Here is a 55,602-nt window from a genome sequence, read left to right on the forward strand (position 1 = left end):
CACTGTCACTGCTTGGTCTGCCCAAATTACCCAAGGAGACATGACATGAAGGATTCCAACTTCCTGAAGGAAAACAACGCCCGCCATGTCTGGCATCCGATGGCGCATCCGGCCGACAGCCAGACCAACCTGCCGACGATCGTGACCGGTGGCCGTGACGTTTTCATCACCGATGTCGACGGCCACGAAGTGCTCGACGCCGTCGGCGGCCTCTGGAACGTCAACCTGGGCTATTCCTGCGAACCGGTGAAACAGGCCATTGCCGACCAGTTGAACGCCCTGCCCTATTATTCGATCTTCCGCGGCACTTCGAACGACAAGGTGATTGAGCTTTCATACGAACTGGCCGACTTTTTCGCGCCGGACGGACTGTCCCGTGCGTTCTTCACCTCCGGCGGATCCGACTCGGTCGAAGTCGCTCTGAAGCTCGCCCGCCAGTATCACCGCATACGCGGCGAAGCCGGCCGCACCAAGTTCCTCAGCCTGAAGAAAGGCTATCACGGCACCCACTTCGGCGGCGCCAGCGTCAACGGCAACGGAAAGTTCCGCAATGCCTATGAGCCGTTGCTGCCGGGCTGCTTCCACATTCCCGCGCCTTACACCTACCGCAATCCGTTCAACGAGAGCGATCCGGCCAGGCTCGCCCAGCTTTGCGCCTCCGCGCTTGAAGACGAGATCGCCTTCCAGGGCGCGGGCACCATTGCTGCCTTCATCATGGAACCCGTCCTCGGCGCCGGTGGCGTCATGCCGCCGCACCCGAGCTTCATGCCGATGGTGCGCGAAATCTGCGACCGCAACGGCATCCTGCTGATCTCCGACGAGGTCATCACCGCCTTCGGTCGCACCGGCAGCGAAAGCGGCGCACGTCACTGGGGCGTGCAGCCGGACTTCATGTGCACGGCAAAAGCCATCACCAACGGTTACTTTCCGTTCGGCGCGGTGATGATCGCCGGTCATGTTGCTGAAGTTTTTGAAAAGGACACCAGCGGCATCGCCTCCATCGACACCGGCTACACCTATTCCGGCCACCCTGTCGGCGCTGCCGCCGCCCTGGCCGCCCTTGCTGAAATCCGCCGTCTGAAAGTGCATGAAAATGCCGCCGCGCGCGGCAAGGAACTGCTTGGCGGCCTGAAGGGCCTGCAGGAACGCTTCGAGGTGATCGGCGATGTGCGCGGCGAAGGTCTGATGTGCGCCATCGAACTCGTCTCCGACCGTGCAAGCAAGAAACCCTGCGCCAAAGACTTGCCAATGAAACTCCAGCAGGCCGCCTATGAGGACGGCGTCATGATCCGCGTCTCCGGCAACAACGCCATCTTCTCGCCGCCGCTGATTGTAACCGCGGATGATGTGAAGAAGATTCTTTCGGGTGTCGAAACCGGCCTGAAGGCGGTTTCCGGCTAAATCCCAAGGCTACGTCCCCAACCACGCTCTCCCGCCGGCTGGTCAACACCAGCCGGCTTCTTTCCCAGAAGCCCTATACGCCCAGGTGCCAGGCAGCGATGCGCCTGGCTTTCAGAGCTTCTGGAAATCCTCCAGGATGTCGAGAAGTTGGGCCAGCTTTTCCTTGCCGATGACCTCTTCGATACGCGCTGCGATCGCCTTGGCGTCCTGAAGCTTGTCATTGATGATCGCCTGCCCGGCTGGCGTAATCGCCACTGTCTGCTTGCGCCGGTCCTTCTCGTCCGCCTGACGGGTCACCAGCCCCTTTTCCAGAAGCGTCTGAACGATCCTCGTCTGACTGGGAAGCAGCAGACAGGCCCGCTCTGCCAGGGTCGAGGCGTCCTGGGGGCCGTATTCTTCCAGCACCCGCAGGATGCGCCACTGCTGCTCGGTGATGCCGCAGTCGGAAAGCATCTCCCGGATCGGCCCCATGACCTTTTCACGCGCCCGGATGAGGGCAATCGGGATGGAGCGTCTGGTTGACGGCAGCACGGAGCCGCCAGCGGGTTTGGTGTCGTCGATCATCCAAGGTCCATAGCGAATTGGCAGATTATTAGACACAAAAAGTTTGACAGTTTCGATCTCATATATTTAACATAGCAAATATTGCACTGTTAAGGAAATCCCATGCCGCACATATCGCTGGAATATTCCGCCAATCTGGAACAGCGGGCCGACATTCAGGCCCTGTGCGAGCATCTGCGTGCCCATGCCGCAACCATCGATGCCCTTCCCATGCCCGGTCTGCGCGTGCGGGCCATCCGGTGCGACCACTATGCAATCGCCGACGGCGACCCGAAACACGCCTTCATCGACATTTCCGTGCGCCTCCGCGCCGGACGTTCGGACGACGTCAAGCGCGACGCCGCCGAGCGCCTGTTCGCTGCCGCAAAGACTTTCCTGGAACCGGTTCTGGACACCAGCTCGCTCGCGCTATCGCTTGAGCTGCGTGACATCGACCCGGACCTTTCGCCCAAGACGGGCACCATACGCGACCATTTGGGGACTGTCTGACCCATGTCTGACCTTCAGAACAACATCGAAAAACTTGAGACCTATCTCGCCCACTTCCGCGAAACAGGCGTCCTGAACCAGATCGGCGGCAAGGCCTGCCCCGCCGCCTCTGGCGCCACGTTCGAAACCACCTCACCTGTCGACGACAGCCTCATCTGCCAGGTGGCCCGGGGCGATGCCGCCGATATCGATGCCGCCGCCAGGGCCGCCAAAGACGCCTTTCCCGCCTGGCGCGACATGGCCGCGACGGATCGCAAGAAGATCCTGCACAAGATCGCCGACGGCATCGTTGCCCGCGCGGAAGAAATCGCCTTCTGCGAATGCTGGGACACAGGCCAGGCTTTGCGGTTCATGTCGAAAGCCGCCTTGCGCGGCGCAGAGAACTTCCGCTTCTTCGCCGACAAGGCCCCAAGTGCCCGCGACGGCCAGGCCCTGCCCTCACCGACACTCATGAACATCACGACGCGCCTTCCGATCGGTCCGGTCGGCGTGATCACGCCGTGGAACACCCCCTTCATGCTGTCGACCTGGAAGATCGCGCCGGCGCTCGCTGCAGGCTGCACCGTGGTCCACAAGCCGGCGGAATTTTCTCCAGTCACTGCACGCATCCTGATGGAAATTGCAGAAGAAGCCGGCCTGCCGAAAGGTGTCTGGAACCTTGTCAACGGCCTCGGCGAAGAAGCCGGCAAGGCCCTGACCGAACATCCGGACATCAAGGCCATCGCCTTTGTCGGCGAAAGCCGCACCGGGTCCATGATCATGCGCCAGGGCGCCCAAACCCTGAAGCGGGTCCATTTCGAGCTTGGCGGCAAGAACCCGGTGATCGTCTTCGACGACGCCGATCTCGACCGGGCACTGGATGCGGCAATCTTCATGATCTATTCGCTCAACGGAGAACGCTGCACATCCTCTTCGCGCCTTCTGGTGCAGGACACGATTGCCGATGAATTCGAGACAAAGCTGGTGGAGCGCGTCAACAACATCAGGGTCGGTCATCCGCTCGACCCCAAGACCGAAATCGGTCCGCTGATCCACAAGACTCATTTCGACAAGGTGACCGGCTACTTCGAAACCGCCCGCCAGGATGGCGCGACGATTGCCGCAGGTGGAACCCGCGTCGGGACGGAAGGCTGCTTCGTGCGTCCTACCCTCTTCACCGGCGCGAACAACGCCATGAAGATCGCCCAGGAAGAAATCTTCGGCCCGGTCCTGACCTCCATCCGCTTCGGCTCGGAAGAAGAAGCACTTCAGATCGCCAATGACATTCCCTACGGCCTGACCGGTTATGTCTGGACCAACGACCTGACGCGGGCGCTGAGGTTCACCAACGGTCTGGAAGCGGGCATGATCTGGGTGAACTCGGAAAACGTCCGCCACCTGCCCACCCCCTTCGGCGGCGTCAAGGCCAGCGGCATCGGCCGCGACGGCGGTGACTGGTCGTTTGAATTCTACATGGAACAGAAACACATAGGCTTTGCGACCGGCCAGCACGCCATCCCGCGCCTTGGTGCGTGAGGAATGTGAACGACATAAGATCGCAGTAACGGGAGGAGACTATGGGAGAAATCGTTCTCGCGGCCAAGGTCACGCATGTGCCGACCATGCTGATGTCGGAACAGCCCGGACCTGTGGAGGGCAAGCGTCAGCCGGCTATCAACGGTCATTACGAAATCGCGCGCCGGGCAAAAGCGCTCGGCGCGACGACGGCGATCGTCTGCGACACGCATTGGGTGATCAACGCAGGCTTTCACATCAATGCCAACAATCGGTTCGAAGGCCTGTTCACCTCGAACGAATTTCCGCATTTCATCCAGAACCTGCCTTACGCCTACGAGGGCAACCCGGAGATGGGCGACGCCATCGCAAGAGAGGCAACCGAGCGCGGCGCTTTCACGCTCGCCCATCATCTCGACAGCCTGGAACTTGAATACGGCACGCTGGTGCCGATGCGGTTCATGAGCCGGGAACACGACATGAAGGTCGTCTCGGTCGCTGCCTGGTGCACGGTGCACGGCCATGACGAGAGCCGTATCGTCGGCGAAGCGATCCGGGCGGCAGTCGAAGCCAGTGACGAGAAGGTGCTGCTGCTTGCCTCGGGCTCCCTGTCTCACAAGATATGGGCCAACAAGGACTACGCCGCCAACAACGGTACTTTCACCATCTCGTCCGAGTTCAACCGGCAGGTCGATCTGCATGTCCTCGACATGTGGCAAAGGGGCGATCATGCCACCTTCCTGAAGATGTTGCCGGAATATGCCGACCATTGCTGCGGCGAAGGCTCCATGCACGACACCGCCATGCTCTATGGCGCGCTCGGCTGGGACAGCTACACCGCCGAATGCGAGGTCGTGACCGACTATTTCCCCAGTTCCGGTACCGGACAGACCAACGTCATCTTCCCGGTCCAATAGGTTTATCGCAGGAGCCTTCCATGCCCATTCCGGCCCCCAATCTCTATCCGCCCTTCAACATCATCCGGCTCAGCCATGTGGAACTGGGCGTCACGGATCTGGCCAAGAGCCGGGCCTTCTATGTCGACACGCTCGGGCTTCAGGTCACGGACGAATCCGATGAGGCGATCTATCTGCGCGCCATGGAAGAACGCGGCCACCATTGCCTTGTCCTGCGCAAATCTGCAGATGCCGCTGCCCGTGATCTCGGCTTCAAGGTGTTCGACGAGGAAAACCTCGACAAGGCCGCGCACTTCTTCAAGGGCAAGGGGCTTCCGGTCGACTGGGTCGAGCGGCCCTATCAGTCGCGCACATTCCGGACCCGCGATCCGCACGGCATTCCGCTGGAGTTCTACGCCAGGATGGACCGTCTGCCGCCGATCCATCAGAAATACGCACTCTACAAGGGCGTGAAGCCGCTCAGGATTGACCACTTCAACTGCTTCTCGCCGGACGTCGATGCCTCAGTCGCCTTCTACAACGAGCTCGGCTTCCGGGTGACCGAATACACGGAAGACGAGGCAACCGGCCGTCTGTGGGCCGCCTGGACGCACCGCAAGGGCGGTGTCCACGACATTGCCTTCACCAACGGCAGGGGGCCGCGCCTGCATCACACCGCCTTCTGGGTGCCCACCCCGCTCAACATCATCGATCTTCTGGACCTGATGGCAACCACTGGCTGGGTGTCGAATATCGAACGCGGCCCGGGCAGACACGGCATTTCCAACGCCTTTTTCCTCTACATTCGAGACCCGGACGGCCACCGGATCGAGATCTACTGTTCGGACTACCAGACGGTCGATCCGGATCTGGAACCAATCAAATGGGATCTGAAGGATCCGCAGCGCCAGACACTCTGGGGCGCCCCTGCCCCAAGGAGCTGGTTCGAGGAAGGATCCCTGTTCGAGGGAACGGAAGTTCAGCCTCCCAGCCTTGCCGCACAACCGATTGTTGCGCCATAGGTGAAACAGACAACGGTTGGACGACAGCAATGAACTGGACTGATTTTGCCGGCTGGGGCCGGCGGGTGGCCGACTGGGCCGCAGACTATCATCAAACCCTGCGGCTGCGGCCTGTCCGCGCGCAGGTGAAACCCGGTGCGATCTTCAACGCTCTGCCCGAGGCACCGCCAGAACTTGCCGAGGAGATGGAGACGATCTTCGCGGATTTCGAGAAGATCGTGCTGCCGGGCATGACCCACTGGCAGCACCCGCGCTTCTTTGCCTATTTCCCGGCCAATGCCTCGCCCCCGTCGATGCTGGCGGAATATCTCGTCACCGCCATGGCGGCCCAATGCATGCTGTGGCAGACCTCTCCTGCCGCCACCGAGATGGAAACCAGAATGATGGACTGGCTGCGCCAGGCCGTCGGACTGCCCGAAACCTTCACCGGGGTGATCCAGGACAGCGCGTCCACCGCAACGCTTGCCGCCGTGCTGACCATGCGCGAGCGCGCCCTTTCCTGGGACGGCAACAAGGCCGGCCTCAGCGGTCAGCCGCGCCTGCGCGTCTATTCCTCCAACGAGGTCCATACCTCCATCGACAGGGCCATTTGGATCTCCGGCATCGGCCAGGACAACCTGGTCCGGATCCCGGTTCAGGGCCCGCGCCGGTCGATGGATCCAAACGCCCTGCGTGCGGCCATTGAAGCGGATCTTGAAGCCGGGTACCGGCCCGCGGGCATCATCGCCTGTACTGGTGGAACCGGTGTCGGCGCGTCCGATAACGTTGCCTCTGTGGTTGCTGTCGCGAAGGACTTCGGCCTCTATGTGCATCTTGATGCAGCCTGGGCAGGCGCGGCCATGATTGTGCCCGAGTACCGCGACCTCTGGGCCGGTGTCGAAGGCGTTGATTCCATGGTCTTCAACCCGCACAAATGGCTCGGTGCCCAGTTCGACTGTTCCGCCCATTTCGTCCGCAATCCGGAAGACCTCGTGCGAACGCTGGCGATCCGGCCGGAATATCTGAAGACCCACGGCCACGACGGCATCATCAACTATTCCGAATGGTCCGTTCCACTCGGCCGCCGCTTCCGGGCTTTGAAACTCTGGTTCCTGCTGCGCTCCTATGGCCTTGAAGACCTGCGGCAGCGGCTGCGCAACCATGTCGACTGGTCGGTCGCGCTCGCCGAACGCCTGCGCGCCGAACCGGATTTCGAGATCACCTCCGAACCTGTCCTGTCCCTGTTCAGCTTTCGCTATGCCCCCTCAGGCGGGCAGGATCTAGACACGCTCAACCAGACGCTTGTCGACGCCATCAATGACGATGGCCGGATCTACCTGACCCAGACACTGCTCGACGGCGCCAAGGTGATCCGCTTCCAGGTCGGACAGTTCGACTGCACCCAGGAAGATGTCGACGTCGCCTTCGACGTCATCCTTGAAATTGCCAGAAACATGGAGCCCGCATGACCCGGCTCGCGACCTACAGCGCCGATGACAGACAATACTATGGCGCCGTCACCGACAACGGCATGATCGCCCTGTCGCCGGATTTTCCGCAGTGGCCGACGCTTTACGACGCCATCCACGCCGGCGGCTTGCAGGACCTTGTCCTGGCCGCCAGGGACAAGCCGGTGACGCATACAAACTTCACCTATGACATGGTGCTGCCGAATGCTCCGCGGATCCTGTGTGTCGGCGTCAATTTTCCTGACCGCAACGCGGAGTACAAGGACGGCAGCGCGCAGCCGAAATACATGTCGCTGTTCCCGCGGTTTGCCAGCGGGTTCACCGGTCATGAGCAGCCGCTGATCCGGCCGCCGGAAAACCACACGCTCGATTACGAGGGCGAAGTGGCCATCGTCATCGGCAAGACCGGCCGGCGGATCAAGGCGGAAGACGCCTACGACCATATCTGCGCCCTGACACTGTGCAACGAAGGCACCATCCGCGACTGGGTTCGCCACGCAAAATTCAATGTCACCCAAGGCAAGAACTGGGACCGGTCGGGCTCGATCGGCCCCTGGCTCGTGCCTTTCGAAAACGCTGAGCAACTTGACGAGGCCCGCATTCAGACCCGCGTCAACGGAGAGCTGCGCCAGGATGATTACCTCAAGCGCATGACCTTCCCGATCCGCGAGGAAATCGCCTACATCTCGACCTTCATGACACTTCAGCCCGGTGACATCATCGTCACCGGCACGCCGACGGGTGCAGGAGCCCGGTTCGACCCGCCCCGCTATCTGAAACCCGGCGACGTGGTCGAGATCGAAGTCGAAGGCATCGGGCTGCTGCGAAACGGAGTTGAGGACGAAACATGAGTCTGAGCGAAGCAGAGATTTCCAAAGCTGCAAACGATCTCCTGAACGCGGAAAAGACGCTCAAGCAGGTCGGCCTTCTCACCCTGCGCCATCCGGACCTCGATATGGACGGGGCCTATGCAATCCAGAAGGAACTTGCCAGGGCGAAGCTCGCCGAGGGCCGCAAGACCATCGGCTGGAAAATCGGCCTGACGTCGAAAGCCATGCAGGATGCGCTCAAGATCGACACGCCGGACAGCGGCGTCCTCTTCGACGACATGCTTTTCGAAACCGGAGCCACCGTCCCGAAGGGCCGGTTCATTCAGCCGCGCATCGAACCGGAAATCGCCTTTGTCATGAAGGCGTCCCTCGGCGGTGCCAATGTCACGCGCGAGGACGTTCTGGCCGCAACGGATTACGTCTGCCCGAGCCTGGAAATCCTCGACACACGCATCCAGCGCGTCGACCCGGCAACGGGAGAGGCCCGCAAGATCTTCGACACCATCGCCGACAACGCCGCCAATGCCGGTCTGGTTCTGGGCACCGAAAGGCACGATCCCGCCACCACCGACCTGCGCTGGATCGGCGCCATTGTCAGCCGCAACGAAGAGGTTGAGGAGACCGGTCTTGGTGCGGGCGTCCTCAACGATCCGGTCGAGGCCGTCGTCTGGCTGGCGCGGCGCATGGCCGATTACGGACAGACAATCGAAGCCGGACAGATTATTCTCTCCGGATCCTTCATCCGGCCGGTTGAATGCCCGCCCGGTTCGAAGGTTCACGCCGACTTCGGCCCGTTCGGGTCCGTTTCCTGCTCTTTCGCGTAATTAGGAATACCATGCCAGCGCCTCAAAACGCCTTCAAAGCCGCCATGAAGTCCGGTCAGCCGCAAATGGGCTGCTGGGTGGGCCTTGCCGATGCCTATACGGCGGAGATCACCGCAAGTGCCGGCTTCGACTGGCTGCTGATCGACTGCGAACATGCGCCCAACGATCTCAGATCCATGATGGCGCAATTGACCGTGGTCGAGGCTTCCGGCAGCAAGCCGGTGGTCCGGGTGCCCATCGGCGAGACCTGGATGATCAAGCAGTTCCTCGATGCCGGCGCGCAAACGCTGCTCGTCCCCATGGTGGAAAGCAAGGCCCAGGCGGAAGACCTTGTCAGCGCCGTGCGCTATCCGCCGGTTGGCGTACGCGGCGTCGGATCAGCCCTCGCCCGTGCGTCGCATTTTTCCGCGATCTCCGATTACCTGACAACCGCCGACAGCGAAATCTGCCTGCTGGTTCAGGTGGAAAACCGCGCCGGCCTGGTTGAACTCGATGCGATCCTGTCGGTCGAGGGCGTCGACGGCGTCTTCATCGGCCCGTCGGATCTGGCCGCCGATATGGGCCACCTTGGCGACCCGATGCACCCGGAAGTCGTGGCCGTGATCCTGGACGCCCTGAAGCGCATCAAGGCCGCCGGCAAGGCCCCGGGCATCCTGACCACCAATTTCGATTTCGCCCGCGCCTGTCTGGAGCTCGGCGCAACCTTTGTCGCCACGTCCATCGACGTGACCCTCTATGCCGCCGCCATCCGCGGTGCGGCACGGCAGGCAAAGGAGCTTCTTGGATCGGTCGAAGGGTGACACCAGAGGGCACTGCCTCCCGGTCTGGTCCCGTCCATATGCATAGCGAGGCGGGACCGGAAAGCAGGCAACTCCGGAACAAGGTGCCCATCTTTCGAAACGGGCCTGACGGCCCTTCTCAGGATGAGGCTATTGGGCTGCGGTTCGAAATGTTCTTGGTCGGCCGGATAACAGACGTCTGCCTGCCCAGTATCCAGGTCACCACGCCAGACAGCTCACGCTATCGGACTGACCAACCCGGAAAGCTGCTTTACCCAAACTGCCCACACCCACTCCCCTCATCCTGAGGAGCGAGCCTGCTCGCGTCTCGAAGCAACCATGTTTTTAGGTGCTCATCGGCTGCCATTCCTTATTGTCCCTGACCATTGCGTTGAGGATGGTCAGGAGTTTCCTGGAGCAGGCGATGATTGCCTGTTTCTTGCCTGTTCCACCTTTGATGAGGCGTTCGTAGAAGGTTTTGATGATGGGGTTGTGGCGTGCCGCTGACAGGCTTGCCATGAACAGCATCTTGCGCACCTTGGCCCTGCCGCCGGCGATCCTGCGTTGCCCCCGCATCATGCCACTGTCTCTGGCGAAGGGCGCGACGCCAACCAGGGCAGCAATGGCCCGCCGCGAGACCTGCCCCAGTTCGGGCAGGAACGCCAGGAGGCTGACGGCGGCGACCGGCCCGATGCCCGGAACGGCCCTGAGCTGGTCATAGCGCTGGCTCAACTCGGCCTTTTCGCGAATGCAGCTCTGGATCATGCGGTCCAATTCCGCAAGCTTGGCCTCTATCGTCTCCAGTATATCCCGGTGCATGCGCTCCAGATCAGCATCGTCATTGAGGCCGAGCTGATTGCGCAGCCGGGTCTTCTCGGCAACAAAGCTGTCCCGAGCAGAGGCATAGCGCGCAAGCTTCGCCTCGACGTCGCCCGGACGAGGAGCCGACGGCGGATCAAACACCTGCGCATAGTGGGCCAGAACGGCTGCATCCAGCCGGTCGGTCTTGGCCAACCGACTACCGGCCTTGGCAAAGTCCCGGGGGCGGGCCGGATTGACCACACAAACATGGTATCCCTGCTGCTGCAGCGCCTGCACCGCCTTGCGTTCATAGCCACCCGTCGCCTCAAGGACCACGCTCTCGACTGGATGGGATGACAACCATCCCTCAAGAGCCGCATGGCCGTCACCATCATTGGGAAACCGCTGGCTTTTGCCGACTGGCAGAACATGCACATCCAGCGCTGCCTTCGACACGTCAATTCCGACAAAGTGCTTGGTCTCGTCCATCTGTCCCTGCCTTATCTACGCACTCTTGCGCGAGCAACCATTCGGGATAAGTTGGAAAGTGGACCGGGAACCTGGCTTCGAACGGACTTGCCGAGTACCCAGGATGGTACGGTCTCCGGCCCACTTGGGAGGGCAGCAACCGGCCCTCCCAAGACCAATCTAATCAAATCTCAACAGATAAGGATGGGCCGCGTGAACGAAAAAGAGCCGCCGGTCCACGTGAACGGACCTGGCGGCTCTTAGATAACATGGCCGGAATGAATCACGCCTTCCTCACGAATGGCGCAACGGGGACCTAGCCCAGTACGACCACCTTGGTGCCGACATCGACACGGTTATAGAGGTCGATGATGTCCTGATGCCACATGCGGATGCAGCCGCTGGAGGCATTGGTGCCGATGCTGGACGGCTGGTTGGTGCTGTGAATGCGGTAGAGCGTGTCCTTGTTGCCCTGCCACAGGTACAGGCCGCGCGCGCCGATCGGGTTGCTGGGGCCACCTTCCTGCCCATCGCGATATTTTTCCAGCTTCGGATCGCGTTCGATCATTTCGTCCGGCGGGAACCATTTCGGCCATTCACGCTTGAAGCGGATTTCCGCTTCGCCATTCCAGGCAAAGCCGGCACGGCCAACACCGATGCCATACCGGATGGCCCGGCCGCCAGGCTGGATCAGGTAGAGAAACTTGTTTGCCGGATCGACGACGATTGTGCCCGAGGGATACTTGCTCGGATAGAACACCACCTGACGCAGATATTTCGGGTCGAACTTCTGGTACTGGATGGCAGGGATTGCAAATCCGCCGTCGGTTCTTGCGGCATAGGCCGTCGCATAATCCGGCGTGCCATCGGCCAGCGGGTTCAATCCCGCCTGCACGGTAGAGCTTTGCTGGCTTTGGCAGGCGGCCAACAGCAGGGGTATTGCGGCAACAAATGTGCGTCGGCTCATCTTGGAAGCCATATTCGCGTCCTTTCAGCGGCATTCTCGAACCGTCAGCACTTGCAATAATACGGTTCTGACCGGATCAGAAAATTTTAAAGACACATCACGCGATCCGAAACCGAAAGCAACATAATTATGGTAAACAGTTGATTAAAATCGGGACGTTTCTGCCGTTAGGCCACACAAGAGGTCAGGCGCTCAGCCTGTTGCGGCAGGCGATCAGATCGATTCCCGTCACCGGTACGAGCGCGCCTCGGCTGCCGATCACATGAGCAGCAAGGGCACAGCCGGCCCGCACGGCTTCGCGTATTTTTGCCCGTATCATGTATTCGACCAGGAAGGCGGCGTTGAAGCTGTCGCCCGCCGCTGTCGTGTCGACGACCGCGGCGACCGGCTCCGGCTGATACTGAAAGCTGTCGCCATCCGCCCCACGCACAAGAACGGGTCCGGCTCCGTTTTTCACCACGACCAGCCGGGCGCCGTTGGCAAGATAACGTGCCGCGGTCGCCTCTTCATCAACGTCACTGAAATAGCTGGCTTCATCCTCGAAGGACGGAAGAACGATGCCGGCGGTGCTCGCGGCCTTCATCGTCCAGTGGCACATCTCATCGATGGATGGCCAAAGGCGCGGCCGCAGGTTCGGATCGAAGACGATCTCCGCCCCGCGTCCGGCAGCCGCCTGCAAGGCAGCTAGCAGCCGGTTCCGGGCGTCTTCGGCCAGGATCGCTATGGTAATGCCGGAAAAATAGAGTAGATCCCCTTCCCCGGCCGTCTCCAGTGCGGAGAGATCGTCGGCAAGATGCCTGGCTGCGGACTGCGAGCGCCAGTACTGGAAGCTCCGCTCGCCCTCGCTCAGAAAGATCATGTACATGCCGGGCGCCGCGCCTGGCACCCGGGCCATGAGGGTGCGGATACCGGCTGCCTCGATGAAATCCGTCAGTTGCCCGGAGAGCCCGTCATCGCCGACAGCGCTCAGATACGAGACCTCAAGCGTCGCGGGTTCTGCCAGTTGCCGGGTGTACCAGGCAGTGTTGAACGTATCCCCGGCAAATCCAACCGCATAGGTTCCGGATGGTGTCGGTGAGAATTCGACCATGCATTCGCCGATGGCGATAAACCGCTTCGGCATGCTCATTCCTCGAAATGATCCTGGTTCTCGGCGCGAATGCGGCCGAGAATGGTGGCAATCCGGCCAAGGTGGTCGGTCAGCATGGACTCGGCCAGTTTGCCGTCCCGCCTGCGAACGGCCGACATGATACGGTAATGGTCATCGAGCGCAGTCTGGGCGCCGGAGGCCAGGGACAGGAACCGCACCCGGTCCATATGCGCCTTTTGTTCGCGGATCAGCGCCCAGACGTAGTCATGACCCGAGATTTCGCAGATCCGGCGATGAAACGTGTCGTCGAGCGAGTGAAACAACTGGCGTTCATTGGCATCCACGGCCGCCTGCTGCTGTGCGAGAAGCTCTTCCAGATCGTCGATCTGTTCGTCTGTGATCACGTCGATGGCCGCCCGCATGCAGGCGACCTCCAGGGCGGTGCGCACGAATTTCGCTTTCAGCACCGCCGCTTCCGAGATCTTGGAGATGACCGTTGCCCGTTGCGGGCGGATGAGCAGAAAGCCGAGCTGCGACAGACGGTAGAACGCATCGCGGACCGGCTGGCGGGACACGCCGAAGGCCTTGGCCACTTCCGCTTCGGACATGCGTGTTCCCGGCGCCAGGTCCAGAGACAGGATCTGCTGGTGCAATTCCTCGAACACCGTGTCTGCCACGGTCGGGATCTTGATCGGCTCGAGCACCTTCAGGGCGCTACTTTCTGACATCAGCGTTTGTCTCCGTTGACTCGACTAATCAACTAGCATATCAGTTTACTAGTCGCAACATCGGCCTGTTCGCAGGCAGCCTTTGGAGAAACGAATGTCATTGGAAAGAGCGGATGCACCGGATATCTCGGGACAGGGCCTGGACCCGCACCGCCTGTTTCCCGCCGATGCAGCCTCGCGCAAGATCGCCGCAGAGCTTTACGCATCCGTCAAGGATCTGCCGATCGTCAGCCCGCACGGCCACACGGACCCGCGCTGGTACGCTGAAAACGAGGCTTTCCCCGATCCGGCACAACTGTTCATCGTTCCCGACCATTACGTCTTCCGCATGCTGTTCTCGCAGGGTATCGACCTCAGCGACCTGGGTGTGCCGCGCATCGACGGCGGCCTGAGCGAGACCGACAGCCGCAAGATCTGGCGCATCTTTGCCGAGAACTTCCACCTTTTCCGCGCAACGCCCTCACGCATGTGGCTGGAACACGCCTTCCAGGAAGTCTTCGGCTGGACCAGACGCATCTCCGCCGACACCGCGGATGAAGCCTACGACCACATTGCCGATTGCCTCACCCGTCCGGAATTCTGCCCGCGTGCCCTCTTCGAGCGCTTCAACATCGAGGTGATCGCGACCACGGAATCGCCGCTGGACGACCTGAAATGGCACCGCCAGATCCGTGACAGCGGCTGGAACGGCCGCGTTGTCACGGCCTACCGCCCCGATCCGGTGGTCGACCCGGAATTCGAGGGGTTTGCCGCCAACATCGAAAAATTCGGCGAACTCGCCGGCGAGAACGCCACCACCTGGCAGGGCTACCTCAATGCCCACCGGGAACGCCGGGCCTACTTCAAGTCCTTCGGCGCAACCTCGTCCGATCACGGCCACGCCACCGCGCGCACCGAGAACCTTTCGGCTTCGGAAGCCGAGGCCCTGTTCCAAAAGGCCCTCAAGGGTGGCTGTTCACCGGAAGAAGCCGACGCCTTCCGGGGCCATATGCTGACGGAAATGGCGCGCATGAGCCTCGAAGACGGGCTGGTGCTGCAGATCCACCCGGGCAGCTACCGCAATCACTCGGCCGGCATCATGGCAGCTCATGGCCGCGACAAGGGTTTCGATATCCCGACCCAGACCAGCTACGTCAAGGCGCTCAAGCCGCTGCTGGACGCGGTCGGCCTGGAAAAGAACCTGTCGATCATTCTTTTCACCCTGGACGAGACAGCCCTTGCACGGGAACTGGCACCGCTGGCCGGTGTCTACCCGACACTCAAGCTCGGTCCGGCATGGTGGTTCTACGACAGTCCGGAAGGTATGCGCCGCTTCCGGGAACTGACCACGGAAACTGCGGGCTTCTATAACACAGTCGGTTTCAACGACGACACCCGCGCCTTCTGCTCGATCCCGGCCCGCCACGACGTGGCGCGTCGGGTCGACTGCGCATACCTCGCATCGCTCGTGACATCCGGGAGGCTGGACGAGGACGAGGCATATGAGGTCGCTCACGACCTCACTTACAGGCTTGCGAAGCAGGCCTACCGGCTCTGACGAGCCAATTTCGGGAGGAGAGTATGAAAGTATTGAAGACACTTGCGGCGTCGCTTCTGGCGACGGCCGCCCTCACAACCGCATCGTTCGCATGCGAAGTGACCCTGAAGTCGTCCGACACCCATCCGGACGGCTATCCGACGGTGGAGGCCGTCAAGCAGATGGGCAAGCTGCTCGAAGAGCGTACGGACGGCCGCATCTGCGTTGAAGTGTTCCATTCCGCGCAGCTCGGCGAGGAAAAGGACACCATCGAGCAGACCAAGTTCGGCGTCATCGACCTGAACCGCGTGTCCATGGGCCCGTTCAACAACCTTGTGGAGGAAACCAAGGTCGTCTCGCTGCCCTACATCTTCAAAGGCGTCGATCACATGCACACCGTCATGGACGGCCCGATCGGCGAAGAGATCCTGGCGGCGTTCGAGCCGCACGGCTATGTCGGTCTTGCCTTTTACGACGGCGGCTCCCGCAGCTTCTACAACAAGGTCAAGCCGATTAAATCGATTGAAGACCTTGAGGGCATGAAGGTTCGCGTCATGCAGTCCGATATCTTCGTCGACATGATGTCGGCCCTCGGCGCCAACGCGACGCCGATGCCCTACGGCGAAGTCTATTCGTCCATCCAGACCGGCGTTATCGACGGTGCGGAAAACAACTGGCCGTCCTACGAGTCGTCCGGTCACTTCGAAGTTGCCGGCTACTACACCCTGGACGAACACCTGATCGTGCCGGAAGTGCTGGTCATGTCGAAGAAGTCCTGGGACAAGCTGTCTCCGGAAGACCAGGCTGCCGTCCGCCAGGCCGCAAAGGACTCCGTGCCCTTCATGCGCGAACAGTGGCAGGCCCGTGAAAAGGCGTCTGAGGAAAAGGTCCGCGCGGCCGGTGTCGAAGTCGTCACAGAAATCGACAAGGAGCCGTTCATGGCAGCCATGGACAGCGTCTACGAAAAGCACGTGACGTCCGAAAAACTGAAGGATCTCGTCGCCCGCATCCGCGCGACCGACTGATCTTTGCATGCCCGCAGCCGGAAGTGCTGTTTCGCGGTCCGTCGACTGCGGAACGGCCCGGCTGGCTGCGGGCCGTTTTTCAGGATCCGCCTCGCCCCGGTTCCCCGCTTCAGGATATCGACGTGCAGCCTCATCTCAAGTTCGCCGCGCAGATGTTGCGCCTTGTCTCCACGGCAGCGCTCTGGCTCGCCGGAGGCGGCCTTATTCTCATGACCGTTTTCATCACCGCGCAGGTGTTCATGCGCTACGTAATGAACGACAGTCTCGTGTGGTCGGAACCCGCGTCCGTCATCCTGATGGGCTGGTTCATCTTCCTAGGCGCCGCCGTCGGCATCCGGGAAGGTTACCACCTCAGTTTCGACGTCCTGCTCTACTTCCTGCCGCAAGGGGCCAAACTGGTTCTCTACAGCATCTCCGACACTGTGGTCGCCGCCTTTGGCGCCGGCATGGCCTGGTACGGCGCGGAACTGGCGCTGTCGGCCTGGGACGTGAAACTGCCCTCGCTCGGGGTTTCGGGCGCGGTCGATTTCCTGCCGCTGGTCGGCGGCGGCTGCCTGGTTTTTCTCTTTTCCATCGAACGCCTGATGCGCCGTGCAGCCGGTCTGCCGACCGCACGTTTCGGCGAAGACCCTATCGAAGAGGCAGCATGACATGGAACCCGTAATCCTCTTCGGCACCTTCACGATCCTGCTGCTGATCGGCACCCCTGTTGCCTTCTGCCTGGGTGCGGCCTCTCTGGCCACAGTGCTCTACATGGACCTGCCGCCCGTCGTCGTCTTCCAGCGCTTGAACTCAGGCGTTTCCGTCTTCGCGCTGATGGCGATCCCCTTCTTCATTTTCGCCGGCGAGTTGATGGTGCGCGGCGACATCGCGCGACGACTGGTGGCGCTCGCCGGGGCCGTGGTCGGGCACATGCGCGGCGGCCTCGGCCAGGTGAACATTGCCGCCTCCGTCCTCTTCGGCGGCATCTCCGGCTCGGCTGCGGCGGATGCGACCGCAATCGGCGGACTGATGATCCCGCAGATGAAGGAAAAGGGCTATTCGGTCGAATACGGCGTCAACGTCACCGTTGTCTCATCGATCATCGCGCTGATGCTGCCGCCCTCGCACAACATGATCATCTATTCGATCTCCGCCGGAGGGCGGCTTTCCATCGCGGATCTCTTCACCGCCGGCATCCTGCCCGGCCTGCTGCTCGCCGTTTCGCTCATGGTCACCGCCTGGTTCGTCGCCCGGCGCGCCGGTTATCCGACGGAGCGCTTTCCCGGCCTTTCAGCTCTGGGTTCACTGTTCATCAATGCCATTCCGGGGCTCCTGCTGATCGGCATCATCTTCGGCGGCGTGCGTTCCGGCGTGTTCACAGCGTCTGAAAGCTCCTGCATCGCGGCTGTCTATGCGCTGCTGGTGACAACACTTGCCTATCGCACCATGCACTGGCCGGAATTCGTCGCTGCCACCAAGGCCGCCGTGCGGACCACCGCCATGGTCCTTCTGGTCATCGGCTGTGCCGCTTCCTTCGGCTGGCTGCTGGCCTTCCTGCACATCCCGGCGCAACTGGTGTCATTCCTGAAAGGCATTTCGGACAACCCGCTGCTCATTCTCTTGATGATCAACATCGTTCTGCTCTTTCTCGGCACCTTCATGGACATGTCGCCGCTGATCGTCATCACCACACCGATCTTCCTGCCGGTCGCCACCGCCTTTGGCGTCGACCCGGTCCATTTCGGCGTCATCCTGGTACTCAACCTCGGTATCGGCCTGTGCACGCCGCCGGTCGGCACCGTGCTCTTTGTCGGTTGCGCCGTCGGCCGGATATCGGTCTGGGATGCGATCAGGACGATCTGGCCCTTCTATGGTGCCGCCGTCTTCACCTTGCTCCTGGTGACCTACATCCCGTCCCTGTCGCTGTGGCTGCCATCCCTGTTCCATTGAGGCATATCGAATGTTCGTGAAATCCTATCCCGAAGTGACCGCTGATCCGGGCGTCCGCCGGCAGGTCCTGTCCGACAGTCCGGATCTGATGGTCGTCGCCTTCCGCTTTCTTGAAGAAGGCACGGAAGGCAAGCTGCACAATCATCCGCACATACAATCGACCTACGTCGAAAGCGGTCGCTTCCGCTTCACGATTGACGACGACGACTTCGACGTCGGCCCCGGCGACAGTTTCATCATTCCCTCCAATGCGGTGCACGGGTGCCTCTGCCTGGAGCCGGGAACGCTGATCGACACCTTCACGCCCCGCCGCGACGACTTTCTTTAAAGACTGCCTGCTTCCAAGGATTTTGCCATGCTGACCGTTGAAACCCGCTACGCCATCGACCCGGACACCGCCAAGACGCTCGACACCGCAGGTCTGCGCCAACACTTCCATGCCTCGGGCCTGTTCGAGGAGGGCAGGATCAACCTGATCTACACCCACTACGACCGGCTGATCCTGGGTGGTGCCGTGCCTGGCTCCGGCGAACTTGTGCTGGACGAAGTCAAGGAAGCGGGCACCTCGTCGCTTCTCGACCGGCGCGAACTAGGCATTCTCAACATCGGCGAGGCCGGCACAGTGAAGGCGGGCGGCGAAACCTATCAGGTCGGCAAGGGCGACGTGCTTTACATCGGCATGGGTTCCGGCCCCGTCACCTTCTCCGGACCGGGCCGTTTCTACATCCTTTCCGCTCCCGCGCACCGCACTTGCCCAAGCCGGCTGATCACCGTCAAGGACGCCCGCCGGGTGGAACTCGGGTCGGCGGAAACCTCCAATGAACGCGTCATCCTGCAGTTCCTGCATCCGGAAGTCGCCGAAAGCTGCCAGCTGCTGATGGGCTACACCCAGTTCGCCCCCGGTTCGGTCTGGAACACCATGCCGGCTCATGTGCATGATCGCCGTATGGAGGCCTACCTCTATTTCGAGCTCGGCCCGGACCAGCGCGTGTTCCACTTCATGGGCAAGCCGGAGGAGACCCGGCACCTCGTGATGGCCAACGAGGACGCGGTGGTCTCCCCGCCGTGGTCGATCCACTGCGGCGCAGGCACGGGCGCCTACACCTTCTGCTGGGCCATGGCCGGCGATAATGTCGACTTCACCGACATGGACATGGTGGCAATGGGAGACCTCAGATGAACCCCTTTTCTCTTGAAGGCAAACGCGCTCTGGTGACAGGAGCCAACACCGGCATCGGCCAGGCCATCGCCATTGCCATGAGCAACGCGGGCGCCGAAGTTCTGTGCGCCGCCCGTCGCGACTGCGACGAAACGCTGGCCCACATCGCCAAGGGCCGCCATGTGCCGCTCGACCTGTCCGACCCGATGGCCGCCGCGCCGCTGTTCGAAGCGGAACAGATCGACATCCTGGTCAACAACGCAGGCATCATCCGCCGCGAGCCGGCAACGAGCTTCAGCGAGACCGACTGGGACGACGTCATGGACGTGAACCTGAAGGCGGTCTTCTTCTCCTGTCAGGCCTTCGGCAAGGCGGCGTTGAACGCCGGCCGCACCGGAGCGATCGTCAACATTGCGTCTCTGCTGTCCTTCCAGGGCGGCATCAAGGTGGCGTCCTACACCGCCGCCAAACACGGTGTTGCCGGCCTCACAAGGTTGCTCGCGAACGAATGGGCGGCCGAGGGCATCAATGTCAACGCCATTGCCCCCGGCTATATCGCCACCAACAACACCGAAGCCCTGCGTGAGGACCCCGAGCGCAGCCGGCAGATCCTGGAACGCATTCCGGCCGGACGCTGGGGCGAAGCCAGCGACATCGGCGAGGCGGCGGTCTTTCTCGCCTCGCCTGCTGCCAAATACATTCACGGTGCCATCCTGAGCGTTGATGGAGGCTGGCTTGCACGCTGACTTGCCGCGCCTTTCCAGAACGAACCCGGCGCCGAAAGCCGGCATCGTGCACCTGGGTCTCGGCGCTTTTTTCCGGGCCTTCGGCGCCATCTACATCGAAGACGCCATCAAAGCCTCCGGCAATACCCGAGGGGATGACTGGGGCATCATCGGCGTCAGCCTGCAAAGCCCGCGTATGCACGACCAGCTGGCTCCGCAGGACTTTGTCTACACCGCGCAGGAACTTGGCCCGGAGGGCGAAAGCCTGCGCCAGGTGGAGATCATCCGGGATGTGCTGGTCGCCCGGGAGAACCCGGAGGCGGTGCTGGCGGCGATGGCCGATCCCGCCATCAGGATCGTCACCCTGACCGTCACGGAAAAAGGCTATTGCCACGACCCGGCAACCGGCAGGCTGAACACTGACCACCCGGACATCGTTCACGACCTCAAGACCGCGCTCCCCGTCTCCGCCCCGGGATATCTGGTGCGAGCGCTGGCACGACGCAGGGCAGCCGGCCAGCCCCCCTTCACCGTTCTCACCTGCGACAACCTGCCGGACAATGGCCGGCTGGTCCGCCGGATCGTGTTGGACCTAGCCGAAAGGCTCGATCCGGAACTGGCTGCCTGGATTGAAGCCGAGGGCCGTTTTCCGGCAACCATGGTCGACCGGATCGTGCCGGCCACGAAACCGGAAGATGTCGACGCGCTCGCCCGGAAAACAGGCTGCTACGACGCGGCGCTGGTGCTGCATGAACCGTTCCGGCAATGGGTGGTGGAAGACGATTTTGTCCCAGCCTACGGCGCGGACGCCAGACCGGACCTGGGGGCCGCAGGCGTCGAGCTCGTGGACAGTGTCACCGCCTTTGAACACATGAAGCTGCGCATGCTCAACGGCACGCATTCCGCGCTCGCCTATCTCGGCTATCTCGCCGGACACGAGACCGTTGCCGAAACCGTCGCCGATCCGCTCTTCGCACGTTTCGTGAAGGACCTTTGGCTTCGGGAAATCATTCCCTCGCTCGAAGCGCCCCCGGGAACGGACCTGGAAGACTACGCGGATGCGCTGTTCGCCCGCTACGTCAATCCCGGCATCCGGCACCGCACCTGGCAGATTGCCATGGACGGAAGCCAGAAACTGCCTCAGCGCATTCTGGGAACCGTGCACGACAACCTGACAAACGGGCGAAACTGCCCGGGGCTCTGCCTCGCCATTGCCGCCTGGATGATCTACGTCGGCGGCACCGATCTTGAGGGCAAGCCGATTGACGTGCGCGATCCGTTGAGCGAACGCCTGCAGTCTCTTGTCCGCGAGGCCGATGGCGACGCCGGCGAAGTGGCCGCGCTTCTGGGCGTTACCGAAATATTCGGCCCCAAGCTGGCCGCTGCCCTGGAGCCGTCCGTGACCTCCGCCTACGCCGCCTTGAAGGCCGATGGCGTCCGCAACACAATCGGGGCTTTGTCATGATCGAAGGCTGGCGCTGGTATGGCGGTTATGACCGCATCTCGCTTCCCGAAATCGCCCAGACCGGTGCTGTCAGCATCGTCACGGCGCTGCACGAAATTCCCTACGGCCAGATCTGGCCTAGAGAAACCATCGCGAACACCCGCGCGCAGCTTCAAGGTGCCGGGTTTGACTGGACCGTCGTGGAAAGCCTGCCGGTTCATGAAGCCATCAAGCGCGGCGAAGGCGACCTTGCCGAGCTCTTCGCCAACTACCGGCAATCGATGGCAAACCTTGCTGCCGAAGGCATCAAGGTCATCTGCTACAACTTCATGCCGCTGCTCGACTGGACGCGGACAGACCTGACCGCCCCTGTTGCACGCGGAGGCACCTGCCTGCGGTTTTCCGCCGCCAAGATGGCCGCCTTCGAGCTCTACATGGTCCAGCGGCCCAACGCAGAAGAAGACTATTGCGAGCAAGTGCTGGCCGAAGCGAAACGCTGGTTCGAAGCCGCGACACAGCCGGACCTCGACCGGTTGACGCAGTCCATCATGGCAGGCCTGCCCGGCGCCTATGACCGCTACGACCCCAATGGCCTGCGCGAGGCCCTGCTCCCCTATCAGGGGCTCGACCGCGCTGCGCTCAGGCAGAACCACAAGCGCTTTCTGGAGGAAGTCGTTCCAACTGCGGAAGAACTTGGTCTGAAGCTGGCCGTCCACCCGGACGATCCGCCCCGGGATCTGCTCGGCCTGCCGCGTATCGTCTCGGATGCGGACGATATCAACTGGATACTGTCAGCCGTGGAAAGCCCTTCCAACGGACTGACACTCTGCTCCGGCTCCCTTGGCGCCAACCCGAAAAACGATGTGACTGCAATCGCGGAACGCTTTGCCGGCAAGGTCCATTTCGCCCACCTGCGCAATGTCGCAAAAGACCCGGACGGCTCGTTCGAGGAAGCTGCCCACCTTGGCGGCGACACCGACATGCCCGCATTGCTCGGCGTGCTTCTTCGCGAAGAAGCCAGGCGCCGGCGTGAAGGCCGGGCGGATGACGAAATTGTCTTCCGGCCCGATCATGGTCACGAGCTTCTGACCGACGCCGATCGCGGTGCCCATCCGGGCTATCCCCTTATCGGGCGGATGCGCGGCCTTGCCGAGCTGCGCGGCGTCATTGCAGGCCTGACGGCGGCAGGGGCCGTCCCGGCCTAGCCACCACACAGGACGTGCCCGCGGACCTCGTCTTCGGGCACGCCCAGCGCTTTCAGCAGTGGCACGTCGATGACACTATCGGCGCGGTTCAGCAGTTGCTTGCTGGCCCGCCCGATGGCCTTGCGCGTGTTGGGGCCAAGCGACCCGTCCGGTGTGCCGACGTCAATGCCGCTGTAATTGAGCGCTTCCTGCACCAGCCGCACCAGACCGGCGTCATATTCATCGACCTGGCCGCAGAAATCCTGCGGGACTTTTGCAAAGGCAAGGCTTGCCGGAATGCGTTTGAAGGAGGTTTCGAACGTCGGCATGTTTTCAGCAAACAGCTCGACAAAATAAAGCAGCGCCACCCGGTGATTGTATTCCTTCAAAGCCAGCCCGATCTCCGTGTTGTCAATGCCGGTGGCAATGTTCATCAAGGTCTCGGCGTCGCGCGCACGAAAGGCTGAAAGCTTGCCCTTGGCTTCCAGTTCGAACAGCGCCACTTGCCCGAATTCGCCGAGCAGACATTTCGAACTGCCGTCGCAGACATAGGAGCGCCAACTGTTTCCATCCTGGCTCTTGACCCCGAGACAGACAAAATTCTGCCCGGTGACATAGGTCAGAAAGGTGCGTTCGTTCGATTGCAGATTGGCCAGCAGCTCTGGAGACAGAGCGTTAAAACGCCCCTGATAGACGCCGGAGCAATAGGACAGCATCTGGCTGCGGCCAAGATTGGACAGATCCTGCGGACGTCCGACGACAAAAATGCCTTCGCCCGCCATTTCCGCCAGGGACAAGTGATACATGGACCCGGGCTTTGTGCCGTACATATTGCGCATGAAGCCGATACCGATACCGGTGCTGAGGAAATAGTCCGTGACCTCGTTGACGCCCTGGTTCATCAGCCGGACGACATGCTCCACCTGATCCGCGCTGTAGTTGCCTTCAGGAAGCTGGAGGAAGGGCTGGTGGATACCAAGACGGGCCGTTTCATGCGCAAAACGCCGCGGAAAGAAAAAGCCCTCATAGCGCGTATAGCCTGCCAGAAAGATCAGTGAACAGGCGGATTCGCAGATGGCGTTTTCCGGAAGCAAGGTGATGAAATTCTGCCCGGCGATATATTTGCCAATCTCCAGCGCCTCGCGCAGGTTGCCGCCTGGGCTGTTGAGGGAAATCACGTTGTTGTAGGGGCAGTAACCCGGTTTCAGGCAATCCGAAAACCCGGTGCGTTCAACGAGTTCCTTCAGGCGATCGAGATCTCCTTTCTCGATCTGGCCCTCGATGAAAATGACCTTGCCCGTTTTCAGCCCACCCCAGGCTGGCACGATATGCAGCGTCTCATAGGTATGCGCGCCGTCGCCAGAAATGCCGTTTTCGAAATAGGGCAGTGACCCGTCTTTCACGGCCCCCTTCGACGTAAAGCCATCCTGAAGGCCTCTGGCATGGCTGATGGCTTCCTCGCTTACGGTGCCTAGGTCCAGAAGCTGATATCCCGCCGACCTTGCGGGATTGTCATCAAGCAAGCGGATGTCGGCGGCATGGGAGCGGGAATATGCGGTGGCACAAACCACCAGCATTGCAAGCGTCCGTATTACGCCCGGACAAAAGCCCTTTCCCGACACCGCCGCTACAGCGTTTCGCAACATGATCAGCCCCTTGTTTAATCCGTTTGTCAGTAACTTGAGTTGGTAAGGTCTCAAGTCTGGCAGGGATAGTGGGACAGCGTCAAATACACATCTGACGCAGTGCCCACTTCCATTTTTTGGCAACCCTATGGTAGAACCGGATCAATCCTTGGGTACAGTCCTTAAACGGTTCGGTTTATTGCCATGAAGCCTTTTGCTTTTCTTTTGATTTTTATGTCCCTGGTTCTGCCCGCGGCGGCGCAAAGCACGATCACGCTTGAAGATTTCGATCTCGGCGGCGACAGCAAACCGGCAACATCCGCCTCGCGTGGCGCAAGCGCCTCGGCGGAAACCGAAATGGAAAAATGCCTGCTTGATCAGGCTGGCTGCAGCAATTCGGAATTCAAGTCCAACACCACCTTCTCGCTGGACGATGTCGTCAATCTCGGCATCGTCGACCGCGAGGAAGTTGCCGCCACCCCGCCTTCAGGCGACGGCGCGCCGGTCACCGCTGCAACCGACCCTCTGCCGACCATCGATATGGAAATCCTGTTCGATTACAACTCGGCCTCGCTTCGCCACGACCAAGCCGCGAAACTCGCCGAACTGTCGCGCATGCTCAGTCAGGAAAAGTTCAAGAACTATCGCTTCCTGCTGCTTGGCCACACGGATGCAAAGGGCAGCGCGCAATATAATCTCACCCTCTCGCAGCAGCGCGCTCAGACGATCGCCGGGTTTGTGACCGCCTGGGGCAGCCTTTCGGAAGAGCGCGTCCTGGCAAGCGGCATGGGCGCTTCCAAGCTTAAGGATCAGGGCGACCCTTACGGCGAACAGAACCGCCGGGTTCAACTGGTCCTGCTGCCGGTCAACTGATCCTCCCAAGAGGACCTACCGACACGGTAACCCCTCCATCGTCATCCCGGTCAAGCGCAGCGCGAGCCGGGATCGAGGCGGCACAAGCCTTCGCGAAAAGTCAGGAGCCCGTCGCAAACACCCAGGCTCCCCGATCCCGGATCTCCGTTTCACTGCGTCCGGGATGACAAATTGCGAAGGCAGGAGACATCCAAAGACCGGAAAACACTCAAACAAGCCCGCCCGCGAACCACCCCCTCCATCGTCATCCCGGCCAAGCGCAGCGCGAGCCGGGATCGGGGCGGCACAAGCCTCTCGAAAAGTCAGGAGCCGTCTCAAACGCCCTCGGCACCGCGATTCAGGATCTCCGTTTCACTGCGTCCGGGATGACAAATTGCGATGGCAGTAGAAAACCTAAAGTCTCGAAAAGGCTCAAACAAAGCCCGCCGACCCAAACCACCCCACATTTGTCATCCCGGTCAAGCGCAGCGCGAGCCGGGATCGGGGCGGCACAAGCCTATCGAATCTTCGAGTATCCGTCTCCCGTCAACCTCTCCGTCTGAAACCTCCGCTAAATGCCGTCCGGATCAGTTGATCTTGAACTCGGCAAAGTGAAAGGCAACCAGTTCCGGGTCAGAGCCGATGGTTCCGGACATCTCGTTTTGCGCAAGCTGTCCGTTGATGCGCCGGAGAACTTCCTTCTTCTGCTGATCGGACAAGGCAGCGCCCATGGAGCAGAAGAAGCCGATGCGGTTGGCACCCTTTTCATCCTGCTCCTGCACGATCAGGCCATAGCGGGATCCGGGCGAGATTTCGTAGCGGATCTTGCCGCCGCCGAGGTCGACCGTCTTGAAGAACTTGGTCGGGATCGGTGTCACGCGGCTGGACGGCGTTATGTTGAAGAAATCCGGTGCGCATTGCTGTGGCACATCCGCCAGAACAGACACTTCTTCGCCGACACTGACCGAGCCGGGGTAAACAGCCAGCAGGGTCTGCTGATCGTCAGTCTCCGGGGCGGATGCGTTGGTGCGCTTGAAATAGAATTCCGTCTGCATCTGCGACAACTGCTGCGGGCGCTGCTCGCCATCGGTCTCGGCCATCACGTCGCGCGTCACCCGCTTCATCAGCACGGAGACTTCCGCATCCGGCGTATTGACATGGCGGGCCAGCGCCTTGGCGAAAGGCGAATTCTGTCCGGCACCGTCCTTGGCGACCGAATTCGGCAGCGTGGCGAAGGTCACCAGCATGTCGCCAACGGTGCGGATCGGAGCAAGCCCGCGAGTGATCCCGGCAGACCGCCCGTCGGAAGAGGACTGCGACAGAAGCTGTTCGGCAAAGGGATTGTTGCGGCAGGCATCGAGGAACAGGAGGCTGATCGGCACCTCTTCCATCACTTCCATGAACGAGCGCAGGCTGACCGTTTCCCGTTCGATCGACGTCGGCGATTTAAGCTGCGCATCCACGGGGATCAGATAGTTCTCGCCATCCTTCTGGATACCGTGACCGGCGAAATAGAGCACAGCCACATCCAGCTCCGGGGCGCGGTCGGCCAGATCGTCCAGAACCTTGCCGAGGCCATCCTCATCGAGATCAAAATGAACCGCCACTTCGAACCCGACCGCCTCCAGGGATTTGGCGACGAGATCCGCATCCCGCGCCGGGTTTCCAAGCCGTCCGATCTTTTCATAGGCCGAATTCCCGATAACGAGCGCAAACCGATTTTCCTCCGCCTGCGCCAGACCAGCCGCCATCAGAACAAGACAGCAGATCCCTGCCAGCAGCCTGGCACTTTTCGACAATTTACCGCGCAGCAACACTGCAACCTCATCCCTTGAAACCATCAATTTGAAATACCCCATGACGCCCTGACAATTGACTCAAGCGACCCTGCATGATGTTGTCTTGAGACCCGATTGAAACGCAATAAGGAACGGAGAAGCAACCGGGATTTTACTCCGGCAGGGCGCTTGCAACGTCAACGAGCCGTGAAACAACCGGCGCTCAACCCTTCGCTGCAATTACCCGCCAGACCGGCCTATTTTATTATCTTTCATGCAAGAGTTGGAGAGACTTTCCAGCATGCCACTTGTCCGAACTGTTTTATCTGCCCGCAAATTGCATCTGGCGGGTCTTGCCATCACCGCCGTCTTGGCCCTGCCCCTTCTGACAACGGACGCTTTCGCACAGCTTGTTTCCTGTGACAGCATTCAGAAAGATTGGCTCGCGATGCCGCTGAGCGCTAGTCACGAAGACCGCGTCAAGATCTACGACAGGGCTTTCAACGACAGTGACTGCGACGGCAGGATAGTCGAAGGCTTCGGCAAGGAAATCATCGATGCCCAGCTCGACATCATCGCACCCTTTCAGGATCTCGACGGCTATGACGGCAACCTTGAAACCCTGAAACAGGACCTTGCCGACCTTCAGGAATTCGGCAGCCACTGGCGCATTTCCTATCTCCTCGGCGAGATCCTCCGCAGGCAGCAACAGACCCTGCCAGCGTTCCGCGCCTATCAGGAAGCCCTTGGCCTGGTGGACGACACCGAGCTGACACCCGCCGAACCGGCACATGCCATGATCGCCCGGCTGCGCGACCGACTGGACGAACTGGCGGTGGTCGTTGCCCAGATTTCCGAGGAACCGCAAGACATCAAGATCCCGGTCACCCGCAGTGGCCAGTCGATCTCGCAATACAGCTTTTCCACGCGCGGCTACAAACGCAAGAAGACGCTGGTTCCGATCCAGTTCGTCTACGATCAGGACGTCATGACCAAGGCCGGCAAGACGAGCTTCGAGGACGTGCAGGAGGCTCTGGAAAAACAGGGGGCGCCGGACATCCAGGTCATAGGCCACACTGACCCGGTCGGCTCGGACGCCTATAATCTGCAACTGTCCCTGAAGCGTGCCGAAGCCGTTCGCAGCGCTTTGCTGGCAGCCGGATATTCCGGTTCCATAGAGGTGCTCGGCATGGGTGAAAGCCAGCCCTTCCAGTTCGACGATCCATCGCTCTACACCGAGGAGGTGCGCAATCAGGCGCACCGGCGTGTCGAATTCGTCCGGAAATAGGCGGCCCTCATGATCAGATCCATGCTGCCGGGCTTTGCCTCTGCTCTCGTTCTTGCAGCAGGTCTTGCTGCCCCGCTTCCCGCCTTTGCCGGAAACCTCTACGGCCTCGTCATCGGTATTGACGACTATCAGCACATCACCGACCTCAAGGGTGCCGTCAATGACGCACGGGATGTGGCCGGAACGCTGGAGAAGCTGGAGGCCAGCAAGGTCATCCTGCTGACCGATGCCGACGCCACGCGGGACAAGGTCTTTGCCGCCTGGCGTGAGCTGACGGAGCTTGCCGGCCCGGGCGACACGCTGGTGTTTCACTATGCCGGTCACGGTGCCCGGCAGGAAGCGATCCTTCCCGGACATGAAGAGCTGGACAACATGTTCCTGCTGGCCGGCTTTGATGAGACCGGCCCCGGCGTCAACGAGCGCATCATCGACAATGAGGTCGGCCATCTGCTGGCCGAAGAAAAAGAAGCAACCGTCGTCTTCGCAGCCGATAGCTGTTTTGCCGGCGACATGGCGCGGGCGGCGGATCTAAGCGCCGAAGTGCATGTGCGCGTCGCCGATATTCAGATCGACAAGTCTTCGGACCGGATTGCCGACCGGGTCAGGCAGCTCGGCGAAGTGCAGGAAGACGCCCTGCGCAACGTCATCTGGCTTTATGCCCAGGATCGCAACAAGGTCACCCAGGAAGTGCGCATCGGCGACGAGTTGCGCGGGGCGCTGTCCTATGCCTTTTCCCGCGCCCTTGAAGGCGAGGCGGATGCTGACGACAACGGTGTCCTGAACACGGCCGAGCTGAAGCGTTACGTCAACACGTCGGTGAAACGCCACACCGAGCGGCGGCAGCGGCCGGAAGTCAATTCCGGATCGCGGGACCTGGAAATCCTGCTGCAGGATGCAGCCGGCGCCCCTGCCCCTGCCCCTACCCCTGCCCCTGCCCCTGCCCCTGCCCCTGCCCCTGCCGCAGACACCGGATTGCCGGAGCTGACGCTCTACACTGAGCCCGGCACAAATCTTCCTTCCCTGTCCGGCATCCGCAAGGTCGACAGCAAGGAAGAGGCTGATCTGATCTATGACGGCGACGGCTCTTCGCTGGTCTACAAGACCGGTGACGTGATCGCTTCGTTTCCCGCGCCGCCTTCCGCTGAGGCCCTGCAGGCAACCGTCGACAAATGGCGTTTCCTCGCCTTTCTGATCGGCTTTGCCGAAGCTGAAGGACCGGATCTGGACCTTTCCGACGGCAACCGGACCTATGCCGAAGGGGAAGAGGTGACGTTCTCGATCCGCTCGCCCGACCATGAAAATGCCGTCCTCTTCAACCTTGCCTCCAACGGCACCGTGCAACTGGTCGGCCCGGTTCGCAGAGGCAAGCGCGGTCTGGCGGCCGGCAAGCTCCGCCCCGGACGGACGGACAGTTTCCGCTCCGCGGTGATCCCGCCTTTCGGCGCCGACCACCTCGTTGCCATCACGACACCGTCCCCCCTGCCCGATCTCGTGGATGCGGTTCAGGACGCACAAGAGAACAACGATCTTGCCACCCTGGCGAAAGAACTCCAGCACACCCTCAACGGCCAGCCCTTCGGTCTCGACTGGGTCGGACTTTATACGCGCGAAAAGGGAGACCTTCAGTGAAAACCGGATACCTCAAGGCCTTCGCCGCAACCATTTGCCTGTGTCTTTCCGCCGGCACGGGTCAGGCCGCGCAAAAGGCATTGCTGATCGGCGCTGGCGTCTACCCCTATCAGCCACCCGACGCACAACTTTCCGGCCCGGCCAACGATGTGCGCCAGATGGCCTCCTTCCTTCAAGAAGACTGGGGTTTCACCAAATCGGACATCCGGATCCTGGTGGAGGAAGGCGCTGCAAAGAACAGCATTCTTGGCTCGATCACCGGTTGGCTCGTCAATGAGACCCGCCCCGGCGACCGCGTCATCATCTATTATTCCGGTCACGGCTCCCAGGTTCCCGACCGCAACGGCGACGAGGAAGACGGCCTCGATGAAACCTTCGTTCCGACCGACTACGGCCACAGGGGCGCGCGGGCAGAGGATATGCTCAGCGATGATGAAATCGCCTCTGCACTGGCGACTTTGAAGGGCCGCGAAGTGATTCTGATCGCCGATTCCTGCCATTCCGGCACGGTCAACCGCGATGTCGTGCCGGATCTTTCCTCAAAGGGTGTCGACGCGAAGGCGCGTTACCTGCCGTTCACGGGCGTTTCCAGATCCCTGCCGGTGGTTCGCGACGAGGAGCCTTTGGCGCGCGAAACCAACGTTCACCTGACCCTGTCCGCTGCCCTGCCGCATCAGCTTGCCTGGGAAACCAACGGCTCGGGCATCTTCACCCAGAACCTGATCCGGGGCCTGCGCACACGTGAGGCCGACCTCAACGGCAATGGCCGTATTACCACCGCCGAACTTTTGAACTATCTGCGGCCACGCACGGAACAATGGTGCCAGCGCGTGGAAGACTGCCGCGATCTGCAGTTCACGCCGAACATGTCACCGCGCAACGAAGCCTTCATTTTGCAGCCAACCTCGGTCGAAGGGCCTGTCCAGACGGTGACCGGGACGACCGCCGACGATGTTTCCGACGTATTGCCGGAACAATCCTCGCAGGACATCAAGGTCTCCATTCTGCCCGGTGCCGTGCATGAGATCGGTGACGAGGTCCAGTTCCAGCTCACCAGCGCGGTCGACGGCTACCTGACCCTTTTCGACCTGACCGTGGAAAACGATCTGGTGCTGCTGTTCCCCACCGATGAGGACCGCTCCGCCGGCAAGACCGGCCGCATCCGGGCGAACTCCGCCCTCACGGTCCCGGACCCCTCTTATGGTTTCAGCTTCGAGGCAGAAGCACCGGCCGGCAAGGGCAAGCTGCTGGCGATCGTGACCGAGGATTCGGTGGATCTGGAAAACCTTCTTGCCGCCAACGGTGAATTCGAGCCAATCGGCGACAAGATCGATTTCATGAAGGAACTCTCCGGCCGCCTCAATAAGGTCTGGACCTCGGACACTACCAATCGCAGCGCCCGTTGGGCCGCCGGCTACAAGGACTATGAAATCCGGCAGTAGCCGGCGGCGACCAGATCAGGAAGTCTTCCTGAAACAGAACACGTTGCCTGAAGAAGTGTTCTTCAGGCAGCTTGTCTCCCAATCCTCGGCAACAGGTTTCGGCTTGGTTTTCTGCCACAGGGTTTCTGCCAGTGCGCCATTGACCAGTACCTTGCCACCCTGACGTTCAATCACGGTAATGCTTCCGGACGGCCACTGATAGGACTCGAGCGTGTAACTCTCCAGACCCGCATTCAGCGATGTGAGCGACGTCATTTCGCAAGGTTCGTCGTCGATATTCGTGTCGCCCTTGAACACCAGACAACTGCCTTTCTGCGGGGCCCCCAGCTTTTTGGCGACGATCTGATCCAGACTGACCGTTTCAGCCCCCTCGGCCAGCGACATGATCTCGGAAAATGTCATGTCACCCGGATACATGAAGAAGTTCGGGACAGCGACGTACCAGCCGTTGCTTGCCTCAACCTGTGCGCTCATTTCCATGCGACCGATGTCGAAACGGCCTGAACAGCCGATATCACCCAGTTCCGTGCCGCCATCGGTAACGAATTCGATGATGCCATCCGTCTCGTTGATCTTGAAGCTCTGGAAACTGTCTGGTGTGACGTCAACGGTCGACCAGCGCGAATGCGGAAGAATGGCGTCCGGGTTGTCTTCGTTTTGTTCGGCCGAATAGTTTGCCGGCGTCGCACCGTCTTCGGGCGTATATTGCCGGGACAGCTTCGAACAGGCTTCCGCGATGTTGGAAGAGGTAGGCCTGGCGATCTTTGGCAGCCCGGCCACCTGGATGTTCCAGTGGGCTGCATCGCCGATTTTTTCCACGAAGTACATGTCGTCCGGCGGCGTCGCCAGCATGGTCTGCAGAAGCGACAATCTCAGGCGCAGGGCCTCCATGCGCGCGGCAACAGCGCCCATGCTTTTCAACGCAAGCCCGAAAGCCTTGCCAACGTCGTCCCGGCTGTAGGTCCCTTCCCGCAAGGTCAGCGAAATGGAATGAAAGCCGAGTTTGCCGTTCACATGCAGAACCCGGTCGGCGATCCGTCCGATATCACTTTCCGTATTCTCGCCCCCCGCCATGAAGAAGACCGCGCAGGCAGACTCGCACCTTGCCCCTGCCGGTACTGCAGTCCCCAGACCGTGCACCCAGTAGCTGCTGCCATATCCCTTGAGCAGATAATCGGCCATACGGATAGCCTCGGACAAGGATCCGCCAGGACTGTCCAGACACAGTCTGCCGTGTGACCTGTTACCCGTGTCGTCTCCCAGTACAACACCGTTGATCGGCGTATCGCGCCTCTCCCACAGCCCGGCCAAAAAAGTTTTCAACTTTTCGGTGTCGCCAGGCGCAATCTGCCCGCTGATGGTGGCAACACATTTCAATTCCGCATCGCCGCCTTCGGCGAAATCAGCTGCATTGGCAGAAAAAGTCACGCTGGCAAAACATGCCAGCCAGCAGAACAACAGACGAAAAACCTTCATGAAATCCCCCAGCGTTTTCTCCCGCACAAAAGCGTGACGTTGGGCCATCCGTCAAGAACGTCAACAGGCATATCAGTCCGGAACCAGTCGAAAGCCCACCCTCACCAGGCACTTTTTGCAACCGCCCCACAACCACTTTTGGCTTGCGAAAGTAACGCAGCTGGATTTGTCTGTCTCAAGGCATCCCGACATCAGGATGCCGTTTCAATCAGGACCCATGGCACCCATGTTTTTCAGATTAAGTCTTTTCTGCCTTTCACTCGTTTTCTCGGTTTCGCAGCTTTCTGCCGCCGAGATTACACAGCGTCCCGATCTCGCCCCGCGGCTGGCCCAACTGAAGCCGTTGTATCCGGGCAAGCGCTCCGCCGGCAGCAGCGTGGTCAATGACCAGCAGGGGACCATTTTCTTGATTTCCGGTGTCATCGAAAAAGGCGATCTGGAAAAGCTGAAAGCGGCTCTCGAAGGCACCTGGGGCAAATACATCGTCTTCGACAGCCCCGGCGGAAGCTTTCTGGAAGGGATCCGCATCGGCCAGTATCTGCAATACAACGTGGGCTCGCAGGACCCGGATCTCTACGGCGTTTTTGTGCTCAACGGCAATCGGTGCCTGTCCGCCTGCGCCCTCGCCTTCACTCTGGCCGCAACCCCGCGCAATGCCGTTTACGGTGACGACATCCGCTTTCTGGAAGCGGGAGCGGCCCTTGGCTTCCACATGGCCTTCCTGCCCGATGACAAGGCCAACCAGCTTGTTGCGGTGAAGGAAGCCATGAACCTGGCCTATGAAGTGACGCAGACCTACGTCAAGCTGATCAAGGGCGGGATAGCCCCGTCTATTCTGTTGCAGGAGGCGCTGTCCCACCGCACCGCCGACAGCTTCTTTTATCTGGCTGGCGGCATCCGGTCCTTTGCCATGGGCCTGACGCCGGTATCTGTTGGCGCCATTGCGGACCCGATCAACAAGAGCGCTCTCTACATGGACACGGTCGGAGCCATGTGCACGCAGCTTTTTCTCGCCGACAACACTATCAAGAAATCGGAAGTTGAATACGAATTCGGCGCAATAGAAGGCTTTGCTCCGGACCCCAAGCAAACCCGGCTGGAAGATCTGACCCAGCAGTTGGGCTCACGCCGCATTGCCGCCAGCCACAACGGTGCTGCCTATTGCACGGTCGAACTGTCCGACGACGGCACCGTTGGCATGCGGCTGACCGCCGGGCCCCTGCCCTGCTCCGACGGCCGATCCGATGCCCCGACGTGGTGTGCAATCCAGGGACCGTTTGAAGACACCCTGCCGAAAGTGACCAACGCGCTTCTTGCCGACGCCGCAAGCTGCAACGGCGGCACCCTGACGAACGAATACGCCTACTGGACGAGCGATGTCATCGATTATGACCTGGGCGAAGAAGCCCCGACAGTTATCGCTGACCCGTATGATTGGATGCGCACCATCGCGCGGGACGTCAACGTTCGCCAGCAACCGTCTCTGGACTCGGAGGCTGTTGGCCGGGTGCAGATTGGCGACAAGGTCAGAATCTCCGGCTGCCGCATTGTCTCGGGGCCGCAAGGTGTCTGGTATCAACTGTCGACCGGAGGCTGGATCAGCGCCCGCTTTGTTGCCGAATTCGATCAGTTCACGCGTCCGGCAACGGAAGAAATCATGATCGGCCGATAAGGCGGATGTCCACACCACTGCGGCAGGCAAACCCGCGCCTTGCTTGGCCTCACGTTGCCGCTTTCACAGGCTCCACGACAGGTGCCACCCCGGCCGACTGGGCCCGGGCGTCATAGTTTGTCAGCAAGCGGTCGGCGACACCGGCGGAGAGCCAGATGGCAGTCAGGGTGATCCACGCTGTCAGCGCAAAGATGGACGCCCCGGTGATGCCCGCCCCGACGGCACAGCCACCGGCCAGCATACCGCCAAAGCCCATGAGCGTTGCACCGGTGAGATAACGCGCCATCGATTTGCCGCCCTCAAAGCCCTGAAGAGCCAGTTCCCGCGTCACGAAAGCCGCCAGGAATGAGCCAAGAAAAACGCCCGGCACCAGGCCGACATCGAAATCGAGCAGATCGCCCGGCGGCGACAGCACCAGCATAAGGGCGTCGGCGGATGGACCGGTGAAGGTCACCCCCTCCACCTGCACGGGATCGAACGCCTGCCGCGCCATGGCCGATGTGAACCACCAGGCCAGCGGGATTGCCAGCCCCGCGCCCGCCGCCGCCACAAGCTGCCAGAGCTTCACCCGCGAGCGCCATGCAAACACGAGCCCTGCGGCCAGCCACAGTGCCGTGAACCCGAAGGTCACGGATGTGCTCAGTCCCAGCATCTCGGTCAGATCGTTGCCGCCGATGTCCCCTGTCGTCCAGAGGCCGGCTAACCATTCGCGCACCGGCTTCAACAGACCGCGCAGGCTGGCCTGGGCGACAACGGCAAAGACGAGGCCGGACAGTAGCGCCCGCAGATTGCCCGTGGCCGACAGCACCAGCAGGCGGCTGGCGCAACCGCGGGCCAGCACCATGCCGGTGCCGAACATCAAGCCGCCCAGAAGGGCTCCGGAAAGGCTCTGCGGTGAGGCAAGCTGCCGGGCTTCGTTCGCCTGGATCTCGCCCAGATGGATCAGAAGCTGCGTGCACAGCACCGCGGCGGAAAAGGTCAACAACCAGACCGGCAGCCGGTCCTTCGGCGCACCGCGCGAGAATTCCAGGCTGGCGGCGCGCAGGCAGAAGCGGCTTTGCTGGGCAAAGGCGCCGAACAGTATCCCGACAACGAGACCGCCGATTGCCAGCGACCAGGGCTCGGAAAATTCATCCAGAAGAAATGTCAGATCCATGAGCCTCTCCCGGCCACATTGCGTCCTCACGTTTCGTCAGCTTGAGGCCGTTTCACTGCGACAGGCATTGACCTCTCTCAATGAAACATAGATAAATTCAAAAGTTTGAATGTGTGGAGGATGCCATGTCCAGGCAATTTCGGAAAGATCTGACGAGACGCAACGTTCTTGCCGGAGGCCTCGCGCTTGCGGCCACAGGACTGGCCGGGCGGATTACGCCCGCCTTCGCCACCGCGAACATGACCCTGGGCCCACTTGAGGTCACCGTCTTTTCCGATGGCCACCTGACCTTGCCGATGAGCTTCATCCTGCCCGAACAAAGCGAAGAAGAGATCGCAGCGCTGCTGAAACCCCATGGCCTTGCCACGGACGCGCTGACGCCGGACTGCAACATCACATTGCTGCGGACCGGTGACCGCACAGTCCTGTTCGATGTCGGCTCGGGCGCCAACTTCCAGTCGACAGCAGGTGAGTTGCCGGGCCACCTGGCAGAAGCCGGCATCGATCCGTCGGACATCACCGACATCATCTTCACCCATGCCCATCCCGACCACCTGTGGGGCGTTCTGGACGATTTTGACGACCCGCTTTATCCGGAAGCCCAGATCTGGATGCCGCAGGCCGAATGGGATTACTGGCGCGCCGACGACACGCTGGCCAAGACGCCAGAGGAGCGCAAGAGCTTCGTGGTCGGGGCGCAATCTCGTTTCGACGTGATCGAGGATCGGGTGACCATGATCAAACCTGGCCAGGAAGTGCTGCCGGGCGTTGAGGCCGTCGATACGGCGGGCCACACCCCCGGCCACATGTCCTATATGCTGCACGGCGGCTCCGAGAGCCTGCTGGTGGTGGGCGACGCGATTTCCAATACGGTGATTTCGTTCGAAAAACCCGGCTGGGCCTCCGGCTCCGATCAGGACCGCGACATGGGCATTGCCACACGCAAGGCGCTGCTCGACCGGTTGGCGCAGGACGGTTCCCGCGTCATCGGCTACCACTTCCCACACCCCGGCGGCGGGCACGTCGAACGCTCCGGAGAGGCCTACAGCTTCGTTGCGGTCTGAAGAACTGGATCACCGGCGGCGGGATTACTCCGCCGCTGAGTGATGCGCGGCGCCCTGGTTGCGCTGGAAGGCGGCAAAAACGTTGCCTTCCACAAGCCAGGCAAGGCCGACCCGCGCCCCAAGTGCCATGGACACCATGACGACCGGCGCGGAAATCGCCAGCGTGGAGAAGCCGGTGATGCCCTGCCCCACCGTGCAGCCCATGGAAAACACCCCACCGACGCCCATCAGCGTGCCGCCCAGAAGATGTCGGCCGAGTTCGCGGGCATCGTCGCAGGCTTCCCAGCGGATATCCCGCTTCCACAGGGCGGCGATGACGGCTCCGAAAAGCGTGCCGACAATCAGACCGACGCCGTAATCCGGCAAGGTTCCCGTGTAGGTGATGAGCTGCATGATAGTATCGCCCACCGGCACCACGAAGGAACCGGCTTCGATCTGGATCGGATCGAAGGAGCGCGCGGCCAGGAAGGTTGTCGCCCACCAGCCGAAGGCAATCACGCTGCCGATCACGACACCGGTTCCGATCTTGCTCCATTGACGGCGGTAGGACGCCGATTTGAAGATCCAGACCAGCCCCGCAAGCGCGATCACGATGGCGACCACACCCTGCAGCTTCATGCCGAACAGGGTCGAGACAATGTCGCCCATGGACTGACTGCCACTTGCAGTGAAGGAAACGGCAAGATCATCGACAAGCGGCACCCGCAGGATGCCGACGATGCCCCGTTGGGCGGCGAGCGCCGACAGGCCGATCACCGTCAGCACCACCAGTGCCCGCAGGCTTCCGCCGCCCAGACGCAGAACGGCACCGAAGCCGCAGGTGCCGACAAGCGCCATGCCGATGCCGAACATGAAGCCGCCCAGGATGGCGCCCGTCCAGGCAAATTCCGGTGACAGATAGAAGGAGGCGGACGTATCGGCCAAGCCGAAGGCAACAAGCACTTGCGTGCCGATGAGCGCGGAGACTGACGCAAGCACCCAGGTTCTGAGGGCGCTGCTGTCGCCCGCATACCAGAGCCGTTCCAGTGCGGACAGGGTGCAGAAATGGTTCGACCGGGCGACGAAACCCAATACGCATCCCGCAAGCACACCGAGAAGTGGTGTCAGCATCACCGGATCAAGATTGACCATGCGCGTCCTACCCTCCGCCGGATTGTCCGGCCGCGTTTCCCGTCTCCGCTCTGTCGGCGATTTTCATGAACCGTAGCAGGCGGCGTATACGGCAGCAATCGAACTCGTTGCTGCAACGCACGCATGCCGGCGCGCTGCCTGCGCCTATTTCTCCGGGGCGCGAACGTCCTTGCAGAACAGGTCGTAGAGGCTCGAGATGATCGAGCTCACTTCATCGTTCATCAGGCTGTAGTAGATCATGCGCCCGTCGCGCCGCGACTGCACCAGGCCCTCCAGGCGAAGGCGGGCAAGCTGCTGGGAGACTGCCGCCTGCGGCATGGTCAGGATTTCCTCGAGCTCGGAAACCGACTTTTCGCCTTCCGACAGCAGACACAGGATCACGAGGCGCACTTCATGGGAAAGGGCCTTGAGCAGATCGCTCGCCTTCCGCGCCTGCTCCATCAGCAGGTCGAGGTCCTTTGCATCCAGATTCTTGTCCAAGGCCGGCAGTATCATCCGGAACCCACACCTTCTTCAAGCAATCGCCATTGCAGCGCACAAATCCAATTTACAGAGTCATGCCTTAACTTCCGCAGCGGATCAACAACCTCACTCGGTGGTGTCAGGAAGCTTTCCCAGCATATCGGTCAGCATGGGCCAGAAAAAGTGCTCTCCCGGGTAGCCCCGCAGCCGGTCGATTTCAACGCCGTCGGCCACCAGAATGAAGGTTGGCGTCATGCGTTCTTTGGGAATTCCGGCCAGATCCTGCGGCCAGGCGTCGGTGATGTCGACGCGGCGCAGCGGTGCCTGCCGGCCTTCCGCCGTTTTCGGGTAGGCAATGCCGATTTCCTCGTTCCAGCGCTTGCACCAGACACACCCAGGCTGTTCCAGCATGACCAGTTCGGCACTCCACACCGGCATGGCCTGAAACAGGGCGGACAACAACACTCCGGCAAGGATCATCGCTCGGGTCGCAACGGACATTTTGCAATCTCCACATTTCTTCCATTGCAATATATAGGAACTTTTGAATATTTTAAAGCAACCGAAGATCGAGTTTCTCTGGGAGGAAATGAATGCTCGATGTTTCTCTGGGCGCTGCCTTTCTGGCAGGTCTGCTCTCATTCATTTCACCCTGTGTATTGCCGATTGTGCCGCCCTATCTGTGTTACCTGGCCGGTGTCAGCGTCGATGAACTGAAGGGCGAAACCGCAACCGCAGAAACGGGCCGCCGGGTGATTCTGGCCGCCATCGCTTTCGTGCTCGGCTTTTCGCTGGTGTTTGTTGCCCTTGGCGCAACGGCCAGCGTTATCGGCCAGTCGATCGCCCGCTACTATGATATCCTGTCGTATGTCGCAGGGGCGATCATCATCGTCATGGGCCTGCATTTTCTAGGCGTCTTTCGCATCGGACTTCTGTTTCGCGAAGCGCGCATTCATGTGGAACGCAAGCCCGCGGGCCTGGTCGGCGCCTTCGTCATGGGCCTGGCTTTCGCCTTCGGCTGGACACCCTGCGTCGGCCCGGTTCTGGCTGCGATCCTGTTCGTGGCCGGGTCATCGGACACAACCTGGCACGGCGCAGGCCTGCTCGCGGTCTATGCGCTCGGCATCGGCCTGCCGTTCATCCTGGCGGCAGCATTTGCCAGCCGGTTCCTGAAATTGGCCGGCCGTTTCCGCAAACACATGGGCACGGTGGAAAAGATCATGGGTGGCCTGCTGGTCCTCACCGGCCTGCTGTTCATCACCGGGCAAATGTCGGCCATCGCCTTCTGGTTGCTCGAAACATTCCCGATTTTCTCGCAAATCGGCTGACCGGCCGGTATCCGGTCCAGGGAGGACAATGACATGCGTATCTGGAAACATATGGTTCTGGCGGTCGAACTCTTGGTGGCCCTGACCACGACCGCGCTCGCCGCAACGCTCGGCGACGACGGCCTGCACAAGCAGCCCTGGTTCACCGTGACGTTTCGCGACATCGGCGAAGACATTGAAACCGCTGCCGGTGAAGGCAAGCGCCTGGCGATCATCTTCGAGCAGCGCGGCTGCATCTATTGCCGCCAGATGCACGAGAAGATCCTCTCCGATCCGGAGGTGACCGACTACATCAAAGAGAATTTCATGGTCGTGCAATACAACATGTTCGGCGATGAGGAAGTGATCGATCTGGACGGCGAAGAGCTGACCGAGAAGACCGCCGCCCGCAAGTGGGGCTATGTCTTCACACCCACAATCGTGTTCCTGCCGGAGGAGGTTCCGAGCGAGGGAACCGTGTCTGAAGTGGCTGTTGCAACGATGCCTGGCGCCTTCGGCAAGTGGACATTCCTGAACATGTTCCGCTGGGTCCGGGAAAAAGGCTACGAGGGCGACGAACATTTCCAGAAGTATCATGCCCGCATAATCAACGAGTTACGCGAAAAAGGCCGGCTCGACGCGGAATAGGAAGCATGGAAAAAACAGGTTTATGCCTCATAAGGCAAAAGGCCTATTGCATAACATATGCAAAAAATCATATCTTTTAATATGAGGAGGACAGGCAGGCCGGGGGATCGGACCTGCCGAAGGAACGCAAGCGGCACCACAGCCGGCCGTTCCGCACTGAGGAGGAAAGCCGACACAATGTTCAAGGGCGCGACACAATTCAGCCTGCCGGCGGCCTTTGCCGGCCTGGCCGTCCTGGCCGCTTCGGCAGCGGCCGCCGGGACGGTTGCTCCGGACAGCGTTCCCATCGAGGATATGGAACTGTCCCAATCCCTGACGGGCGTTCCGGGGGACCCGCTTGCCGGACGCGAAGCCTTCGCCGACCGCAAGAAGGGCAATTGCCTGGCCTGTCATGCCAATGCCGATCTCAGCGACCAGCTGTTCCACGGCGAAGTCGGACCCGTCCTAGACGGCGCAGCCGACCGCTGGAGCGAGGCGCAACTGCGCGCCATCGTGGTCAACAGCAAGGACGTTTTCGGCGACCAGACCATCATGCCCGGTTTCTACACCCTGAAGGTGGGCATCAACGTCGACGAGGAATTCGCCGGCAAAACCATCCTGTCAGCGCAAGAGGTAGAGGACGTCGTCGCCTATCTCCTGACGCTGAAAGAGAATTGATCTCGGGTTTCAAGGAGCAAGAGATGAGCTTTACAAGACGCCAGGTGTTTGGCCTCACGATCGGAGCCGCCGCTTTTGTGGCAGCCGGATCGCGGGTTTCCTTCGCCGCAACCGACCAGACCGAAGAAGCAATCAAGGCCTTTACCGGCGGAGCCGAGCCCAAGGAGGGAACGGTGTCTCTCGACACGCCGGAAATCGCCGAAAACGGCAACACGGTGCCGGTCGGCGTGTCCGTCGACAGCCCGATGACGACAGACAGCTTTGTTGAATCCGTCCTGATCCTGGCCGACGGCAACCCCAATCCGGCCGTCGCGACATTCCACTTCACCGCCATGAGCGGGGTTGCGGAAGCCAAGACGCGCATCCGGCTGGCCAAGACGCAGAACGTCATTGCCGTGGCCAAGATGAACGACGGTTCCACCTTCATCGACCGCAAGGAAGTGAAAGTCACCATCGGCGGCTGTGGCGGCTAATCCGCAAGAGCACAAGCGGCTTGTCCGCAGGACCGGCCCCGGCTTTTAGCCGAACGGCCGCCCGGCAAGCAGATCAGGGATACGAAGGAACGAAATCATGGCAGATCCGAAACCGCGCGTGAAAGTGCCCAAGAAGGCAGCAGCGGGCGAAGTCATCACCATCAAGACGCTTATCAGCCACCCGATGGAATCCGGTCAGCGCAAGGACAAGCAGGGCAACCTCATTCCGCGCCAGATCATCAACAAGTTCACCTGCGAGTTCAACGGACAGGTGGTGTTTTCCTGCGACATGGACCCGGCCGTCTCGGCGAACCCCTACATGGAGTTCAATGCCAAGGTGAACGAGTCCGGCACGTTCAAGTTCACCTGGGTCGACGATGACGGCAGCGTCTACGCGTCCGAGAACAAGATCACTGTTGAATAGGCAGCGGCCCAGCATCTGCGGCTGTGACATCGCAGCCGGTTGAACAGCCGGAAGCAGATTGCATCGAGAGTGTCGGAACATCGTATCTGCAGTCAGTCGAAGGCAGGGTGTTCCAGGGATCGCTCAAATCGGGAGGAGACGATTTGGCCAATAGAACGAAACGCATAGCCACCATGCTCGCAGCATTGATGGTCAGCACAAGCGCTAGCCTGGCCGGGGGGCCGGTTGACGAAAAGCTCGTTATCGACGGTGAACTGGAAATCGACACCCGCGTACCGGCACCGGAAGGTCACCCTTTCGATGAACTGATCTCCGGTTGGCATTACCGTACGGACGAGACCCGTGATCTTGAAGCCGACAGCTTCCAGAACCCGGGCATGCTCTATGTCGAACGCGGCGAGGAAATCTGGAACACGGTGGATGGCGCAGCAGGAAAATCCTGTGCATCCTGCCACGAGGACGCCGAAAGCTTCCTCAAGGGCCTTGGTGCAAGCTATCCCAAGTGGAATGAGGATGCCGGCAAGCCGTTCAACATCGAGCTGCAGATCAACCAGTGCCGCGAACAGAACATGCAGGCAGAGCCCTACAAGTTCGACGCGCCCGATCAGAAAGCCCTGACGACCTACATCAAGCACCAGTCACTCGGCATGCCGATGCACGTCGACCTGAGCGAAGGCGAGATGCAGGCCTGGTGGGAAAAAGGCAAGGACCTCTACTACACCCGAACGGGTCAGTTGAACCTGTCCTGCGCCACCTGCCACGAGAACTACAACGGCAGCTATATCCGGGCTGATCACCTCAGCCAGGGCAACGTCAACGGCTTCCCGACGTACCGTCTGAAGCAGAGCGAGATGGTATCGCTGCACAACCGCTTCCGCGGATGTATTCGCGATACACGCGCAGCCTTCCCGCCAGCCTTCTCCGACGAGCTTATGGCTCTGGAGGTTTATGTGACCTGGCGCGGGTCCGGGCTCGACATCGAAACCCCGGCGGTCCGCCAGTAGGCTGACCGTTCAACCTCCGGCGCGGTCACAGCCGCCGCGCCGGTTTCTTTCCCGGTGTTGCAACAGGCGGAAAGAGCAGGCTGACAACATCACCGTCCCGCACGTGGGATAACCGGGGTGCACGGCATTGCCGCGCATCAACGGGAAAATTATGCAACCGGCCCGGCAACGGCCGTTGGTTTGGAGAAACCGAGAATGTTCTCAAGACGTGAGTTCCTGATGGCGGCAACCGCGACAAGCGCCTTGCTCGGATCGGGCATGGCGGGTTCGTGGTCCCGGCTGATGGCGCAACAGGCCCTGACAGAGGACCAGCTCCTGGGCATGGAAGCCAAGGGCACGCTCACGCTGGTGCATATCACCGATATCCACGCCCAGCTAAAGCCGATCTACTTCCGCGAACCGTCCATCAACCTGGGCATCGGAGACGTCAAGGGCAAACCGCCCCATGTCACCGGGGCGGATTTCCTGAAGCTCTACAACATCGAGGCCGGGTCACCGGATGCCTATGCGCTCACGTCTGAAGACTTTGTCGCCCTGGCCAGGACCTACGGCAAGATGGGCGGCATGGACCGGGTCGCGACCGTCATAAAACGCATTCGCGCAGAACGCGGCGCCGATAACGTTCTTCTCCTGGATGGCGGCGACACCTGGCAGGGCAGCTACACGTCGAATGTGACCCAGGGCGAAGACATGATCACGATCATGAATTCGCTGGAACCGGACGCGATGACCGGGCACTGGGAATTCACCTATGGCACCGACCGGGTGCAGGAAGTCATCGACAGCCTGCCCTTCGCCTTCCTCGGCTCAAACATCTACGACAACGAATGGGACGAGCCGGCGTTCGAATCCTGGAAGATGTTCGAGCGCGGCGGGTCCAAGGTCGCCGTCATCGGCCAGGCCTTCCCCTATACCCCGATTGCCAATCCGCGCTGGATGATCCCCGGCTGGTCCTTCGGCATCCGCGAGGAAGACATTGCCAAGCATGTGGCCGAGGCCCACGACGAAGGCGCTGAAATCGTCGTGCTGCTGTCCCACAACGGCTTCGACGTCGACCGCAAGCTGGCGTCCCGTGTCGATGGCATCGACGTCATCCTCACGGGCCACACGCACGACGCCCTGCCGGAACCGGTCATCGTCAACGACACGCTGGTGATCGCCTCCGGCTCCAACGGCAAATTCGTCTCCCGGGTGGATCTCGATGTCCAGGACGGCAAGCTGGCGGGCTATGCCTATCGCCTGATCCCGATCTTCTCAGACGTCATCACACCCGATGCGGATATGGCAGCGCTGATCGATGAGGTCCGCGCACCCTACGAAGCGGATCTCGCCCGCGTTCTCGGCAAGACCGAGAACCTGCTCTACCGGCGCGGCAACTTCAACGGCACCTTCGACGATCTGATCTGTCAGGCGCTTCTGAGCGAACGTGACGCCGAAATTGCCCTGTCGCCCGGCTTCCGCTGGGGGACGTCGCTTCTACCGGGCCAGGACATCACCTTCGAGGACGTCCACAATGCCTGCGCCATGACCTATCCGGCGGCCTACCGCTCGCCGATGACCGGTCAGATGCTGAAGGACATTCTGGAGGATGTCGGCGACAACCTCTTCAACAAGGACCCTTACTACCAGCAGGGCGGCGACATGGTCCGCGTTGGTGGCATGGGCTACACCATCGACCCCGGCAAGGAGATCGGCGAGCGCATTTCGGGCATGACCCTGCTCGCCACCGGCGAAGCCATCGATCCAGCCCGGGAATACATCGTTGCCGGCTGGGCCTCGGTCAACGAGGGCACGGAAGGCCCGCCCATCTCCGAAGTTGTCGAAGCCTATCTCACAAGCAATCCCGTGGTCAGCCTGCCGGACAACCAGTCCGTCAAGCTGGCAGGATGATGCCTTTTCTTCAGAGACCCTGAGGACACGATCATGACTGACAAAACCATTTCAAAGACGCCGGGCCTGTCCAGGCGCTCCCTTCTGAAAGCAGGGTTCGCAGCGGGAGCCGTTGCAGGCACCGCAGGCGCTGCGCGCGCGGCAGGCGATCCGCTGATCACCGAGATACAGGACTGGAACCGCTATCTCGGCGACGGTGTCCAGGCGCGCCCGTATGGCGTGCCGTCGGAATTCGAGGCCCATGTGGTTCGCCGCGACGTGGAGTGGCTGACGGCCTCCACCGAAAGTTCGGTGAACTTCACTCCGCTGCACGAGCTGGACGGCATCATCACGCCCAACGGCCTGTGTTTCGAGCGCCACCACGGCGGCATCGCCGACATCAACCCGGCCGATCACCGGCTGATGATCAACGGCCTTGTCGACACGCCGCTGGTCTTCACAATGGAAGACCTGAAGCGCTTCCCGCGGGAGAACCGGGTCTACTTCCTGGAATGCGCCGCCAACTCCGGCATGGAGTGGCGCGGCTCCCAGCTCAACGGCTGTCAGTACACCCACGGCATGGTCCATTGCGTGATGTATACCGGCGTGCCGCTGAAGCTGATCCTGGAAGAGGCAGGTCTGAAAACCAACGGCAAATGGGTGATGCCTGAAGGCGCCGATGCTTCGGCCATGACCCGCTCCATCCCGATAGAAAAGGCCCTCGACGACTGTCTGGTCGCCTTCAAGATGAACGGTGAGGCCCTGCGCCCCGAACAGGGCTATCCGCTGCGCCTGGTCGTGCCCGGCTGGGAAGGCAACATGTGGGTGAAATGGCTGCGCCGGATCGAAGTGGGGGACGAACCCTGGCACCAGCGCGAGGAGACGTCAAAATACACGGACCTTCTGGAGAACGGCAAGGCCCGCCGCTTCACCTGGGTGATGGATCCGAAATCCGTCATCACCTCGCCGAGCCCGCAGGCCCCGATCAGCCATGGCAAGGGGCCGATGGTCATCTCTGGCGTCGCCTGGTCCGGTAACGGACGGATCAAACGGGTCGATGTATCGCTTGATGGTGGCCGTAACTGGAAGACAGCCCGTCTGGACGGCCCGAGCCTGTCCAAGGCCATGCACCGCTTCTACCTCGACATCGACTGGGACGGTTCGGACATGCTGCTCCAGTCCCGCGCGATGGACGAGCACGGCTTCTTCCAGCCGACCAAGAACGAGCTGCGTGCCGCCCGCGGCGAAAACTCGATCTACCACAACAACGGCATCCAGACGTGGCATGTCAAAGCAGACGGAATGGTGGAAAATGTCGAAGTTTCTTAAAGCCCTCAGCCTTGGAACCCTGATCGCCACCCTGCCCCTGCTTGCCGCGACGGCCCATGCGGGTGATGCCGAAAAGGGCGAAAAGGTCTTCAAGAAATGCACTGCCTGCCACGCTGTGGGAGAAGGCGCAAAGAACAAGGTCGGTCCGGAACTCAACGAGGTTTTCGGCCGCACCGCTGGATCGCTCGAGGACTACAAATATTCCAAGGCGATGATCGATGCCGGCAGCGGCGGTCTCGTCTGGGACGAGACGACGCTGACGACCTATCTGACCAAGCCCAAGGACATGGTCAAGGGCACCAAGATGGCCTTTGCCGGTTTGAAGAAGCAGGAAGATCTGGAAAATGTGATCGCCTATCTGGCCACCTTCTCCAGCGCTGCGGCTCCAGCCGACCAGCAAAGCGCCGCAGAACCGGCTGCCGAAGAGACCGAAACCGCCAGCGCCGACACAGCGGTGGAAGCCCCGGCCGTACCCGTGTCCGAAACCCGTGATGGCGGTGTCTTCGGTCTGGGCCGCGCTGCGACGGAAGACGAGGTCGCGGCCTGGGACATCGACATCCGCCCCGACGGCACCGGCCTGCCGGAAGGCTCCGGTACGGTCGCCGATGGCGAAGTGCTGTTCACCGAGAACTGCGCGGTCTGTCACGGCGACTTCGGTGAAGGCGTCGGCCGCTGGCCGGTTCTGGCGGGCGGTCAGGACACCTTGACCGAGGAACGCCCGGAAAAGACCATCGGCTCCTACTGGCCGTATCTCTCCACGGTTTACGACTATGTCCGCCGCGCCATGCCATACGGCAACGCCCGGTCCCTGTCGGATGACGACGTCTATGCGTTGACCGCCTACCTTCTCTATCTGAACGACCTCGTCGAGGACGAGGACTTCGAATTGTCGAAAGACAATTTCCAGGAGATCCGTCTTCCCAACGAGGAAAATTTCATAGCCGATGATCGTGCCGAGGAGCCGCATTATGCGGCCAAGGCCGAACCCTGCATGAGCGACTGCAAGGACAGCGCGGTCGAGATCACCATGCGCGCCCGTATTCTCGACGTGACCCCGGGTTCCGTCGACGACGACGAGGCCTCGGGCATGGGAGGCGTCGACTGACATCGTTTTGCGGCAGCGGCCCATAAAAGAAAGGCCGCCCGCGCAAGGCCGCCGCAGGGTATCCTGCGGCGTTAGGAGGAGGAAACGATGGGAATGTTTTCAAGACTGGCAGTGGCCGCTTCGGCCCTGCTGATGCTTGGCTCTGCCGTTTGGGCGGACGACGGCGTCCACAAGCTTGCCCTGCAAGTCAGCGATAATGATCCGCAGAAGATGAACACCGTTTTGAACGTCGCGTCCAATGTGGCCCGCCACTACTCTGAAATCGGCGAGGAAGCCGACATCAAGATCGTTGCCTTCAATGCGGGCCTGCACATGTTCCGGGCCGACACGTCTCCCGTTTCGGACCGCATGAAATCCTTTGTGCAAAGCATGCCGAATGTCTCCTTCGAGGCTTGCGACAACACCCGACAGGGCATGGCCAAGAAGGAAGGCAAGGACATTCCGCTGCTGGAAGGTGTCGAAATCGTCCCCGCCGGAGCTGTCACGCTGATGGAGCTGGACGAAGACGGCTACACCATTTTGCGTCCCTGAGCCTTGATAGGTTGCCGCGCGGACGGGTTCAGCGCCCGCGCGGCCTCATTCTATCCGGCACAAGGCCGCCGGACTGTCCAACCTCTCTCTCCGACGCGGCCGATTGTCTGTAGTGGCAAATCATGCGGCGCCAGGTGAGCCTGCGTCCGGTACCGGACGGACGTGCCTTCCCCTACCTTACAGCCTCGAGTGGGAACTTGCGGCTGTCCAAAGCGTTTTGATCAATTGCAATGGAGAAGCCATTTCAATGACCGAAACTGCCGCGTTTCAAACCAATTGCCGAACATGCCCCCTGCGACAGAAAACTGCGTTCCGGCCTCTGGAAGGGAAGGAACTGGACTTCATTTCGAATTTCAAAAGCGGTGAACTGACGGTCGAGGCCGGGGCGACGATCGTTCAGGAAGAAAACAAGAGCCCTCATCTCTACACCATTCTGGAAGGCTGGGCCTTTCGTCACAAGACGCTAAACGACGGCCGTCGGCAGGTGTTGAATTTCGCCCTGCCGGGCGACCTCGTCGGCATCCAGCTTGCTGTTCTGAAAGACATGCAGCACTCCGTCACGGCCCTCACCGACACCACCTTGTGTGTCTTTCAACGCGACAAGGTCTGGTCGATATTCAAGGACCATCCAGGCCTCGCCTTTGCGATGACATGGATTGCCGCGCGCGAGGAACAGATACTGGACGGGCACATCATCAGCCTCGGCCAACGCACCGCGCTGGAGCGGCTCTCCTATCTCATCCTGCACCTTTACGACCGGGCGCAGGACGTTGGCTATGCCAGCAATCAGATGCTTGATGCGCCCTTTTCCCAAAGCCATCTGTCAGATGCACTCGGCATCACCCCGGTGCATACAAGCCGGACACTGCGGAAACTTTTTGAAAGAGAGCTGATCAGCTGGGAGAAAGACCGCATCCGCGTGCTGGACAGGGACGCCCTTGCGAAGCTCGCTTCTTACGAAGCCGTATTGGATGAACCGCGTCCGCTCATCTGAGCAGCCCGCCATATTCCCCACACCCTTGGCTCAGATCAGGGCATCGATCTGAGCCTTGGTATAAGGCTTGCTCAGGATGACGTGGCCTTCGAAATCTGTCGGCAGAGGGCCAAGATCGCTGTAGCCGCTGGCAAAGATGAACTTGGTCCCCTTTTCCAGAAGCTGCCTGGCGAAAGCCAGACTCGTATCGTCGCCGATCTTCACATCCAGAATGACGAAGCTGAACAGGTGTGCTGCCAGTACCTCCGCCGCTTCCGCAAGACTTGCGAGCGTCTCGACCGGCGAGAACCCGAGCTCTTCCAGCATCATCTGCGTATCGAGCGCGATGATCGGATTGTCTTCGACAACCAGCGCAGCGCCGCGCTTTTCCGGCACGGTTTGATAAGTTTCCGTTGTCACGAGGGTTCTCATTGTCAGTTTGTTGACTGCCCGCAAGATGGCACGAAACAAGCCCCCCTGCATTAACATAAGTTATAAGTGCGCTTTATTTTCTACTTCGATCCCTGTCCATCTGGAAATTAATGGGCAGCGTGAAACCTTTTCTTAACTTGGGCGTTTACGGGGTGGAGGTAGACATTATGTTCACGCTACGCAAACGAATTCCGACCAACGCCCCTGCTGCAATCGCCGTTGCTGCGCTTCTGGCATCTAGCCTGATTGTTGCAGAGCCGTTTTTCTCCAAACAGGCTGACGCGGAAACCGCTCACAAGAGCGACACCGCCGTAGCAGCAGAAGTTGAACAGAAGGCTGCTCCCAAGGGCGACCTGAAGGTTGAACTGGCCGACGTCCACGGGCGCCCGACGCGCTGTGTGTCCGGCAACGGCGTAACCACCTGCACAGGTTGGCCCATTGCGCACGGAATGCTCGCGTACAATGAAAAGTAAAGAGTTCTTGAGACAAGAGAATTGAAAAGCCGCCTCTTCCAGGCGGCTTTTGTTTTGTCTGCCTGCATTTCCGCGACAGAACAACTTGGTCTGGCATAGCCCTGGGTTTTGTCCCATTGAGAACCGACTAGCGAAGATCGAAGTTGCCTGCTTGGTAATCCCTGGACGCAGGCTTGAACCCCTCTCCGGAACTCGGCCCGGAGCGACACGATGCTTCACGCTGGGGCGTACCCCGGCGGGCAGCGGACTGGTTTCAGCCTTCTGCCGACAGGCAGAACACAGCCTTGCTTGTCAGGATTTGGATACGGTGTCGGAATGGGCGACCACGGACTGGCTCGCGTGTGCGGGGTCGTTCATAATCTCAAGCACCGTTCCCACGACAAGAAGCAAGGGGACGGCGACAAATCCGCCGATCGGTCCCCACAACCAGATCCAGAAGGCGATCGCAAGAAAAACCAGGAAGGGGTTTAACGTCATCGTTCGCCCAAGAACGGTCGGGGTGACGAATTGCGCTTCGATCAGGTTGAGCGCCAGATACGTCAGCGGCGGCGTCAGGATCGCCAAGGGCGTGTTCCCGGTTGCCAGACCGACGGCGCTCATCAACAGCACCATGATCGCAGGCCCGAGATAGACCACGTAATTCAATACACAGGCCATCATGCCCCACAACAAGGGGGATGGAACACCGAGAAGCCACATGGACAGGGCCACGGCTGCGCCGAGCCCGGCATTGATGAGGCTAATGGAGATGAGATAGGTGGACAAACGGGTTTCGATGGTGCGAAACGCGGTCACGATGCTCCGCCTCCCTTCACCGTCGGACGAAAGCTGGAGCGCGGCCCGGCGTAAATGCGGGCCTGTGAGCAGGAAGAAATAGAAACTGGCCAGGAACAGGATGACCTGCGCCACGAAGGCCGGAGCAAAGTAGAAGACGCTTTCGACTGCGGAATTGTCTTCGACACTGACCTGCATGCCGCCTTTCTGGCCGACAGCATTGCGAAGGTCCTCCTGCAGGCTGGCGACTGAGGAAAAGAACCCCTGCCAACTGATCAACTGCGCCTGAAGCCGCGACCAGATGAGTGGCAGCCTGTCCAGCCAGTCGGAAAGCGGCACCACGAAAGCGGCCCCGGCGGTCAGAATGAAGACAATAAAGAGCAACACCATCCCGCCTGCGGACAACCAGCCGGGAACGCCAAGGCGCGAGAGCCTTTCCACCGGCGGCGCGAATATCGTGCCGACGACGATCGAAAGGCAAACGGGTGCGAAAATCACCTGGCCGATGTCCAGGGCAGCGGTCACCGCAATCACGCACAGGATAACAGCCGACACACGGACGATCGGATCCGATCCGAGGGTCTCGGATACTGTCGCGGCGGCACCCGTCTTGGTGGCGCTGTGCGACTCTGGCTGCGCTGTCATCACTGTTAGCTCCAAAGGCCGGCGAGACGCGCGGCAGAGTGTTAGGGTGTGGGCCCATAAACGAAGATAAAATTGTTTGAGGCGGATTGCTCCTCGTCAAGGCGCGGAAGCGCAGGAAATGCGGCTCATTTCCAAGCTTTCGCAACGCTAATGAGAACCAATCCGGTCAAATCCGAAGAACATGAAAATCGCTTTTCAGCGTGTCGTCAGCGTGCCTGACCGGGCAGAAAACCCGCTCCGCGCACATTTCCTGACTCTGCTTCGCCATTTCTCACGCCATTTCGTCTTCTTTTATGGGCCACGCCCTAGTCGCGATCTTCGCCACCCAACGCCTGAGCTGCCAGCAAGGCCAGGCCACCCAGGGCGACGGTAACCATCAGGCCTTTGGATTTTGTGAGCTGTGGCAGAATGGAAACGGCAGCAGCCAGCGTAAGCCGTTGAGCGACCTGTGAATGCGCCTTGCGTTTGCGGTCCCTGTGCTTCAGGAAGCTCAGCACCGCGACAAAAACCAATCCGGTAACCGCCATGATGACGGCAATCAGCAATGCCGCCACCGCAGGGCCGAATATCGGTGCAAGATAAGCGCCGACTGCCACCACTCCGGCCACGTAAGCCGTTGCGAAACACACAGCCGCAATGCCACTCAACACGGCATTGCGCTTGGCACGGCGAACCATGCCGTTAAAGTCCCGCGAAACGGCTCCGAAAGCCATTGGAATGGCACGCAGGAACATCAGCGACGCACCAGCGCGGCGATCAGAAAGCCGATACCGGCGGCAATTCCGATGGACTGCAACGGACGTTTGCGAACTTCCGCAACGAAGGCCCGTTCGTACTTCTGCAATTCGGCCGAAAGATCACTCAGGGCGTCCTGAGACATCTTGGTCAGATCCTCGCCGGCAGCAGCGGCCTTGGACTTGTACTCGTCCGTCTTGCCGGAGCCATACTTCTTCAGCGACCCGGCCAGAGCGGCGATATCACCACGAATGCGTTCGATGTTTTCTTCGATTTCGCGGGCGCTCACGGTGTCATTGGCAGGATTGGAGGTCGTTGCCGTGGCAGTCTTAGCGGTTGCCATCATATCGCTCCTGTTCTCGATTGCGGGCAGTCCTGACGATGGACGGCGCGCATTGCGTAAATGGGATGAAGCCCGGAACCCGGGCGTATGATTACCGCGCCATTCAATTGCGCGGTCTGGGCTGTAAACGGCCCGGCAGTGATTTGGTTCCAGACAAATCACAAGGAATTAATGCCTGGCCAGGGCGCGATCTCACCCGCAGACAGCGTCTATGAACAAAAAGACCGGTCGAGATGAAAAAGGCCTCGTTTTCAGGCACTGAACCTGCCCGCCCCTACCCTCGCAGGGCTTCGATCAGCTCTGATTTGGACATCCTGGAGCGGCCATCAATTTCCAGCTCCTGCGCCCGTTCATAGAGCTCTTCCTTGGTCCAGGATTCGTAAGGCGAGGCCTTACCACCCTTGACGGAAGGAGACTGGCTGTCGTTGGCCTGGGCATTCGCAATTCTCGCCGACTTTTCCTTGCTGTAACCCTTGTCGCGCAAGGCGTCGTATGTGTCTTCATTCTTGATGCTGGAACTGGATTTCGACGCCATCTCCGTCTCCTTTCAATAGCTTCCGGCACCACTCTGGTAATCCGTCTCCGTAGAGCGCGACCGGAAAAATTCGAGGTTCACCTGGATGCCTGCGACAGCGGGGCGGACATGTCGGATAGGTCCGAAGCGCGTAAAGGCCCCGCGCCGCCTGTCTTTTCACAATGTCGGCGCACCCTTCCTAACGCGGTTTCGCCATTTCTCATGCCATTTCGTCTTCATTTATCAGCCCACACCCTAGACGTAACGCTGTTGTACGCGAGCAGGTTCCAACATTGCTTTTCGATAGGACAGACATTGGAAACGCAAGAAAGGCATAAGGCGCAAGAAACGCAGCCCCGCATCCACGAGACCGAGAAACGAATACAATTGCTTTTCTTGAAAGGATTTCAAAACATATTTTCCATCCGCGCAAAAAAAGGAATTTTTGTCAGAAACATGGAACCGACAGATGGTTGAAGACTTTTCTTACCGAAGACCGCGAGGCGCGCTCGTCAGCCAGAGAGCTCGACGAAGCAGCGCCAACAGACAGCAAGAAAGGAAGAACAATGTCGACGCCCAAGGTACTGAACATCGAAACTCCCAAGGTCGACCAGATCAAGACAGGCGTTTCCGACGAAGTGCGCGAGCAGCTTGCCAAGCATCTGTCGGTCATTCTGGCCGAAACCTACATGCTGACGATCAAATCGCACCTTTATCATTGGAACGTCGTTGGCCCGCTCTTCAAATCGATCCATGATCTGACCGAAGAGCATTACGAAAACCTCTTCGCCGCAACCGACGACCTGGCAGAGCGTATCCGTGCGCTTGGTCACCGGGCTCCGGTCAATGTCGACGAAGGCAAGCTCAATCTGAGCGTCAGCCTTCCGGCGGGCGGCATGCCCAACGCCTTCGAAATGATCGAAGACCTAGTGCACAGCCACGAGATGATTGCCGCGGAGATGCGCGACATGGCGGCCTATGCCGGTGAGAACAGCGACCCGGTGACGGAAGACCTCCTGACCCAGCGCATCACCTTCCACGACAAGGCTGCGTGGATGCTGAGGGCTGTTATCACCGAGTGAACGGCCCAGCCTGAAACTTGAGGCTATTTGATGAAAATGAGGGGCCGTGTGCCGTTATACGGTAGGCGGCCCTTTGCGTGCTTTGAGCCCCATCATTCCAAATTGTAAGAAGCCATGATCAGCGTACCGAAACGATTTGCCGGGTTCCGAACCGCAGCAAGCGTTCTGGAAGACCGTTCCCTCTCGGACAAACAAAAACGGACGGCATTGCTGTCCTGGCGGGCAAGTCTGCGCAAGGCCCCGCAGGCCAGATCCGAACAAGGCGGCCGTACACCACAAGAGCTGATTGCGGAAATCGATGACGCGCTGAAGGCTCTTCGCCGCGAGTAGACCCCGCACATAAACGCCCCCTGAAAGCCGGCGCCACTGCGGGACGTTTCTCCTCACCTGGCATCAGCCCAACCCTGACGTCTCAGACAGATCAGCTATTGGCCTGCCGAACCGGAAACTCGATAACGCACCGTACGCCTTCCGGCGCGAACTCTATTGTGACATCGCCATCGAGCGCCGGTCCGACGAGCCGTTCCAGCAGCATCTTTCCGAAACCATTGCGCTTTGGCGGCACAACTTCCGGACCGCCACTTTCTTTCCAGACCAGCTTGATCTTGCCGTCTTCCGTCGTCCAGGAGACCGACAATTTCCCGCCGAGCACTGATAGAGCGCCATATTTGGCGGCATTGGTCGTCAGCTCATGCAGGGCAAGGCCAAGGTTCTGCGCGGCATCCGCCGTGATCGAATGCGAGTCGCCCTTGATCTCGATCTGCGGACTTCCCGGATCGATGGATTGCGCCAGATGCGCCAGCACCAGCTCCTTCAGATCCGCACCGTACCAGGACTGTGACACCAGCAGATCGTGGCTGGCGGCCATGGCCTGAAGCCTTGCGGCAAAGCTCTCGACGAAATCTTCCGTGTTGTCCGAGCGCGCCGCGGTCTGCCGGGCCATGGCCTGAATAACCGCAAGCAGGTTCTTGGAGCGGTGTGTCAGCTCCCGCATCACGAGATGCATCTGGCGTTCGTTTTCGCGCTTGTGCGTCAGGTCGATGGAAATACCGATCAGGCCGGTAATCCGGCCCTCCTTGTCTCTCGCCGGTTCGATGCGCATGTTGTAGCTGCGATTGACGCCGTTCATGTCCATGTCGAATTCGATGACCGCGCTTTCACCTGTTTCCAGCACTTTCTTTTTTGCCGGAATGAGCTTGAGCTGGCTTTCTTCCGGAAACAGCTCCGCATCGCTCTTGCCGATGAAGAAATCCGGTTTGAAACCTGGCGACGGATTGACGACGTGGACATATTTCAGGTCGAGATCCTGCTCGAAAACGGTTGTCAGCGAGCCGTCGAGCGCCTTCTCGAAACGCCGGTTGGCCTCTGCAAGCTGTCTTGCGAGGGAGGAGAGCCGGATTTCATAAAGGCTCTTCTCGGTCATATCGATTGCCGTACACAAGACGCCGTCGATATCGCCGCTGCTGTTGCGCGTCGGATGCACGATCAGATCCAGGGAGATCGTTCCCGTCTCCTCGCTGTCCAGCGCAAAATACGTCGAGGCGGTCTCGCCGGTTTCCAGAACCTGGCGCTTCACCTCATCCATTTCCGCTGCGGTCTCTTCCGGCATGAGGTCGTGGTCCGTGCAGCCGAGGATCTCTTCCGGCTTCTTGCCGAACCGCGGATTGTGGATCCAGGTGTAGCGCAGATCCTTGTCCTGGGTGAAAACGGAAATGTTGGAACCGGTCAGAGCGGTTTCAAAGCGCTCGTTGATCTGCTTGACCTCCCGACGGGTTCTGCCGACCTTGTCGGAAAGCTCGACATTTTCAGCTTTCAGCATATCGTTGGCCCGCTCCAGATCCTGCAGCGAGGGAATGGCAAGCAGCATCGGCCGTACCCGCCAGACGACGACTGCGGTTGCCACCGAGACTGCGGCAGTGACCA

At 60.6% G+C, this 55,602-nt stretch carries 57 protein-coding genes (1 of these 57 only partly in view); 39 read left to right on the top strand and 18 right to left on the bottom strand.

What is annotated here, in order from left to right; translation table 11 throughout:
* Window positions 1-45 precede the first annotated feature (45 nt).
* Window positions 46-1,401 carry an aminotransferase class III-fold pyridoxal phosphate-dependent enzyme gene (locus SIAM614_RS19340; protein ID WP_006937122.1) on the top strand — a complete coding sequence of 452 codons (1,356 nt, stop codon included), beginning with the start codon at window positions 46-48 and terminating at the stop codon, window positions 1,399-1,401.
* A gap of 111 nt (window positions 1,402-1,512) precedes the next feature.
* Here the strand turns inward: SIAM614_RS19340 and hpaR are convergent, their stop codons facing one another.
* Window positions 1,513-1,965 carry a homoprotocatechuate degradation operon regulator HpaR gene (hpaR, locus tag SIAM614_RS19345; RefSeq protein WP_006937123.1) on the bottom strand — a complete coding sequence of 151 codons (453 nt, stop codon included), beginning with the start codon at window positions 1,963-1,965 and terminating at the stop codon, window positions 1,513-1,515.
* A 102-nt stretch (window positions 1,966-2,067) separates the two neighbouring features.
* Here hpaR and SIAM614_RS19350 point away from each other — a divergent pair, with 102 nt between their 5' ends.
* From SIAM614_RS19350 to hpaI, 8 genes are read left to right on the top strand one after another with little or no spacing between them, the layout of a single operon-like run.
* Complete coding sequence (locus SIAM614_RS19350; RefSeq protein ID WP_006937124.1) at window positions 2,068-2,454, top strand: 5-carboxymethyl-2-hydroxymuconate Delta-isomerase; 387 nt, start codon at window positions 2,068-2,070, stop codon at window positions 2,452-2,454.
* A gap of 3 nt (window positions 2,455-2,457) precedes the next feature.
* Complete coding sequence (gene hpaE / locus SIAM614_RS19355) at window positions 2,458-3,969, top strand: 5-carboxymethyl-2-hydroxymuconate semialdehyde dehydrogenase (protein ID WP_006937125.1); 1,512 nt, start codon at window positions 2,458-2,460, stop codon at window positions 3,967-3,969.
* A gap of 41 nt (window positions 3,970-4,010) precedes the next feature.
* The gene (gene hpaD / locus SIAM614_RS19360; RefSeq protein ID WP_006937126.1) at window positions 4,011-4,865 is read left to right on the top strand and encodes a 3,4-dihydroxyphenylacetate 2,3-dioxygenase; all 855 of its coding nucleotides are present in this window, start codon (window positions 4,011-4,013) and stop codon (window positions 4,863-4,865) included.
* A gap of 20 nt (window positions 4,866-4,885) precedes the next feature.
* Window positions 4,886-5,866: a 3,4-dihydroxyphenylacetate 2,3-dioxygenase gene (hpaD, locus tag SIAM614_RS19365; RefSeq protein ID WP_006937127.1), complete on the top strand. Its 981-nt coding sequence runs from the start codon at window positions 4,886-4,888 to the stop codon at window positions 5,864-5,866.
* Window positions 5,867-5,895: 29 nt separating this feature from the next.
* Window positions 5,896-7,314 (top strand): pyridoxal phosphate-dependent decarboxylase family protein, encoded by a 1,419-nt coding sequence (locus tag SIAM614_RS19370; protein ID WP_006937128.1) that lies wholly within the window; start codon window positions 5,896-5,898, stop codon window positions 7,312-7,314.
* On the top strand, window positions 7,311-8,165 hold the full coding sequence (locus SIAM614_RS19375) for a fumarylacetoacetate hydrolase family protein (RefSeq protein ID WP_006937129.1): 855 nt from the start codon (window positions 7,311-7,313) through the stop codon (window positions 8,163-8,165). The genes SIAM614_RS19370 and SIAM614_RS19375 overlap by 4 nt, the downstream gene beginning before the upstream one ends.
* Window positions 8,162-8,968 carry a 2-oxo-hept-4-ene-1,7-dioate hydratase gene (gene hpaH, locus SIAM614_RS19380; RefSeq protein WP_006937130.1) on the top strand — a complete coding sequence of 269 codons (807 nt, stop codon included), beginning with the start codon at window positions 8,162-8,164 and terminating at the stop codon, window positions 8,966-8,968. Before SIAM614_RS19375 ends, hpaH begins: the two co-directional genes overlap by 4 nt.
* 11 nt (window positions 8,969-8,979) lie before the next feature.
* On the top strand, window positions 8,980-9,768 hold the full coding sequence (hpaI, locus tag SIAM614_RS19385) for a 4-hydroxy-2-oxoheptanedioate aldolase (RefSeq protein ID WP_006937131.1): 789 nt from the start codon (window positions 8,980-8,982) through the stop codon (window positions 9,766-9,768).
* Between the two features lie 324 nt (window positions 9,769-10,092).
* Here the strand turns inward: hpaI and SIAM614_RS19390 are convergent, their stop codons facing one another.
* From SIAM614_RS19390 to SIAM614_RS19405, 4 genes are all read right to left on the bottom strand, one after another.
* On the bottom strand, window positions 10,093-11,037 hold the full coding sequence (locus tag SIAM614_RS19390; RefSeq protein WP_006937132.1) for an IS110 family transposase: 945 nt from the start codon (window positions 11,035-11,037) through the stop codon (window positions 10,093-10,095).
* A gap of 295 nt (window positions 11,038-11,332) precedes the next feature.
* Window positions 11,333-11,995, bottom strand: a complete 663-nt coding sequence (locus tag SIAM614_RS19395) for a L,D-transpeptidase (protein ID WP_006937133.1) — start codon at window positions 11,993-11,995, stop codon at window positions 11,333-11,335.
* A 172-nt stretch (window positions 11,996-12,167) separates the two neighbouring features.
* Entirely contained in the window at window positions 12,168-13,106 is a 939-nt protein-coding gene (locus tag SIAM614_RS19400; RefSeq protein ID WP_050789431.1) for a sugar kinase, read from the bottom strand.
* A 2-nt stretch (window positions 13,107-13,108) separates the two neighbouring features.
* Window positions 13,109-13,801, bottom strand: a complete 693-nt coding sequence (locus SIAM614_RS19405) for a GntR family transcriptional regulator (protein WP_006937135.1) — start codon at window positions 13,799-13,801, stop codon at window positions 13,109-13,111.
* 94 nt (window positions 13,802-13,895) lie between these two features.
* On the opposite strand from SIAM614_RS19405, the gene uxaC reads away from it, so the two are divergent.
* The 9 genes from uxaC (at window position 13,896) to uxuA (ending at window position 22,807) form a co-directional block, all read left to right on the top strand.
* Window positions 13,896-15,338 (top strand): glucuronate isomerase, encoded by a 1,443-nt coding sequence (gene uxaC, locus SIAM614_RS19410; RefSeq protein WP_050789432.1) that lies wholly within the window; start codon window positions 13,896-13,898, stop codon window positions 15,336-15,338.
* A gap of 23 nt (window positions 15,339-15,361) precedes the next feature.
* Window positions 15,362-16,342 (top strand): TRAP transporter substrate-binding protein, encoded by a 981-nt coding sequence (locus SIAM614_RS19415; protein WP_040440634.1) that lies wholly within the window; start codon window positions 15,362-15,364, stop codon window positions 16,340-16,342.
* A 152-nt stretch (window positions 16,343-16,494) separates the two neighbouring features.
* A complete protein-coding gene (locus SIAM614_RS19420; RefSeq protein WP_157139973.1) occupies window positions 16,495-16,992 on the top strand; it encodes a TRAP transporter small permease in 498 nt (165 codons plus the stop codon).
* 1 nt (window position 16,993) lies between these two features.
* Window positions 16,994-18,274: a TRAP transporter large permease gene (locus SIAM614_RS19425; protein WP_006937139.1), complete on the top strand. Its 1,281-nt coding sequence runs from the start codon at window positions 16,994-16,996 to the stop codon at window positions 18,272-18,274.
* Window positions 18,275-18,284: 10 nt separating this feature from the next.
* Complete coding sequence (locus SIAM614_RS19430; RefSeq protein ID WP_006937140.1) at window positions 18,285-18,602, top strand: cupin domain-containing protein; 318 nt, start codon at window positions 18,285-18,287, stop codon at window positions 18,600-18,602.
* Between the two features lie 27 nt (window positions 18,603-18,629).
* The gene (kduI, locus tag SIAM614_RS19435; protein ID WP_006937141.1) at window positions 18,630-19,454 is read left to right on the top strand and encodes a 5-dehydro-4-deoxy-D-glucuronate isomerase; all 825 of its coding nucleotides are present in this window, start codon (window positions 18,630-18,632) and stop codon (window positions 19,452-19,454) included.
* Window positions 19,451-20,179: a 2-dehydro-3-deoxy-D-gluconate 5-dehydrogenase KduD gene (gene kduD / locus SIAM614_RS19440; RefSeq protein ID WP_006937142.1), complete on the top strand. Its 729-nt coding sequence runs from the start codon at window positions 19,451-19,453 to the stop codon at window positions 20,177-20,179. Before kduI ends, kduD begins: the two co-directional genes overlap by 4 nt.
* A complete protein-coding gene (locus SIAM614_RS19445) occupies window positions 20,169-21,623 on the top strand; it encodes a mannitol dehydrogenase family protein (protein ID WP_229597983.1) in 1,455 nt (484 codons plus the stop codon). The genes kduD and SIAM614_RS19445 overlap by 11 nt, the downstream gene beginning before the upstream one ends.
* Complete coding sequence (gene uxuA, locus SIAM614_RS19450; RefSeq protein WP_006937147.1) at window positions 21,620-22,807, top strand: mannonate dehydratase; 1,188 nt, start codon at window positions 21,620-21,622, stop codon at window positions 22,805-22,807. Before SIAM614_RS19445 ends, uxuA begins: the two co-directional genes overlap by 4 nt.
* On the opposite strand, the gene SIAM614_RS30715 is transcribed toward uxuA, so the two are convergent.
* Window positions 22,804-24,363, bottom strand: coding sequence for a COG3904 family protein (locus tag SIAM614_RS30715; RefSeq protein ID WP_006937149.1), 1,560 nt, complete (start codon window positions 24,361-24,363; stop codon window positions 22,804-22,806). The two genes, uxuA and SIAM614_RS30715, sit on opposite strands and share 4 nt — an antisense overlap.
* Before the next feature lie 282 nt (window positions 24,364-24,645).
* Here SIAM614_RS30715 and SIAM614_RS30720 point away from each other — a divergent pair, with 282 nt between their 5' ends.
* Window positions 24,646-25,284 (top strand): OmpA family protein, encoded by a 639-nt coding sequence (locus tag SIAM614_RS30720; RefSeq protein ID WP_050789433.1) that lies wholly within the window; start codon window positions 24,646-24,648, stop codon window positions 25,282-25,284.
* Window positions 25,285-25,850: 566 nt separating this feature from the next.
* On the opposite strand, the gene SIAM614_RS30725 is transcribed toward SIAM614_RS30720, so the two are convergent.
* Window positions 25,851-27,104, bottom strand: a complete 1,254-nt coding sequence (locus SIAM614_RS30725) for a caspase family protein (protein ID WP_006937152.1) — start codon at window positions 27,102-27,104, stop codon at window positions 25,851-25,853.
* Window positions 27,105-27,342: 238 nt separating this feature from the next.
* Between SIAM614_RS30725 and SIAM614_RS19470 the strand changes: the two genes are divergently transcribed.
* Genes SIAM614_RS19470 through SIAM614_RS30730 form a run of 3 tightly spaced genes read left to right on the top strand, consistent with a single transcriptional unit; the run spans window position 27,343 to window position 31,400 of the window.
* Window positions 27,343-28,329: an OmpA family protein gene (locus tag SIAM614_RS19470; protein ID WP_157139967.1), complete on the top strand. Its 987-nt coding sequence runs from the start codon at window positions 27,343-27,345 to the stop codon at window positions 28,327-28,329.
* Window positions 28,330-28,338: 9 nt separating this feature from the next.
* Window positions 28,339-29,958 carry a caspase family protein gene (locus SIAM614_RS19475; protein ID WP_006937161.1) on the top strand — a complete coding sequence of 540 codons (1,620 nt, stop codon included), beginning with the start codon at window positions 28,339-28,341 and terminating at the stop codon, window positions 29,956-29,958.
* On the top strand, window positions 29,955-31,400 hold the full coding sequence (locus tag SIAM614_RS30730) for a caspase family protein (protein WP_006937163.1): 1,446 nt from the start codon (window positions 29,955-29,957) through the stop codon (window positions 31,398-31,400). Before SIAM614_RS19475 ends, SIAM614_RS30730 begins: the two co-directional genes overlap by 4 nt.
* A 15-nt stretch (window positions 31,401-31,415) precedes the next feature.
* On the opposite strand, the gene SIAM614_RS19485 is transcribed toward SIAM614_RS30730, so the two are convergent.
* Window positions 31,416-32,582, bottom strand: a complete 1,167-nt coding sequence (locus SIAM614_RS19485; protein ID WP_208984045.1) for a hypothetical protein — start codon at window positions 32,580-32,582, stop codon at window positions 31,416-31,418.
* A 91-nt stretch (window positions 32,583-32,673) separates the two neighbouring features.
* Here SIAM614_RS19485 and SIAM614_RS32780 point away from each other — a divergent pair, with 91 nt between their 5' ends.
* Both SIAM614_RS32780 and SIAM614_RS19490 read left to right on the top strand, forming a co-directional pair.
* Window positions 32,674-32,913, top strand: a complete 240-nt coding sequence (locus SIAM614_RS32780; protein WP_208984046.1) for a hypothetical protein — start codon at window positions 32,674-32,676, stop codon at window positions 32,911-32,913.
* 189 nt (window positions 32,914-33,102) lie between these two features.
* Window positions 33,103-34,548: an SH3 domain-containing protein gene (locus tag SIAM614_RS19490; RefSeq protein ID WP_006937167.1), complete on the top strand. Its 1,446-nt coding sequence runs from the start codon at window positions 33,103-33,105 to the stop codon at window positions 34,546-34,548.
* Window positions 34,549-34,597: 49 nt separating this feature from the next.
* On the opposite strand, the gene SIAM614_RS19495 is transcribed toward SIAM614_RS19490, so the two are convergent.
* Window positions 34,598-35,704, bottom strand: coding sequence for a YeeE/YedE family protein (locus tag SIAM614_RS19495; protein WP_006937169.1), 1,107 nt, complete (start codon window positions 35,702-35,704; stop codon window positions 34,598-34,600).
* Between the two features lie 125 nt (window positions 35,705-35,829).
* Here SIAM614_RS19495 and SIAM614_RS19500 point away from each other — a divergent pair, with 125 nt between their 5' ends.
* Window positions 35,830-36,768: an MBL fold metallo-hydrolase gene (locus SIAM614_RS19500; RefSeq protein ID WP_006937171.1), complete on the top strand. Its 939-nt coding sequence runs from the start codon at window positions 35,830-35,832 to the stop codon at window positions 36,766-36,768.
* A 24-nt stretch (window positions 36,769-36,792) separates the two neighbouring features.
* Here the strand turns inward: SIAM614_RS19500 and SIAM614_RS19505 are convergent, their stop codons facing one another.
* The 3 genes from SIAM614_RS19505 to SIAM614_RS19515 all read right to left on the bottom strand — a co-directional run bounded on the left by SIAM614_RS19505 (window position 36,793) and on the right by SIAM614_RS19515 (window position 38,862).
* Window positions 36,793-37,899, bottom strand: coding sequence for a YeeE/YedE family protein (locus SIAM614_RS19505; RefSeq protein WP_006937173.1), 1,107 nt, complete (start codon window positions 37,897-37,899; stop codon window positions 36,793-36,795).
* A gap of 144 nt (window positions 37,900-38,043) precedes the next feature.
* Window positions 38,044-38,394: an ArsR/SmtB family transcription factor gene (locus SIAM614_RS19510; RefSeq protein ID WP_006937177.1), complete on the bottom strand. Its 351-nt coding sequence runs from the start codon at window positions 38,392-38,394 to the stop codon at window positions 38,044-38,046.
* Window positions 38,395-38,487: 93 nt separating this feature from the next.
* Window positions 38,488-38,862 carry a hypothetical protein gene (locus tag SIAM614_RS19515; RefSeq protein ID WP_006937179.1) on the bottom strand — a complete coding sequence of 125 codons (375 nt, stop codon included), beginning with the start codon at window positions 38,860-38,862 and terminating at the stop codon, window positions 38,488-38,490.
* Between the two features lie 92 nt (window positions 38,863-38,954).
* Here SIAM614_RS19515 and SIAM614_RS19520 point away from each other — a divergent pair, with 92 nt between their 5' ends.
* From SIAM614_RS19520 to SIAM614_RS19570, 11 genes are all read left to right on the top strand, one after another.
* Entirely contained in the window at window positions 38,955-39,689 is a 735-nt protein-coding gene (locus SIAM614_RS19520; protein WP_006937181.1) for a cytochrome c biogenesis CcdA family protein, read from the top strand.
* A gap of 33 nt (window positions 39,690-39,722) precedes the next feature.
* The gene (locus SIAM614_RS19525; RefSeq protein WP_006937183.1) at window positions 39,723-40,316 is read left to right on the top strand and encodes a SoxW family protein; all 594 of its coding nucleotides are present in this window, start codon (window positions 39,723-39,725) and stop codon (window positions 40,314-40,316) included.
* A gap of 177 nt (window positions 40,317-40,493) precedes the next feature.
* A complete protein-coding gene (gene soxX, locus SIAM614_RS19530; protein WP_006937184.1) occupies window positions 40,494-40,973 on the top strand; it encodes a sulfur oxidation c-type cytochrome SoxX in 480 nt (159 codons plus the stop codon).
* A 23-nt stretch (window positions 40,974-40,996) separates the two neighbouring features.
* A complete protein-coding gene (gene soxY, locus SIAM614_RS19535) occupies window positions 40,997-41,446 on the top strand; it encodes a thiosulfate oxidation carrier protein SoxY (protein WP_006937185.1) in 450 nt (149 codons plus the stop codon).
* Between the two features lie 97 nt (window positions 41,447-41,543).
* The gene (soxZ, locus tag SIAM614_RS19540; protein ID WP_006937186.1) at window positions 41,544-41,870 is read left to right on the top strand and encodes a thiosulfate oxidation carrier complex protein SoxZ; all 327 of its coding nucleotides are present in this window, start codon (window positions 41,544-41,546) and stop codon (window positions 41,868-41,870) included.
* 173 nt (window positions 41,871-42,043) lie between these two features.
* Complete coding sequence (gene soxA / locus SIAM614_RS19545) at window positions 42,044-42,874, top strand: sulfur oxidation c-type cytochrome SoxA (RefSeq protein WP_006937187.1); 831 nt, start codon at window positions 42,044-42,046, stop codon at window positions 42,872-42,874.
* 195 nt (window positions 42,875-43,069) lie between these two features.
* The gene (gene soxB, locus SIAM614_RS19550; RefSeq protein WP_040440636.1) at window positions 43,070-44,764 is read left to right on the top strand and encodes a thiosulfohydrolase SoxB; all 1,695 of its coding nucleotides are present in this window, start codon (window positions 43,070-43,072) and stop codon (window positions 44,762-44,764) included.
* Between the two features lie 33 nt (window positions 44,765-44,797).
* The gene (gene soxC / locus SIAM614_RS19555; protein WP_006937189.1) at window positions 44,798-46,072 is read left to right on the top strand and encodes a sulfite dehydrogenase; all 1,275 of its coding nucleotides are present in this window, start codon (window positions 44,798-44,800) and stop codon (window positions 46,070-46,072) included.
* A complete protein-coding gene (locus SIAM614_RS19560; RefSeq protein WP_006937190.1) occupies window positions 46,056-47,177 on the top strand; it encodes a c-type cytochrome in 1,122 nt (373 codons plus the stop codon). The genes soxC and SIAM614_RS19560 overlap by 17 nt, the downstream gene beginning before the upstream one ends.
* Before the next feature lie 93 nt (window positions 47,178-47,270).
* Window positions 47,271-47,708: a DsrE family protein gene (locus SIAM614_RS19565; protein WP_040440637.1), complete on the top strand. Its 438-nt coding sequence runs from the start codon at window positions 47,271-47,273 to the stop codon at window positions 47,706-47,708.
* 247 nt (window positions 47,709-47,955) lie between these two features.
* Complete coding sequence (locus SIAM614_RS19570; protein WP_006937192.1) at window positions 47,956-48,702, top strand: Crp/Fnr family transcriptional regulator; 747 nt, start codon at window positions 47,956-47,958, stop codon at window positions 48,700-48,702.
* Between the two features lie 30 nt (window positions 48,703-48,732).
* Here the strand turns inward: SIAM614_RS19570 and SIAM614_RS19575 are convergent, their stop codons facing one another.
* Window positions 48,733-49,101 carry a response regulator gene (locus SIAM614_RS19575; protein WP_208984047.1) on the bottom strand — a complete coding sequence of 123 codons (369 nt, stop codon included), beginning with the start codon at window positions 49,099-49,101 and terminating at the stop codon, window positions 48,733-48,735.
* A gap of 122 nt (window positions 49,102-49,223) precedes the next feature.
* On the opposite strand from SIAM614_RS19575, the gene SIAM614_RS19580 reads away from it, so the two are divergent.
* Window positions 49,224-49,586, top strand: a complete 363-nt coding sequence (locus tag SIAM614_RS19580) for a hypothetical protein (protein ID WP_157139969.1) — start codon at window positions 49,224-49,226, stop codon at window positions 49,584-49,586.
* 291 nt (window positions 49,587-49,877) lie between these two features.
* Here the strand turns inward: SIAM614_RS19580 and SIAM614_RS19585 are convergent, their stop codons facing one another.
* From SIAM614_RS19585 to SIAM614_RS19600, 4 genes are all read right to left on the bottom strand, one after another.
* A complete protein-coding gene (locus SIAM614_RS19585) occupies window positions 49,878-51,005 on the bottom strand; it encodes an AI-2E family transporter (RefSeq protein ID WP_006937195.1) in 1,128 nt (375 codons plus the stop codon).
* A gap of 305 nt (window positions 51,006-51,310) precedes the next feature.
* Window positions 51,311-51,739 (bottom strand): hypothetical protein, encoded by a 429-nt coding sequence (locus tag SIAM614_RS19590; protein WP_006937196.1) that lies wholly within the window; start codon window positions 51,737-51,739, stop codon window positions 51,311-51,313.
* The gene (locus SIAM614_RS19595) at window positions 51,739-52,083 is read right to left on the bottom strand and encodes a DUF883 family protein (RefSeq protein ID WP_157139970.1); all 345 of its coding nucleotides are present in this window, start codon (window positions 52,081-52,083) and stop codon (window positions 51,739-51,741) included. Before SIAM614_RS19595 ends, SIAM614_RS19590 begins: the two co-directional genes overlap by 1 nt.
* A gap of 274 nt (window positions 52,084-52,357) precedes the next feature.
* Window positions 52,358-52,618, bottom strand: a complete 261-nt coding sequence (locus SIAM614_RS19600; RefSeq protein WP_006937198.1) for a DUF7218 family protein — start codon at window positions 52,616-52,618, stop codon at window positions 52,358-52,360.
* 545 nt (window positions 52,619-53,163) lie between these two features.
* Between SIAM614_RS19600 and SIAM614_RS19605 the strand changes: the two genes are divergently transcribed.
* Both SIAM614_RS19605 and SIAM614_RS19610 read left to right on the top strand, forming a co-directional pair.
* On the top strand, window positions 53,164-53,679 hold the full coding sequence (locus SIAM614_RS19605; protein WP_040440638.1) for a Dps family protein: 516 nt from the start codon (window positions 53,164-53,166) through the stop codon (window positions 53,677-53,679).
* 114 nt (window positions 53,680-53,793) lie between these two features.
* Window positions 53,794-54,009 carry a hypothetical protein gene (locus SIAM614_RS19610; RefSeq protein ID WP_006937201.1) on the top strand — a complete coding sequence of 72 codons (216 nt, stop codon included), beginning with the start codon at window positions 53,794-53,796 and terminating at the stop codon, window positions 54,007-54,009.
* A gap of 91 nt (window positions 54,010-54,100) precedes the next feature.
* On the opposite strand, the gene SIAM614_RS19615 is transcribed toward SIAM614_RS19610, so the two are convergent.
* A protein-coding gene (locus SIAM614_RS19615) for a sensor histidine kinase (RefSeq protein ID WP_157139971.1) crosses the window boundary here: on the bottom strand, window positions 54,101-55,602 show its 3' portion. The gene runs 301 nt beyond the window's last position; only the last 1,502 of its 1,803 coding nucleotides appear in the window; its start codon lies beyond the right edge, outside the window; its stop codon occupies window positions 54,101-54,103.

It is taken from the genome of Roseibium aggregatum IAM 12614 (genome assembly GCF_000168975.1).
Classification (GTDB): Bacteria; Pseudomonadota; Alphaproteobacteria; order Rhizobiales; family Stappiaceae; genus Roseibium; species Roseibium aggregatum.

Excerpts from the sequence above, each read along its gene's own strand:
- SIAM614_RS19340 (WP_006937122.1), top strand. The coding sequence starts at position 46 with ATGAAGGATTCCAACTTCCTGAAGGAAAACAACGCCCGCCATGTCTGG.
- hpaR (WP_006937123.1), bottom strand. The coding sequence starts at position 1,965 with ATGATCGACGACACCAAACCCGCTGGCGGCTCCGTGCTGCCGTCAACC.
- SIAM614_RS19350 (WP_006937124.1), top strand. The coding sequence starts at position 2,068 with ATGCCGCACATATCGCTGGAATATTCCGCCAATCTGGAACAGCGGGCC.
- hpaE (WP_006937125.1), top strand. The coding sequence starts at position 2,458 with ATGTCTGACCTTCAGAACAACATCGAAAAACTTGAGACCTATCTCGCC.
- hpaD (WP_006937126.1), top strand. The coding sequence starts at position 4,011 with ATGGGAGAAATCGTTCTCGCGGCCAAGGTCACGCATGTGCCGACCATG.
- hpaD (WP_006937127.1), top strand. The coding sequence starts at position 4,886 with ATGCCCATTCCGGCCCCCAATCTCTATCCGCCCTTCAACATCATCCGG.
- SIAM614_RS19370 (WP_006937128.1), top strand. The coding sequence starts at position 5,896 with ATGAACTGGACTGATTTTGCCGGCTGGGGCCGGCGGGTGGCCGACTGG.
- SIAM614_RS19375 (WP_006937129.1), top strand. The coding sequence starts at position 7,311 with ATGACCCGGCTCGCGACCTACAGCGCCGATGACAGACAATACTATGGC.
- hpaH (WP_006937130.1), top strand. The coding sequence starts at position 8,162 with ATGAGTCTGAGCGAAGCAGAGATTTCCAAAGCTGCAAACGATCTCCTG.
- hpaI (WP_006937131.1), top strand. The coding sequence starts at position 8,980 with ATGCCAGCGCCTCAAAACGCCTTCAAAGCCGCCATGAAGTCCGGTCAG.
- SIAM614_RS19390 (WP_006937132.1), bottom strand. The coding sequence starts at position 11,037 with ATGGACGAGACCAAGCACTTTGTCGGAATTGACGTGTCGAAGGCAGCG.
- SIAM614_RS19395 (WP_006937133.1), bottom strand. The coding sequence starts at position 11,995 with ATGGCTTCCAAGATGAGCCGACGCACATTTGTTGCCGCAATACCCCTG.
- SIAM614_RS19400 (WP_050789431.1), bottom strand. The coding sequence starts at position 13,106 with ATGCCGAAGCGGTTTATCGCCATCGGCGAATGCATGGTCGAATTCTCA.
- SIAM614_RS19405 (WP_006937135.1), bottom strand. The coding sequence starts at position 13,801 with ATGTCAGAAAGTAGCGCCCTGAAGGTGCTCGAGCCGATCAAGATCCCG.
- uxaC (WP_050789432.1), top strand. The coding sequence starts at position 13,896 with ATGTCATTGGAAAGAGCGGATGCACCGGATATCTCGGGACAGGGCCTG.
- SIAM614_RS19415 (WP_040440634.1), top strand. The coding sequence starts at position 15,362 with ATGAAAGTATTGAAGACACTTGCGGCGTCGCTTCTGGCGACGGCCGCC.
- SIAM614_RS19420 (WP_157139973.1), top strand. The coding sequence starts at position 16,495 with ATGTTGCGCCTTGTCTCCACGGCAGCGCTCTGGCTCGCCGGAGGCGGC.
- SIAM614_RS19425 (WP_006937139.1), top strand. The coding sequence starts at position 16,994 with ATGGAACCCGTAATCCTCTTCGGCACCTTCACGATCCTGCTGCTGATC.
- SIAM614_RS19430 (WP_006937140.1), top strand. The coding sequence starts at position 18,285 with ATGTTCGTGAAATCCTATCCCGAAGTGACCGCTGATCCGGGCGTCCGC.
- kduI (WP_006937141.1), top strand. The coding sequence starts at position 18,630 with ATGCTGACCGTTGAAACCCGCTACGCCATCGACCCGGACACCGCCAAG.
- kduD (WP_006937142.1), top strand. The coding sequence starts at position 19,451 with ATGAACCCCTTTTCTCTTGAAGGCAAACGCGCTCTGGTGACAGGAGCC.
- uxuA (WP_006937147.1), top strand. The coding sequence starts at position 21,620 with ATGATCGAAGGCTGGCGCTGGTATGGCGGTTATGACCGCATCTCGCTT.
- SIAM614_RS30715 (WP_006937149.1), bottom strand. The coding sequence starts at position 24,363 with ATGCTGGTGGTTTGTGCCACCGCATATTCCCGCTCCCATGCCGCCGAC.
- SIAM614_RS30720 (WP_050789433.1), top strand. The coding sequence starts at position 24,646 with ATGTCCCTGGTTCTGCCCGCGGCGGCGCAAAGCACGATCACGCTTGAA.
- SIAM614_RS30725 (WP_006937152.1), bottom strand. The coding sequence starts at position 27,104 with ATGGTTTCAAGGGATGAGGTTGCAGTGTTGCTGCGCGGTAAATTGTCG.
- SIAM614_RS19470 (WP_157139967.1), top strand. The coding sequence starts at position 27,343 with ATGCCACTTGTCCGAACTGTTTTATCTGCCCGCAAATTGCATCTGGCG.
- SIAM614_RS19475 (WP_006937161.1), top strand. The coding sequence starts at position 28,339 with ATGATCAGATCCATGCTGCCGGGCTTTGCCTCTGCTCTCGTTCTTGCA.
- SIAM614_RS19485 (WP_208984045.1), bottom strand. The coding sequence starts at position 32,582 with ATGGCCGATTATCTGCTCAAGGGATATGGCAGCAGCTACTGGGTGCAC.
- SIAM614_RS19490 (WP_006937167.1), top strand. The coding sequence starts at position 33,103 with ATGTTTTTCAGATTAAGTCTTTTCTGCCTTTCACTCGTTTTCTCGGTT.
- SIAM614_RS19495 (WP_006937169.1), bottom strand. The coding sequence starts at position 35,704 with ATGGATCTGACATTTCTTCTGGATGAATTTTCCGAGCCCTGGTCGCTG.
- SIAM614_RS19500 (WP_006937171.1), top strand. The coding sequence starts at position 35,830 with ATGTCCAGGCAATTTCGGAAAGATCTGACGAGACGCAACGTTCTTGCC.
- SIAM614_RS19505 (WP_006937173.1), bottom strand. The coding sequence starts at position 37,899 with ATGGTCAATCTTGATCCGGTGATGCTGACACCACTTCTCGGTGTGCTT.
- SIAM614_RS19510 (WP_006937177.1), bottom strand. The coding sequence starts at position 38,394 with ATGATACTGCCGGCCTTGGACAAGAATCTGGATGCAAAGGACCTCGAC.
- SIAM614_RS19515 (WP_006937179.1), bottom strand. The coding sequence starts at position 38,862 with ATGTCCGTTGCGACCCGAGCGATGATCCTTGCCGGAGTGTTGTTGTCC.
- SIAM614_RS19520 (WP_006937181.1), top strand. The coding sequence starts at position 38,955 with ATGCTCGATGTTTCTCTGGGCGCTGCCTTTCTGGCAGGTCTGCTCTCA.
- SIAM614_RS19525 (WP_006937183.1), top strand. The coding sequence starts at position 39,723 with ATGCGTATCTGGAAACATATGGTTCTGGCGGTCGAACTCTTGGTGGCC.
- soxX (WP_006937184.1), top strand. The coding sequence starts at position 40,494 with ATGTTCAAGGGCGCGACACAATTCAGCCTGCCGGCGGCCTTTGCCGGC.
- soxY (WP_006937185.1), top strand. The coding sequence starts at position 40,997 with ATGAGCTTTACAAGACGCCAGGTGTTTGGCCTCACGATCGGAGCCGCC.
- soxZ (WP_006937186.1), top strand. The coding sequence starts at position 41,544 with ATGGCAGATCCGAAACCGCGCGTGAAAGTGCCCAAGAAGGCAGCAGCG.
- soxA (WP_006937187.1), top strand. The coding sequence starts at position 42,044 with ATGCTCGCAGCATTGATGGTCAGCACAAGCGCTAGCCTGGCCGGGGGG.
- soxB (WP_040440636.1), top strand. The coding sequence starts at position 43,070 with ATGTTCTCAAGACGTGAGTTCCTGATGGCGGCAACCGCGACAAGCGCC.
- soxC (WP_006937189.1), top strand. The coding sequence starts at position 44,798 with ATGACTGACAAAACCATTTCAAAGACGCCGGGCCTGTCCAGGCGCTCC.
- SIAM614_RS19560 (WP_006937190.1), top strand. The coding sequence starts at position 46,056 with ATGTCGAAGTTTCTTAAAGCCCTCAGCCTTGGAACCCTGATCGCCACC.
- SIAM614_RS19565 (WP_040440637.1), top strand. The coding sequence starts at position 47,271 with ATGTTTTCAAGACTGGCAGTGGCCGCTTCGGCCCTGCTGATGCTTGGC.
- SIAM614_RS19570 (WP_006937192.1), top strand. The coding sequence starts at position 47,956 with ATGACCGAAACTGCCGCGTTTCAAACCAATTGCCGAACATGCCCCCTG.
- SIAM614_RS19580 (WP_157139969.1), top strand. The coding sequence starts at position 49,224 with ATGGGCAGCGTGAAACCTTTTCTTAACTTGGGCGTTTACGGGGTGGAG.
- SIAM614_RS19585 (WP_006937195.1), bottom strand. The coding sequence starts at position 51,005 with ATGACAGCGCAGCCAGAGTCGCACAGCGCCACCAAGACGGGTGCCGCC.
- SIAM614_RS19590 (WP_006937196.1), bottom strand. The coding sequence starts at position 51,739 with ATGTTCCTGCGTGCCATTCCAATGGCTTTCGGAGCCGTTTCGCGGGAC.
- SIAM614_RS19595 (WP_157139970.1), bottom strand. The coding sequence starts at position 52,083 with ATGGCAACCGCTAAGACTGCCACGGCAACGACCTCCAATCCTGCCAAT.
- SIAM614_RS19600 (WP_006937198.1), bottom strand. The coding sequence starts at position 52,618 with ATGGCGTCGAAATCCAGTTCCAGCATCAAGAATGAAGACACATACGAC.
- SIAM614_RS19605 (WP_040440638.1), top strand. The coding sequence starts at position 53,164 with ATGTCGACGCCCAAGGTACTGAACATCGAAACTCCCAAGGTCGACCAG.
- SIAM614_RS19610 (WP_006937201.1), top strand. The coding sequence starts at position 53,794 with ATGATCAGCGTACCGAAACGATTTGCCGGGTTCCGAACCGCAGCAAGC.